The organism is Acidimicrobiales bacterium (assembly GCA_035512495.1).
Classification (GTDB): Bacteria; Actinomycetota; Acidimicrobiia; order Acidimicrobiales; family CADCSY01; genus DATKDW01.
In genome coordinates this window covers 1-56,019 of sequence record DATKDW010000047.1, presented here as the reverse complement: position 1 = coordinate 56,019, position 56,019 = coordinate 1, and the positions used below count along the sequence as shown (strand labels likewise).

The 56,019-nt window shown below is 72.4% G+C and carries 63 protein-coding genes (1 of these 63 only partly in view); 19 read left to right on the top strand and 44 right to left on the bottom strand.

What is annotated here, in order from left to right; translation table 11 throughout:
* The 4 genes from whiG to VMN58_06260 form a co-directional block, all read right to left on the bottom strand.
* Positions 1-587, bottom strand: partial view of an RNA polymerase sigma factor WhiG gene (gene whiG, locus VMN58_06275; protein ID HUF32798.1) — the 5' portion only. Its footprint begins 199 nt before the window's first position; the window shows 587 of its 786 coding nt (coding positions 1-587); it begins with the start codon at positions 585-587; its stop codon lies beyond the left edge, outside the window.
* A gap of 3 nt (positions 588-590) precedes the next feature.
* The gene (locus tag VMN58_06270; GenBank protein ID HUF32797.1) at positions 591-1,490 is read right to left on the bottom strand and encodes a tyrosine-type recombinase/integrase; all 900 of its coding nucleotides are present in this window, start codon (positions 1,488-1,490) and stop codon (positions 591-593) included.
* 73 nt (positions 1,491-1,563) lie between these two features.
* Positions 1,564-2,685 carry a DNA-processing protein DprA gene (gene dprA, locus VMN58_06265; GenBank protein ID HUF32796.1) on the bottom strand — a complete coding sequence of 374 codons (1,122 nt, stop codon included), beginning with the start codon at positions 2,683-2,685 and terminating at the stop codon, positions 1,564-1,566.
* Positions 2,685-4,193: a YifB family Mg chelatase-like AAA ATPase gene (locus tag VMN58_06260; GenBank protein ID HUF32795.1), complete on the bottom strand. Its 1,509-nt coding sequence runs from the start codon at positions 4,191-4,193 to the stop codon at positions 2,685-2,687. The genes dprA and VMN58_06260 overlap by 1 nt, the downstream gene beginning before the upstream one ends.
* 149 nt (positions 4,194-4,342) lie before the next feature.
* Here VMN58_06260 and rpiB point away from each other — a divergent pair, with 149 nt between their 5' ends.
* Positions 4,343-4,801: a ribose 5-phosphate isomerase B gene (rpiB, locus tag VMN58_06255; protein ID HUF32794.1), complete on the top strand. Its 459-nt coding sequence runs from the start codon at positions 4,343-4,345 to the stop codon at positions 4,799-4,801.
* A 149-nt stretch (positions 4,802-4,950) separates the two neighbouring features.
* Here the strand turns inward: rpiB and VMN58_06250 are convergent, their stop codons facing one another.
* The 21 genes from VMN58_06250 to rsmD form a co-directional block, all read right to left on the bottom strand.
* On the bottom strand, positions 4,951-5,295 hold the full coding sequence (locus VMN58_06250) for a YraN family protein (GenBank protein HUF32793.1): 345 nt from the start codon (positions 5,293-5,295) through the stop codon (positions 4,951-4,953).
* 3 nt (positions 5,296-5,298) lie between these two features.
* Positions 5,299-5,595, bottom strand: a complete 297-nt coding sequence (locus VMN58_06245; GenBank protein ID HUF32792.1) for a DUF2469 family protein — start codon at positions 5,593-5,595, stop codon at positions 5,299-5,301.
* 88 nt (positions 5,596-5,683) lie between these two features.
* Positions 5,684-6,364, bottom strand: a complete 681-nt coding sequence (gene lepB, locus VMN58_06240) for a signal peptidase I (protein HUF32791.1) — start codon at positions 6,362-6,364, stop codon at positions 5,684-5,686.
* On the bottom strand, positions 6,361-6,711 hold the full coding sequence (rplS, locus tag VMN58_06235) for a 50S ribosomal protein L19 (GenBank protein ID HUF32790.1): 351 nt from the start codon (positions 6,709-6,711) through the stop codon (positions 6,361-6,363). The genes lepB and rplS overlap by 4 nt, the downstream gene beginning before the upstream one ends.
* Before the next feature lie 59 nt (positions 6,712-6,770).
* The gene (gene trmD / locus VMN58_06230; protein HUF32789.1) at positions 6,771-7,496 is read right to left on the bottom strand and encodes a tRNA (guanosine(37)-N1)-methyltransferase TrmD; all 726 of its coding nucleotides are present in this window, start codon (positions 7,494-7,496) and stop codon (positions 6,771-6,773) included.
* A 2-nt stretch (positions 7,497-7,498) separates the two neighbouring features.
* Complete coding sequence (locus VMN58_06225; GenBank protein HUF32788.1) at positions 7,499-7,957, bottom strand: hypothetical protein; 459 nt, start codon at positions 7,955-7,957, stop codon at positions 7,499-7,501.
* 31 nt (positions 7,958-7,988) lie between these two features.
* A complete protein-coding gene (locus VMN58_06220) occupies positions 7,989-8,258 on the bottom strand; it encodes a KH domain-containing protein (protein HUF32787.1) in 270 nt (89 codons plus the stop codon).
* Positions 8,255-8,545, bottom strand: coding sequence for a 30S ribosomal protein S16 (gene rpsP, locus VMN58_06215; GenBank protein ID HUF32786.1), 291 nt, complete (start codon positions 8,543-8,545; stop codon positions 8,255-8,257). Before rpsP ends, VMN58_06220 begins: the two co-directional genes overlap by 4 nt.
* Positions 8,546-8,596: 51 nt before the next feature.
* Positions 8,597-10,000: a signal recognition particle protein gene (gene ffh / locus VMN58_06210; GenBank protein HUF32785.1), complete on the bottom strand. Its 1,404-nt coding sequence runs from the start codon at positions 9,998-10,000 to the stop codon at positions 8,597-8,599.
* Positions 10,001-10,056: 56 nt separating this feature from the next.
* Positions 10,057-11,382, bottom strand: coding sequence for a hypothetical protein (locus VMN58_06205; protein HUF32784.1), 1,326 nt, complete (start codon positions 11,380-11,382; stop codon positions 10,057-10,059).
* A 126-nt stretch (positions 11,383-11,508) separates the two neighbouring features.
* Positions 11,509-12,615, bottom strand: coding sequence for a signal recognition particle-docking protein FtsY (ftsY, locus tag VMN58_06200; GenBank protein HUF32783.1), 1,107 nt, complete (start codon positions 12,613-12,615; stop codon positions 11,509-11,511).
* A gap of 80 nt (positions 12,616-12,695) precedes the next feature.
* Positions 12,696-16,169, bottom strand: coding sequence for a chromosome segregation protein SMC (gene smc / locus VMN58_06195; protein ID HUF32782.1), 3,474 nt, complete (start codon positions 16,167-16,169; stop codon positions 12,696-12,698).
* A gap of 56 nt (positions 16,170-16,225) precedes the next feature.
* Positions 16,226-17,062, bottom strand: a complete 837-nt coding sequence (gene mutM / locus VMN58_06190) for a bifunctional DNA-formamidopyrimidine glycosylase/DNA-(apurinic or apyrimidinic site) lyase (protein ID HUF32781.1) — start codon at positions 17,060-17,062, stop codon at positions 16,226-16,228.
* Positions 17,062-17,814, bottom strand: coding sequence for a ribonuclease III (gene rnc, locus VMN58_06185; GenBank protein ID HUF32780.1), 753 nt, complete (start codon positions 17,812-17,814; stop codon positions 17,062-17,064). The genes mutM and rnc overlap by 1 nt, the downstream gene beginning before the upstream one ends.
* A 38-nt stretch (positions 17,815-17,852) precedes the next feature.
* Positions 17,853-18,143, bottom strand: a complete 291-nt coding sequence (locus tag VMN58_06180) for an acyl carrier protein (GenBank protein ID HUF32779.1) — start codon at positions 18,141-18,143, stop codon at positions 17,853-17,855.
* 79 nt (positions 18,144-18,222) lie between these two features.
* Positions 18,223-19,206 (bottom strand): phosphate acyltransferase PlsX, encoded by a 984-nt coding sequence (gene plsX / locus VMN58_06175; protein ID HUF32778.1) that lies wholly within the window; start codon positions 19,204-19,206, stop codon positions 18,223-18,225.
* A 16-nt stretch (positions 19,207-19,222) separates the two neighbouring features.
* Positions 19,223-19,402: a 50S ribosomal protein L32 gene (gene rpmF / locus VMN58_06170; GenBank protein HUF32777.1), complete on the bottom strand. Its 180-nt coding sequence runs from the start codon at positions 19,400-19,402 to the stop codon at positions 19,223-19,225.
* Positions 19,403-19,507: 105 nt separating this feature from the next.
* Positions 19,508-20,032, bottom strand: coding sequence for a DUF177 domain-containing protein (locus tag VMN58_06165; protein HUF32776.1), 525 nt, complete (start codon positions 20,030-20,032; stop codon positions 19,508-19,510).
* Complete coding sequence (locus VMN58_06160; GenBank protein ID HUF32775.1) at positions 20,029-20,583, bottom strand: hypothetical protein; 555 nt, start codon at positions 20,581-20,583, stop codon at positions 20,029-20,031. Before VMN58_06160 ends, VMN58_06165 begins: the two co-directional genes overlap by 4 nt.
* On the bottom strand, positions 20,580-21,059 hold the full coding sequence (gene coaD, locus VMN58_06155) for a pantetheine-phosphate adenylyltransferase (protein ID HUF32774.1): 480 nt from the start codon (positions 21,057-21,059) through the stop codon (positions 20,580-20,582). The genes VMN58_06160 and coaD overlap by 4 nt, the downstream gene beginning before the upstream one ends.
* 14 nt (positions 21,060-21,073) lie before the next feature.
* Positions 21,074-21,598, bottom strand: a complete 525-nt coding sequence (gene rsmD, locus VMN58_06150) for a 16S rRNA (guanine(966)-N(2))-methyltransferase RsmD (GenBank protein HUF32773.1) — start codon at positions 21,596-21,598, stop codon at positions 21,074-21,076.
* A 24-nt stretch (positions 21,599-21,622) separates the two neighbouring features.
* On the opposite strand from rsmD, the gene VMN58_06145 reads away from it, so the two are divergent.
* Positions 21,623-21,823 carry a hypothetical protein gene (locus tag VMN58_06145; protein HUF32772.1) on the top strand — a complete coding sequence of 67 codons (201 nt, stop codon included), beginning with the start codon at positions 21,623-21,625 and terminating at the stop codon, positions 21,821-21,823.
* A 139-nt stretch (positions 21,824-21,962) separates the two neighbouring features.
* On the opposite strand, the gene VMN58_06140 is transcribed toward VMN58_06145, so the two are convergent.
* Both VMN58_06140 and recG read right to left on the bottom strand, forming a co-directional pair.
* Complete coding sequence (locus tag VMN58_06140; protein HUF32771.1) at positions 21,963-22,325, bottom strand: hypothetical protein; 363 nt, start codon at positions 22,323-22,325, stop codon at positions 21,963-21,965.
* Between the two features lie 64 nt (positions 22,326-22,389).
* Entirely contained in the window at positions 22,390-24,564 is a 2,175-nt protein-coding gene (gene recG / locus VMN58_06135) for an ATP-dependent DNA helicase RecG (protein ID HUF32770.1), read from the bottom strand.
* Between the two features lie 64 nt (positions 24,565-24,628).
* On the opposite strand from recG, the gene VMN58_06130 reads away from it, so the two are divergent.
* The gene (locus tag VMN58_06130) at positions 24,629-25,417 is read left to right on the top strand and encodes an HAD family hydrolase (protein ID HUF32769.1); all 789 of its coding nucleotides are present in this window, start codon (positions 24,629-24,631) and stop codon (positions 25,415-25,417) included.
* Positions 25,418-25,421: 4 nt separating this feature from the next.
* Here the strand turns inward: VMN58_06130 and VMN58_06125 are convergent, their stop codons facing one another.
* Positions 25,422-27,074, bottom strand: coding sequence for a DAK2 domain-containing protein (locus VMN58_06125; protein HUF32768.1), 1,653 nt, complete (start codon positions 27,072-27,074; stop codon positions 25,422-25,424).
* A gap of 95 nt (positions 27,075-27,169) precedes the next feature.
* Between VMN58_06125 and rpmB the strand changes: the two genes are divergently transcribed.
* From rpmB to VMN58_06070, 11 genes are all read left to right on the top strand, one after another.
* Entirely contained in the window at positions 27,170-27,388 is a 219-nt protein-coding gene (gene rpmB / locus VMN58_06120; protein ID HUF32767.1) for a 50S ribosomal protein L28, read from the top strand.
* A gap of 95 nt (positions 27,389-27,483) precedes the next feature.
* Positions 27,484-27,738, top strand: coding sequence for a hypothetical protein (locus tag VMN58_06115; protein HUF32766.1), 255 nt, complete (start codon positions 27,484-27,486; stop codon positions 27,736-27,738).
* Positions 27,739-27,801: 63 nt separating this feature from the next.
* Positions 27,802-29,613: a phosphoenolpyruvate carboxykinase (GTP) gene (locus VMN58_06110; protein ID HUF32765.1), complete on the top strand. Its 1,812-nt coding sequence runs from the start codon at positions 27,802-27,804 to the stop codon at positions 29,611-29,613.
* 67 nt (positions 29,614-29,680) lie between these two features.
* Positions 29,681-30,871, top strand: a complete 1,191-nt coding sequence (locus VMN58_06105) for an acetyl-CoA acetyltransferase (GenBank protein ID HUF32764.1) — start codon at positions 29,681-29,683, stop codon at positions 30,869-30,871.
* Positions 30,871-31,302 carry an OB-fold domain-containing protein gene (locus tag VMN58_06100; protein HUF32763.1) on the top strand — a complete coding sequence of 144 codons (432 nt, stop codon included), beginning with the start codon at positions 30,871-30,873 and terminating at the stop codon, positions 31,300-31,302. The genes VMN58_06105 and VMN58_06100 overlap by 1 nt, the downstream gene beginning before the upstream one ends.
* A gap of 70 nt (positions 31,303-31,372) precedes the next feature.
* Entirely contained in the window at positions 31,373-32,611 is a 1,239-nt protein-coding gene (locus VMN58_06095) for an acyl-CoA dehydrogenase family protein (protein HUF32762.1), read from the top strand.
* Positions 32,608-34,209: an AMP-binding protein gene (locus tag VMN58_06090; GenBank protein ID HUF32761.1), complete on the top strand. Its 1,602-nt coding sequence runs from the start codon at positions 32,608-32,610 to the stop codon at positions 34,207-34,209. Before VMN58_06095 ends, VMN58_06090 begins: the two co-directional genes overlap by 4 nt.
* An 80-nt stretch (positions 34,210-34,289) precedes the next feature.
* Positions 34,290-34,796, top strand: a complete 507-nt coding sequence (locus VMN58_06085) for an HIT family protein (protein HUF32760.1) — start codon at positions 34,290-34,292, stop codon at positions 34,794-34,796.
* Between the two features lie 887 nt (positions 34,797-35,683).
* Positions 35,684-36,127: a MarR family transcriptional regulator gene (locus VMN58_06080; protein ID HUF32759.1), complete on the top strand. Its 444-nt coding sequence runs from the start codon at positions 35,684-35,686 to the stop codon at positions 36,125-36,127.
* A complete protein-coding gene (locus tag VMN58_06075; protein ID HUF32758.1) occupies positions 36,124-38,049 on the top strand; it encodes an ABC transporter ATP-binding protein in 1,926 nt (641 codons plus the stop codon). The genes VMN58_06080 and VMN58_06075 overlap by 4 nt, the downstream gene beginning before the upstream one ends.
* Entirely contained in the window at positions 38,049-39,968 is a 1,920-nt protein-coding gene (locus VMN58_06070) for an ABC transporter ATP-binding protein (GenBank protein ID HUF32757.1), read from the top strand. Before VMN58_06075 ends, VMN58_06070 begins: the two co-directional genes overlap by 1 nt.
* A gap of 6 nt (positions 39,969-39,974) precedes the next feature.
* Here the strand turns inward: VMN58_06070 and VMN58_06065 are convergent, their stop codons facing one another.
* From VMN58_06065 to VMN58_06045, 5 genes are all read right to left on the bottom strand, one after another.
* Positions 39,975-40,865 (bottom strand): acyl-CoA desaturase, encoded by an 891-nt coding sequence (locus VMN58_06065; protein ID HUF32756.1) that lies wholly within the window; start codon positions 40,863-40,865, stop codon positions 39,975-39,977.
* A gap of 70 nt (positions 40,866-40,935) precedes the next feature.
* On the bottom strand, positions 40,936-41,886 hold the full coding sequence (locus tag VMN58_06060) for a VWA domain-containing protein (protein ID HUF32755.1): 951 nt from the start codon (positions 41,884-41,886) through the stop codon (positions 40,936-40,938).
* Positions 41,883-42,785, bottom strand: coding sequence for a DUF58 domain-containing protein (locus VMN58_06055; GenBank protein HUF32754.1), 903 nt, complete (start codon positions 42,783-42,785; stop codon positions 41,883-41,885). The genes VMN58_06060 and VMN58_06055 overlap by 4 nt, the downstream gene beginning before the upstream one ends.
* A gap of 29 nt (positions 42,786-42,814) precedes the next feature.
* Positions 42,815-43,861: an AAA family ATPase gene (locus tag VMN58_06050; protein ID HUF32753.1), complete on the bottom strand. Its 1,047-nt coding sequence runs from the start codon at positions 43,859-43,861 to the stop codon at positions 42,815-42,817.
* Positions 43,862-43,906: 45 nt separating this feature from the next.
* Positions 43,907-44,596 carry a hypothetical protein gene (locus VMN58_06045; GenBank protein ID HUF32752.1) on the bottom strand — a complete coding sequence of 230 codons (690 nt, stop codon included), beginning with the start codon at positions 44,594-44,596 and terminating at the stop codon, positions 43,907-43,909.
* A gap of 64 nt (positions 44,597-44,660) precedes the next feature.
* Between VMN58_06045 and VMN58_06040 the strand changes: the two genes are divergently transcribed.
* Complete coding sequence (locus VMN58_06040) at positions 44,661-44,897, top strand: Lrp/AsnC family transcriptional regulator (protein ID HUF32751.1); 237 nt, start codon at positions 44,661-44,663, stop codon at positions 44,895-44,897.
* 19 nt (positions 44,898-44,916) lie between these two features.
* Here the strand turns inward: VMN58_06040 and VMN58_06035 are convergent, their stop codons facing one another.
* From VMN58_06035 to VMN58_06015, 5 genes are all read right to left on the bottom strand, one after another.
* Complete coding sequence (locus VMN58_06035; protein ID HUF32750.1) at positions 44,917-45,249, bottom strand: hypothetical protein; 333 nt, start codon at positions 45,247-45,249, stop codon at positions 44,917-44,919.
* A 50-nt stretch (positions 45,250-45,299) separates the two neighbouring features.
* Complete coding sequence (locus VMN58_06030; GenBank protein HUF32749.1) at positions 45,300-46,121, bottom strand: DUF455 family protein; 822 nt, start codon at positions 46,119-46,121, stop codon at positions 45,300-45,302.
* Between the two features lie 86 nt (positions 46,122-46,207).
* Positions 46,208-47,005, bottom strand: a complete 798-nt coding sequence (locus VMN58_06025) for a PIG-L family deacetylase (GenBank protein ID HUF32748.1) — start codon at positions 47,003-47,005, stop codon at positions 46,208-46,210.
* A gap of 19 nt (positions 47,006-47,024) precedes the next feature.
* Positions 47,025-48,170 carry a CaiB/BaiF CoA-transferase family protein gene (locus VMN58_06020; protein HUF32747.1) on the bottom strand — a complete coding sequence of 382 codons (1,146 nt, stop codon included), beginning with the start codon at positions 48,168-48,170 and terminating at the stop codon, positions 47,025-47,027.
* A gap of 1 nt (position 48,171) precedes the next feature.
* The gene (locus tag VMN58_06015; GenBank protein HUF32746.1) at positions 48,172-49,059 is read right to left on the bottom strand and encodes an alpha/beta hydrolase; all 888 of its coding nucleotides are present in this window, start codon (positions 49,057-49,059) and stop codon (positions 48,172-48,174) included.
* Between the two features lie 90 nt (positions 49,060-49,149).
* Here VMN58_06015 and VMN58_06010 point away from each other — a divergent pair, with 90 nt between their 5' ends.
* Together VMN58_06010 and VMN58_06005 are read left to right on the top strand one after the other, a co-directional pair.
* Positions 49,150-49,671: a GNAT family N-acetyltransferase gene (locus VMN58_06010; protein HUF32745.1), complete on the top strand. Its 522-nt coding sequence runs from the start codon at positions 49,150-49,152 to the stop codon at positions 49,669-49,671.
* 144 nt (positions 49,672-49,815) lie between these two features.
* Positions 49,816-50,025: a DUF6458 family protein gene (locus VMN58_06005; GenBank protein HUF32744.1), complete on the top strand. Its 210-nt coding sequence runs from the start codon at positions 49,816-49,818 to the stop codon at positions 50,023-50,025.
* A gap of 68 nt (positions 50,026-50,093) precedes the next feature.
* Here VMN58_06005 and VMN58_06000 read toward each other — a convergent pair whose 3' ends face one another.
* The 4 genes from VMN58_06000 to VMN58_05985 are packed head-to-tail and all read right to left on the bottom strand — an operon-like array spanning position 50,094 to position 52,143.
* Entirely contained in the window at positions 50,094-50,699 is a 606-nt protein-coding gene (locus VMN58_06000; GenBank protein HUF32743.1) for a PH domain-containing protein, read from the bottom strand.
* A 32-nt stretch (positions 50,700-50,731) separates the two neighbouring features.
* Positions 50,732-51,226, bottom strand: coding sequence for a peptide deformylase (def, locus tag VMN58_05995; GenBank protein ID HUF32742.1), 495 nt, complete (start codon positions 51,224-51,226; stop codon positions 50,732-50,734).
* A 17-nt stretch (positions 51,227-51,243) separates the two neighbouring features.
* Complete coding sequence (locus tag VMN58_05990; GenBank protein ID HUF32741.1) at positions 51,244-51,780, bottom strand: ACT domain-containing protein; 537 nt, start codon at positions 51,778-51,780, stop codon at positions 51,244-51,246.
* A 24-nt stretch (positions 51,781-51,804) separates the two neighbouring features.
* A complete protein-coding gene (locus tag VMN58_05985) occupies positions 51,805-52,143 on the bottom strand; it encodes a metallopeptidase family protein (GenBank protein HUF32740.1) in 339 nt (112 codons plus the stop codon).
* 62 nt (positions 52,144-52,205) lie between these two features.
* On the opposite strand from VMN58_05985, the gene VMN58_05980 reads away from it, so the two are divergent.
* A complete protein-coding gene (locus VMN58_05980; GenBank protein ID HUF32739.1) occupies positions 52,206-54,257 on the top strand; it encodes an ATP-dependent DNA helicase UvrD2 in 2,052 nt (683 codons plus the stop codon).
* Positions 54,258-54,267: 10 nt separating this feature from the next.
* Positions 54,268-54,762 (top strand): DUF2505 domain-containing protein, encoded by a 495-nt coding sequence (locus VMN58_05975; protein ID HUF32738.1) that lies wholly within the window; start codon positions 54,268-54,270, stop codon positions 54,760-54,762.
* Positions 54,763-54,814: 52 nt separating this feature from the next.
* Here the strand turns inward: VMN58_05975 and VMN58_05970 are convergent, their stop codons facing one another.
* Complete coding sequence (locus VMN58_05970; GenBank protein ID HUF32737.1) at positions 54,815-55,504, bottom strand: PaaI family thioesterase; 690 nt, start codon at positions 55,502-55,504, stop codon at positions 54,815-54,817.
* A gap of 72 nt (positions 55,505-55,576) precedes the next feature.
* The coding region (locus VMN58_05965; protein HUF32736.1) for a hypothetical protein at positions 55,577-56,019 on the bottom strand (443 nt) is incomplete at its 5' end.

The window sequence follows — 56,019 nt, the reverse complement described above, 5'->3', positions numbered from 1 at the left end:
TGGCGCATCTCCTCGACCTCGTAGGCCGCCACGGGACCCTGACCCTTGTCGGCCACGGTGTCGCCGAGGGTCAGCGACTCGCCACGGTCGCCGCCGACCGAGAGCATCTCGTCGAGGGCGACCAGGCCGATGAAGGAGATCTGGCTCAAGGTGGTCTGGAGCTGGGTCTCGGTCATGTCGAGCTCCAGGGCCAGCTCGGCATCGGTCGGGCTGCGGTGCTCCAGGGCCTCGAGCTTGGCGTAGGCCTTCTCGAGGGCGCGGGCCTTGGCCCGCACCGACCGGGGGACCCAGTCGATCGAGCGCAGCTCATCGAGGATGGCGCCCTTGATCCGGGAGATCGCGTAGGTCTCGAACTTGAAGCCCCGCTCGAGGTCGAACTTGTCGATGGCATCGATGAGCCCGAAGATCCCGTAGCTCACGAGGTCTGCCTGCTCCACGTTCTGCGGCAGGCCCACGGCGACGCGGCCGGCGACGTACTTCACCAGCGGCGAGTAGTGCACGATCAGCTGGTCTCGGAGCGCCATGGTGCCGTCGGCCTTGTAGGCGGCCCACATCCGGTCGATCTCGGCTGGGTCGTCGATCTCCAATGGTCAGTCCCTGCTTGCCGGTCGAGCGCGTGGATGTGCCGCCTCGTAGACGGAACGCAGCCGCTCCTTGCTGACGTGAGTGTAGTGCTGGGTCGTCGACAGGTCGGCGTGACCCAGCAGCTCCAGCACGGCGCGCAGGTCGGCGCCCCCGTCGAGGAGGTGGGTGGCGAAGGTGTGGCGGAGGGCGTGGGGGTGGGTGGGCGAGGAGGCCCGGCGGTCGAGGATGCGCCGGACGTCGCGGGTGCCGAGGCGGCGGCCGCGGCGGTTGAGGAACAGGGCGTCGTCGGGCGTCTCGCCGCTGGCGAGCTGGGCACGACCCCGGGCGAACCACCCGGCCACCGCGTCGGCGGCCGGGGCGCTCACCGGCACCCGGCGCTGCTTGGAGCCCTTGCCCCAGACGGTGACGGTGCGGCCGTCGGCGGCGACGTCCTCGGGGCGCAGTGCGCAGAGCTCTGCCACCCGCAGGCCACTGCCGTAGAGCAGCTCGAGCACGGCGTCGTCGCGGAGGCGCACCGCCGGGTCGTCGTCGTCGATGGCGGCCGGCGGGTCGTCGAGCAGGGTGGTGAGCTCGTCGGCCTTCAGCACCCGCGGGAGCCGGCCGGTGCCCGACGGCGCCGAGAGCCCGGCCGACGGATCGGCACCCAACCGGCCGGTTCGGGTGAGCCACCCGAAGTACCGCCGGACGGAAGATGCCTTGCGGGCGATGGTGCGCCGGGCGTACCGGCGGGTCGCCAGGTGAGCGAGGTACCGGCGAAGGAGGCGCCGGTCGACCGCGTCGGGGCTGCTCACGCCGGACCTGCCCGCCCACTCGACGAACGCCGCGACGTCGCGCCGGTAGGCGTCGACGGTGCTCGGGGAGACCGAGGTGAGCGAGGTGGTGAAGCCATCGAGCTCCCAGGGCACACCTGCACGCTACCGGCGTCGGCGTGGCCCGGTGGGGCACGCCACCGGGCCGGGCCGGCCGGGGGACGCGCCGTCACCCCGGCTGCGAGCGCTCGTACCAGGCGCCGTGGCGGACGACCCAGCCCGACGACTCGAGGGCGGCAAGGTGCACGGCCAGCGGGCCGAGTGGGACGTCGAGGCGGCCGGCGAGCTGCTCCATGGTCGCCGGGTCGCCTCCGAGGGCATCGAGGACAGCGCCGGCGTCTCCCCCCGGCGGGTCGGGTCGGTCGCGGACCGGTGCACGGGAGGCCATGCCCAACGCGACGAGGACGTCGGCGGCGTCGCGCGCCGGGGTCGCCCCCGACGAGAGGAGGCCGTTGGTGCCCACGGAGGCCGGGGACCGCACCGACCCGGGCACGGCCATCACCGCGCGATCACGGGCCAGTGCGGCCTCGACGGTGTGCATCGAACCGCCCCTGGCCGGGCTCTCCACCACGACCACCACGTCGGCCAGGCCGGCGATGATCCGGTTCCGTGCGGGGAACCGCCACGGCTCGACCGTCGTGCCGAGCGGGTACTCGGAGAGGACGGCCCCGGCGGCGGCGACCTCGGCCCAGAGGCTGGCGTGGCGACGGGGGTAGGCGATGTCGAGGCCCGTCGCCACCACCGCCACCGGCGGCGCCCCACCGGCCTCGAGGGCGCCGACGTGGGCGGCGCCGTCGATCCCGAGCGCCAGGCCCGAGACCACGCACACTCCCGCGGCGGCCAGGTCGGCCCCGAGCTCGCGGGCGACCTGCCGGCCGGTGTGGGTGCAGCGACGGGTGCCGACCACCGCCACCCGGGGGCGGTCGAGCACGCCCGGGTCGCCCTGGTGGAACAGCAGCGCGGGCGGCTCCGGGTCGTCGGCGAGGGCGGCGGGGAACCCCAGGTCGCCCGGCCCGCTGACGCCCACACCGGCGTCGAGGTGTCGCCGCCAGAGGACGTCGAGGTCGACACATGCCGCCTCCAGTCGCCACCGCACGAGCACGTCGGCACCCACGCGCGCCCCGCCGAGGGCCAACACCGAGGCCTCCACCGAGCCGCTCGCGACCCGTCGCCACGCCTCGGGCGGGTCCCAGGCCATCAGCAGCACCGCCAGGCGGCGGGGGCCCATCCCCGGCAGCCCGGCCAGGGCGGCGAGCGCCGCCGCGGCCGGAACCGTGCCCGAGCCCGTCATCAGACCACCCCCAGCAGCTCGGGCTCGGCCCGAAGCTGGAGAGCCATGCAGACGTCCTCCTCGCCGAGGGGAGCGCCACGGCCGCCCAGGTCGGCCAGGGTGAGGGCCACCCGCCGCACCCGGTGGAGCCCCCGAGCCGAGAGGCGACCCATGCGGAGCTGGTCCTCGAGGATCACCGATGCCCCACCGCTCAGCGGCGCCTCTCGATCGAGCTGGTCGGGCTCGAGCCGGGCGTTGCACCCCACTCCCCGCTCCGCCGCCCGGGCCCGGGCGCCGGCCACCCGCTCGGCCACCACCACCGAGGCCTCTCCCGGCGGGCCGGCCAGGAGGTCGCCGGCCGCCGGGCGCACGATGTCGACCCGCAGGTCGAACCGGTCGAGGAGCGGCCCCGAGAGCCGGCGGGAGTATCGAGCCCTGGCGGCGTCGCTGCACCGGCAGGCGCCGGGTGGGCCACCGAGGCCGCACGGGCAGGGGTTCATGGCCCCGATGAGCAAGAAGCGGGCCGGGTAGGTGACCGACGCCCGGGCCCGGGCGACCCGCACGACGCCCTCCTCGAGCGGTTGGCGGAGCGCGTCGAGCACGGCGGTCGGGAACTCGCCCAGCTCATCGAGGAAGAGCACGCCACCGCTCGCCAGAGAGATCTCCCCGGGGTGCATGGCTGCCGTCCCGCCACCGATGAGCGACACCGCCGACGCTCCGTGATGTGGGGCCCGCAGCGGGGGTCGCCGGACCAACCCGGAGGCGGGGAGCCGGAGCCCGCTGGCGGAGTGGACCCGGGTGGCCTCGAGGGCGGCGTCGTCGTCGAGGTCGGGCAGCAGCGCCGGGAGGCGCCGGGCGAGCATCGTCTTGCCGGCGCCGGGTGGGCCCACCATGAGCAGGTGGTGCCCACCGGCGGCGGCGACCTCGAGCGCCAGGCGTGCTGTGCCGTGGCCCCGGACGTCGGCCAGGTCGGGCTCGGGACCGTCGAAGAGCTCGGTGACCGGGGCCGGCGCGTCGGGCCAGGGCTCGTCACCTCGCAGGGCGTCGACCAGCCCGCGCAGGTGCTCGACGGGCCTGACCTTGTGCCGGCCGAGGAGCGAGGCCTCGGCCGTGCCGGCCATCGGCACCACCACGACCGGGGCCTCGATGGCGTCGACCAGGGGAAGCATCCCCGGGACGGGACGGACGGACCCGTCGAGACCGAGCTCGCCGAGGAAGGCCGCACCCGCCACTGCCTCGGCGGGGACCTCACCCGCGGCCACCAGCAGGCCGACCGCGATGGCCAGGTCGAGACCGGCGCCGTTCTTGCGGAGCCCACTCGGCGCCAGGTTGACCGTGAGGCGCTTGAGCGGCCAGGGCAGGTCGCTCGACGTGCAGGCCGCCCGGACGCGGTCGCGCGACTCACGGCAGGCGGCGTCGGGCAGGCCGACCACGGTGAAGGTGGGCAGGCCGCCGGCCACGTGGACCTCGACCGAGACGGGCCGGCCCTCGACCCCGATGAGGGTGGCGGCGGGGATGGTTGCGAGCACGGGGCACGCTCCTCTCACGACGACGGTGGAGGAGGGCCGGACGCCGGCCGCTCGAGCGCTGGGGATCACCCTAGGGAGGGGGTGTGACGGTGACGCTGCCGGCGGCGTCGGTCACGCACCGCCCAGACGTGGGGCAACATGGCAGGCCTATGAGGATCGCCATCGGCTCCGACCATGCCGGCTTCCTGCTCAAGGCGGTGGTCGCCGAGCACCTCGCCGCCCGCGGCCACGAGGTCGACGACCTCGGCACCGACAGCGACGCACCCGTCGACTACCCCCCGTTCTGCGCGGGGGTGGGCCGGGCGGTGGTACGAGGCGACGCCGACCTCGGCATCGTCCTCGGGGGCAGCGGCCAGGGCGAGGCCATCGCCGCCAACAAGGTCCGCGGCGTGCGGGCCGCGCTGTGCCACGACGAGCTCACGGCGCGCCTCGCCCGCCAGCACAACGACGCCAACGTGCTCTCGCTCGGCGGGCGGCTGCTCGGCACCACGCTCGCCCTGGTGATCGTCGACGCCTTCCTGGCCGCCTCCTTCGAGGGCGACCGCCACGTGGCCCGCCTCGACCAGATCGCCACCATCGAGCAGGAGGAGGCGGGGCAGGGGACCTGACCCCGCCGACCGACCATGGGCTTCAACCCGTTCCGGCCGCAGCGCCGCTCACCGGCCGACTACGCCTTCGTGGCGGCCGGCCTGCTGGTCGCCCTCGCCCTCCTCGCCTGGGCCGCCGGTGCCATCTGACCCTTGGCCCGCCTGCGGCCTCAGAAGGCGCCCTCCACCACCTCGATCTCTCCGGCGAGCACGGCGGCCACGTCGAAGCGGACCTCTGCGGCCCGCACCGACGCGCCCTCCAACCACTGCGCCGCCAGTCGCCGGATGCGCCGCTGCTTCTGCTCGGTGACCGCCTCCAGCGGGGAGCCGAAGGCCAGCGACGACCGCGCCTTCACCTCGCACACCACGTAGAGCCGCCCCCGGCGAACGATCAGGTCGAGCTCGCCCTCGCGGCACCGCCAGTTCCGGGCCACCGCCTCATAGCCCCGGGCGGCGTACCAGGCCGCCGCCAGGTCCTCCCCTGCCGCGCCGAGGACCAGGCGCTGCTTGGTCACGGCTCAGATCATCTCCTTCTTCGGGAGCTCCTCGACGTTGACGTCCTTGAACGTCACGATCCTCACCCCCGAGACGAAGCGGGTCTGGCGGTACATGTCCCACACCCAGGCGTCGTGGAGGTGCAGCTCGACCCAGCTGCGGCCCCCCTCGTCGTGGATGACCTGCTCGACCTCGTTTGCCAGGTAGAAGCGCCGTTCGGTCTCCACCACGTAGGAGAACATCGGGCAGACGTCTTTGTACTCCTTGTAGAGCTGGAGCTCGATCTCGGCCTCGTACCGCTCGACGTCCTCCGTGCTCATCGGCAGGGGGCCTGGATCTTCACGGGTCGCCGCACCCGCCCACGATCCTCGATCGGAGCCCGCAGCACAAGCCCCCTCCCCCGGCCGATCAGAGGAACGCCACCCTCAGGGGCGGCCACACCCGCCACACCGCCCGACCGACGATGGTGTCGGTGTCGACGGGGCCGAAGCTGCGGCTGTCGCTCGAGCCCGTCCGGTTGTCGCCCATCACCCAGACGGTGCCGTCGGGCAGGGTGACGGGGTCGAAGTCAGAGGTCCGGGTGCCCTCCGGCAGGTACGGCTCCACCAGACGGAAGCCATCGATCCACACCGAGCCCTCTCGGCCCTCCACCTGCTCCCCTGGCAAGGCGATGACCCGCTTGATGAAGTCCGACGTCGACGGCTGGCGCAGGCCGACGGCCTCGAGCGTGACGCGCAGCCCGCGGACGACGACGTTGGTGTCGGCATCGGGCTCCGGACAGCGGGAGCGGGGTGGGCAGTCGAAGACCACCACGTCGCCGCGACGTGGGTCGTGGAGGCGGTACGACAGCTTGGAGACCACGACGCGGTCACCCACCTCGAGCTGGGGCGTCATCGACGCCGAGGGGATGAAGAACGCCTGGCCGAAGAAGGCGCGGAGCACCACCGCGATGACGACGGCCACCCCGAGGAGGACCGCCGTCTCGACGGCGAGCTGGCGGTGGCGGCTCCGGGAGCCGGAGCGAGCCCCGTCGGGGCCCGTCGCCTCGGGCTCACCGACGCCGGTGGCCGCTGGCGAGCCCTCGCTCAACGAGCGGCCCGCTTCTCCTTGATCTTGGCGGACTTCCCGACCCGGTCGCGGAGGTAGTAGAGCTTGGCCCGGCGGACGTCGCCCTCGATGATCCGCTCGATCTGCTGGAGCACCGGGGAGTGGACCGGGAAGGTCCGCTCGACGCCGACGCCGAAGCTCAGCTTGCGGACGGTGAAGGTCTCGCGCACGCCGTCGCCCTGGCGACGGATGACCACGCCCTGGAAGACCTGGACGCGCTCCCGGGTGCCCTCGACCACGCGCACGTGGACCTTGACGGTGTCGCCCGGGCCGAAGGCAGGGATGTCGTCACGCAGGCTGCTGCGGTCGACGAGGTCGGTGGGGTTCATGGCGCGTTGTGCTCCTGCCGCGATCGTGCCGGGGCGGTGCCCCGGGGAACCGGGACATGCTACGGCACCGGCCCCAGGTCCTCCAAGGCGGACCGCTCGTCGTCGCTGAGGCCACCACGGGCCTCGATCAGGTCGGGTCGGTGCTCGAGGGTGCGCCGCAGCGCCATGGCCCGACGCCACCGCGCCACCCGGGCGTGGTCACCCGACCGGAGCACCTCGGGCACCGCCCAACCCCGGAACTCGGCGGGGCGGGTGTACTGCGGGTGCTCGAGGAGCCCGTCCATGAAGCTCTCCTCGCCGGCGGACGCCTCGTTGCCCATCACCCCCGGGACCAGGCGGCCCACGGCCTCGATCACCACCATGGCCGCGACCTCACCGCCGGCGAGGACGTAGTCGCCGATGGAGAGCTCGTCGTCGACGAGGTGGTCGCGAACCCTGGCGTCGACGCCCTCGTAGCGGCCGCAGATCATCGAGAAGCCCTCGCCGCCGGCCAGCTCGCGAGCCAGGGCATGATCGAGGCGACGGCCGCCGGGCCCGAGGAGGAACAGCGGCCGGGGCGGGGAAGCCGCCTCCACCGCGGCGAACACCGGCTCGGGCATCAGGACCATGCCGGCGCCCCCGCCAAAGGGGGCGTCGTCGACCGAGCGGTGCACGTCGGTGGTGCTGTCCCGCAGGTCGTGGGCCCGCACGTCGAGGATGCCTCGCTCGGCGGCACGGCCCAGCAGGCTCCGACCGGCGAAGTCGGCGACCATCTCCGGGAAGATGGTGAACACGTCGATGCGCACGATCAGGCCTCGAAGAGCCCGTCGGGCGGGTCGACCACCAGCGTGGGCGGCTCGCCGTCCCGCCGCTCGACGAGGAACGTCAGCGGCACCAGGGCACCGGAGTCGAGCACGAGGAGGTCGCTCGCCGGGTTGACCTCGAGGGCCACCACCGCGCCGCGATCGGTGCCGTCGACATCGACGACGAGGGACCCGACCACGTCGTGGACCCACAGCACGTCGGGGTCGTCGAGGGGCTCAGCGTGGAGCACGGTGCCCCGCAGCCCTTCGGCCGCGTTGCGGTCGGGCACCCCGGCAAAGGCCACGATGTGGTGGCCCTGGTGGGGGCGCGAGCTGACGACGGTGAACGCGGTGCCGTCGGGCCCCGTGAGGACCGCCCCGGGGGCGACACGCTCCAGGCGGTCGGTGGTGAGGGAGACCACCACCTCGCCCCGGATGCCGTGGGCCCGGGCGATGCGGCCCACCTCGAGCAGGGGGCTTCCTCCCTGCCGGGCGTCAGTCGACGAAGTCGACGTCGACCTCCACGCCGTCCTGCACGGCGGCAGCACGGACCAGGGTGCGGATGGCGTTGGCGTTGCGGCCGCGACGGCCGATCACCCGGCCCATGTCGCCAGGGGCCACGCTCACGCTCATGCTCACGCCGCGGCGCCCGTCGGCCACGTCGACCTCGACGGCGTCGGGCTCGTCGACCAGAGCGCGCACGAGGTACTCGAGGACGTCGGTGGCGGTGGCGCCGGCGACGTCGTCGTAGCCGTCGTCACTCACGAGGAGGCCTCGGCGGGGGTGGCGGGGGTGGTGCCCTTGAACTGGTCCCAGGCGCCGGACTGCTGGAGCAGCTTCTGGACGCGCTCGGTGGGCTGGGCGCCCTTGCGCAGCCAGTCGACGGCCTTGTCGTTGTCGACCTTGATGACCGACGGCTCCTGGCGGGGCTCGTAGGTCCCGAGGATCTCGATGAACCGGCCGTTGCGCGGCGAGCGGCCGTCGGCCGCCACCAGGCGATAGGTCGGCTGCTTCTTCTTGCCCATCCGCATGAGGCGGAGCTTGACGGCCACGGTGATCTCTCCCTTGGTGCCACCCGGTCGGGCGGCTGGTTCGGCTTGTTGCTACTTGAGCTTCAGGTCCTCGAGGCCTTCGATTCCCTGGAGCTCCTTCATCTGCTGGAGCGCCTTCAGGTCGGGCAGCCCCGGCATGCCGCGACCCTTGCCCTTCTTCTTGCCGCCCTTCGGGGATCCCCCGAAGCGCTTCATCATCTTGGAGACGTCCTTGAACTGCTTGAGCAGCAGGTTGACCTCGCTGGTGGAGGTGCCGCTGCCGTTGGCGATGCGCAACCGGCGGGAACCGTTGACGAGGTCGGGGTTGACCCGCTCCTCGGTGGTCATCGACCGGATGATCGCTTCGACCCGTCCGAGCTCCGCCTCGCCGATGTCGGCGTTCTTGAGCTCCTTGGGGACGCCCGGGAGCATACCGATGATGTTGTTCAGCGGCCCCATCTTGCGGACCTGCTGCATCTGCTCGAGGAAGTCGTCGAGGGTGAAGCGACCCTCGAGGAGGGCGGACTCCGCCTTGGCGGCGACCTCCTTGTCGTACTCCTGCTCGGTGCGCTCGATGAGGGTGAGCACGTCGCCCATGCCGAGGATGCGGCTGGCCATCCGGTCGGGGTGGAACTGCTCGAAGTCGTTGACCTTCTCGCCGGTCGAGGCGAAGGCGATCGGCCGGCCGATGACCTCCTTGACCGACAGGGCCGCCCCGCCACGAGCGTCACCGTCGAGCTTGGAGAGGATCACACCGTCGATCGCGAGGGTCTGGTGGAAGGCCTCGGCGACGGACACGGCGTCCTGGCCAGTCATGGCGTCGACCACCAGGAACGTGTAGTGCGGCTCGACCGCGCCCGAGATCTGACGGACCTCCTCCATCATCTCGGCGTCGATGGAGAGGCGGCCGGCCGTGTCGACGATGAGCACGTCGCGGCCCTTGTCGCGGGCCTCGGCCAGGCCGGCCCGGGCCACCGACACGGGGTCGGAGGGCTCGGAGAAGACGGGAACGCCCACCTCGCCGCCAAGGGTGCGCAGCTGCTCGACGGCGGCCGGGCGCTGGAGGTCGGCCCCCACGAGCAGCGGGTTGCGACCCTGCTGCTTGAACCAGCGGGCCAGCTTGGCGGTGGCGGTGGTCTTGCCCGAGCCCTGCAGGCCGGCCATGAGCACCACGGTGGGCGGCTGCGATGCGAAGCTGACCTTGAGCGTCTCGCCGCCGAGGGTGGTGATCAGCTCCTCGTGGACGATCTTGATGACCTGCTGAGCCGGGCTGAGGCTCTTGCTCAGGTCGGCGCCGACGCAGCGCTCCTTGATCCGGCCCACCATGGCCTTGACCACGAGGAAGTTGACGTCGGCCTCGAGGAGGGCGAGGCGGATCTCGCGGAGGACCTCGTCGATCTCGGCCTCGCCTAGGCGGCCGTGGCCGCGCAGGCGCGAGAAGATCCCCTCGAAGCGGTCGGAGAGTGCGTCGAACATGCGGCCGCCAAGGCTACCGGCCGTGCCCGGCCCCGGCGAAGCGGGGCCGGGTCCGGTCAGCCGGCGTCGGCGTCAGGCTCGACCAGCTCCGGTTGGGGCTCGGCGGGCTCGACGCTTTGGGGCTCGCCCGGGCTCCCCGGCTCGCTCTGGCCCGGCCGGCCGGAGACGCCCCCGCCGTCGTCGTCACAGACGACGGCGTCGCCGCCGATCAGCTCGCAGCCCTCGGGCAGCTCGGGGACGGGCGGCTGGGCGATGTGCTCGTCGCCGAGAGCCAGGACCCACAGCTCGTTGACCACGCCCTCCTCCCCGCCATCGGTCGCCAGGAGGTAGGTGGGGACCAACCACGCCTCGTCGACGTCGTAGGCGTGGACCAGCTGCAGGCCCACCCGGGCGCCGGTGATGGTGACCACGACCGGCTCCGGCTCAGGGCAGTCGACGCAGTGGATGGCGGGCTCGGGCCGGGCCATGAGGTCGCCGCCCTGTCCCTCCCGGAGGCGCTCGATTGCCGCCGTGGTGCCGATGAGGGGGTAGGAGTCGCCCTCGACGGGGTCGGCCAGCCAGCCGTTGGCGTGCTCCACGGCACCGTCGACGCCCACGGTCACGCCCCAGTCCATCCCGACGGTGGGGAGACCACCGACCTCGGGCCGGGCGCTCACCAGCCAGCTGGAGAAGAGGTCCTCGGTACGCAGGTCGGCAGGTTCGAGATCGAGGCCTGCGCCAGTCATCACCTCGCGGCCGACGGCCTCGGCCTCGGCGCGGCTCGGCAGGCCGTCTGGACGCTCGGGTTCGGGAAGGGGCTCGACACGCGTCTCACGCACCGCGCTCCCGTCGTCTGGACAGGCTTGGATGCAGGCGGTGCCCGGCGGACACTCGGGCATTGGGCAGTCGACCACCTCGCCATGCGCCGGCTCGTCGCGCGCGCCCCCGTCGTCAGGGTCGACCATGGGCAGGCTCGACACGGGGGTGTCGGGCTCCAGCGTCCCGGCGTGCTGCCCGTACCACCAGGGCAGACCGGGCTGGCGCGAGACCTCGAGGGCGGCGTCGCCGTCGACGACGCGCCACCCGTGCTCTGCCACCTCGACGTCGCCGTCGAGGCCCAGCGCCCGGGCCAGTGACGCGATCCCGGCCTCGTCGGCCTCGCGGCCGACCGACCAGGCCCGCTCCTCACCGTCGAGCTCGGGCAGCTCGCCCACGACCCGGTACTCCGTCGGTGCCATCAGCGCCATGTCGGACATCGCCGCGCGCTCGCCCTCCGGGGCCGCGCCGGCGGCGCCGATCGGGAGCGGACGGGGACCGTCGCCTCCCGATCCCACCACCGCGAGGGCGATCAGCCCCACCACCACCACGAGTGCCGCCGCCCCGGCCAGTACCCGCTGCCTCATGTGCCGTCCTCCTACGATCGGCGGTCGCGACACGGCCGCTCGATCCCTACGACGCTGGCACCGACGCGTCGGTTCCCGACTTCGAGGAACGACGACCGAGGCCGGTCGACGCCCGCCCCGCGGTGGTCACGAGAACAGCGCCTCCACGAAGTCGTCGGGGTCGAACGCCACCAGATCGTCGATCGTCTCGCCGAGGCCCACGAGCTTGACCGGCAGGCCCAGGTCGTCCTGGATGGCGAGGACGATCCCTCCCTTGGCCGACCCGTCGAGCTTGGTCAGGACCACCCCCGTCACCTCGACCGCCTCGGTGAACTGCTGGGCCTGCGCGAGCCCGTTCTGACCGGTGGTGGCATCGAGCACGAGCAGCACCTCGGTGACCTTCCCGGGCGGCTTGTCGGCCACCCGGCGTACCTTGCGCAGCTCCTCCATGAGGTTGACCTTGGTGTGGAGCCGCCCGGCGGTGTCGGCCAGCACGAGCTCGGCGTTGCGGGCTGCCGCTCGCTGCACGGCGTCGAAGATGACCGAGCTTGGGTCGCCACCCTCGGCTCCCCGGACGAAGTCGGCGTCGCTGCGCTCGGCCCACATGCCGAGCTGCTCGGCGGCGGCCGCCCGGAAGGTGTCCCCCGCCGCCATCACGACCCTGCGACCCTCGGCCGCCTGCTGCTTGCCCAGCTTGCCGATCGTGGTCGTCTTGCCGACCCCGTTGACGCCGACGAACAGCCACACGTTGGTGGCGCCCTCTTCGAGGCGCATCGAGCGGTCGGCGACCTGGAGGCGGACCTTCAGGTCGCCCTTGAGCTGGGTGAGGAGAGCCTCGGGCTCGGTGATGCCCTTGGCCGCCACCTCCTTGCGCAGGTCGTCGAGGACGGCGGTGGTGGTCGCCACGCCCACGTCGGCGCGGATCAGGGCCTCCTCGAGCTCATCCCACGTCTCGTCGTCGATCCCCGACCGGGAGAGCACCGAGTCCAGGTAGCCGGCGAGGAGGCCACGGGCCTTGCCGAGACGGTCACGGAAGGTCGGACGGACGACCTCGAGCTTCTCCTCGACGACCGCACCGGCCAGCGCGCCCTCGATCTCCTCGACCGTACGGGCATCGGGGACCTCGACAGCGGGGCTGTCCTCCGACGGGGGCGCCTCGAGGACGCTCCCCCGTTCGGGCCGACGGCGGGCGGCGACGCTGGCCACCACCCCACCGACGACGAGGACGGCGACGAGCAGGATGAGGATCTCCATGGCCGACGCAGCCTACCCAGGGGCGCCGGTCGCCCTTCCCGGCCGGGCGCCGGGGCGGCGTGGACTCGGCCGGGGCCGGCTCAGCTCGCGGCGCTGACCCGCTCGCTCACGCACCTGGAGGATCCGCCGGACTGCATGGTCACCCCGTACAGGGTGTCGGCGACCTCCATCGTGCGCTTCTGGTGGCTCACGATCAGCAGCTGCGCCTCCCGGCGGAACTCGGCGACGAGGTCGAGGAAGCGGCGGAGGTTGACGTCGTCGAGGGCAGCCTCGACCTCGTCCATCAGGTAGAACGGCGACGGCCGGCTCCGGAAGACGGCGAAGAGGTAGGCCAGTGCCGTGAGCGAGCGCTCGCCGCCGGAGAGCAGCGAGAGCTTGCGCACGTTCTTGCCCGACGGCCGGGCCTCGACCTCGATGCCCGTCTCCAGCGGGTTGTCGGGGTCGGTCAGCGTGAGCCGGCCCTGGCCACCTGGGAACAGGGTCTCGAACAGGACGGTGAAGTTCTGGCTCACGTCGGCGAAGGCGGCGACGAAGACGTTGACGATCTCGCTGTCGATGGCCCGGATCACCTTCGCCAGGTCTCGACGGGTCGACTTCACGTCCTCGAGCTGGCCCTCGAGGAACGTGTGGCGCTCCTGCAGGGCGGTGTGCTCCTCGAGGGCGAGCGGGTTGATCGGGCCCATGAGGCGCAGCTCGCGCTCGAGCTCGCGCAGCCGAGCGGGGGCGGTGGTCCCCTCGGGCAGCGGCGGGCACTCCGACGCCATGGCGACATCGGGTTCGATCTCGAGGTCGCGACGCAGCGTCTCGGTGGCCGCCTCGACCCGAAGCTGCAGCTCCTGGGCGTCGAGCTCGGCCCGCCTGGCGCGCTCGCGAAGCTCCTCGAGCCGGCGTTCGGCGCCGCTGCGCTCGCGGCGGAGCTCGTCGAGGCGGGCGGCGGTGGCCCGCGCCGCCTCCGACTGGCGGCGACGGCGGTCGCGCAGCTCGGCCAGCTCCGTGTCGACCCAGCCGAGCCGGTCGTCGACCAGGGCGGCGAGGCGGTCGGTGGCCACGAGGCGTCGGTCGAGCTCGACCCGGCGGACCTCGGCCTCGAGCCTGGCCGCCTCGTTCTTGGTCAGCCGCTCGTCGACCTCCTCGAGCCGGCGGCGCAGGTAGCCGCGACGCTCCTCGAGGCCGGTCGCCCGCACCTCGAGATCGGTCCGCAGCGCCCCGACCGCCATGGCCCGCTCGTCAAGGCGGGTGCGCTCGGCCTGCATCGCCCGGGCCCGGCCGACCGACTCCTCCTCCTCGGCCTCGAGGCCCGGCAGCTGCGCCTGGAGCTGCTCGGTTCGAGAGCGCTCGCGCTCCACCCGCTCGGCCAGCTCGGCGAGGTGACCCCGCAGGGCCTCGGCCTCGGCGGAGGCATCGCGCAGCTCGGCCTCGATGCGCTGGAGCCCGTCCGACGACCCCGCCAGGCGGCCGCTGTTGGCGTCGCGGCGACGGACGACCTCGGTCTCCGCGGCGCGGGCCGCGTGCAGCTCGTCGCGGGCGTCGCGCACCGCCCGCTCGGCCTGCTCGGCCTCGAGGGCGGCGGACGCCGACCGGGTGCGGGCCTCGTCGAGGGCGGCCCCGGTGGCGCCGGCCCCGGCGGCCCCGACGCGCCATCCGCTGGTCGCGAAGCGGTCGCCGTCGCGGGTCACCACCACCGCCTCGGGGTGGGCGACCGCGGCGTCGAGGGCATCCTCCCAGCCCCCGTCGACGCAGACGGCCGCGGCGAGGAGCGCGTCGAGGGCGGCGTCGACCTCGGGCTGCGAGGAGCGGACGTGACGCCGCACCGGCTCGCCGACGGGAGCCGGCGACCCCGAGGCGCCGCCCGAGATCCCGAGGGCAAGAACAGCACCGACACCGGCCTCGTCCCCGGCTCGCAGCGTCGCCAGCGCTGCCCGGGCCGCCCCCGGTCCGCCCCGCACCACCACGGCCGCGAGGGCAGGGCCGACCGCGGCCTCGAAGGCGGCCTCCCACCCGTGGTCGATCTCGACGATGTCGAGCAGCGTCCCGACGACGCCCTCGACCCCGCTGAGGCGCTCGGCGCCGGCACGGGCCTCGTCGAGGGCCAGGGCCAGCGCCTCCGCCCGGGCCGACCACGACGCGAGCTCACCGTCGGCCCGTCGCAGCGCGACGTCGGCCCTGGCCACCGCCTCCTCTGCCGTCCGGCGACGCCCCTCGGCGGCCTCGAGCTCCTCGAGGAGGGGCTGCTCGGCGCTGTCGGCCGCCCCCATCTCTTCGCGCAGCACCTGGGCTTCGCCCGCCAGGCGCTCGGCCTTCTCGGTGAGCGCCGAGAGGCGGCTGCGGAGGCGGGACGACTCGAGCTCACCCCGCTCGACGCCGCTGCGCAGGGCGGCGAGCTCGCCGCGCACCTCGGCCGCCGCGCCCGTGGGCGTGGGGACACCGTCGCCCCAGCGACGCTCGAACTCGGCCCGCTCGTCGGCGAGCACCGACTCGGCCTCGGCCACACGCTCGGCCTCGGGCACCAGCCGCGCTGCCTCGTCCTCGGCCTCGTCGAGCTCGGTGCGAAGCCGGGCGGCCTCGGCCTCCAGGCTGGCGATCACGGCCTGATCGACCGACGCGCTCCGGTCCCGCTCGATGCCGCGGCGTCGCTCGGCGAGGACCGCGCCGAGCCCGCGGGCCTGCTCCCGGAGGCGCTCGACGCGCACCAGCGAGTCTCCGAGGTCGTCGGCCCCCATGGCGGTGAGCTCGGCCTCGGTGGCCAACACAGCGGTGTCGAGGCGCGCCAGCTCGCCCTTGAGGGCTCCGTCGTCGGTGGTCAACCCGGCCCGAGTCTGGGCCGCGGTCTCCAGCCGGGAGCGCAGCCCGGCGAGCTCGCGCCCGGCGACGAATCGGCGGATGGCGGTGAGCTCGGCGACCAGGTCGCCGTGGCGGCGGGCGGCATCGGCCTGGCGCTCGAGGGGCCGCAGCTGGCGGCGGACCTCCCGAAGGAGGTCCGAGACCCGCAGCAGGTTGCCCTCGGTGGCCTCGAGGCGGCGCTCCGCCTTCTCCTTGCGGCGACGGAACTTCAGGATGCCCGCGGCCTCCTCGATGACCGCCCGCCGGTCCTCGGGCCGGGCGTTGAGGATGCCGTCGAGCTGGCCCTGGCTGACGATCACGTGCTGGCTGCGACCCACCCCGGAGTCGCTGAGGAGCTCCTGGACGTCGAGGAGCCGGCAGGGGGCACCGTTGATGGCGTACTCGCTGTCCCCGCTGCGGAAGAGGGTCCGGCTGATCGTGACCTCGGCGAACTCGATCGGGAGCATGCCGTCGGCGTTGTCGATGGTGAGGCTCACCTCGGCCCGACCCAGCGCGGCACGCCCGGCGGTGCCGGCGAAGATGACATCGTCCATCTTGGAGGAGCGGACGGTGCGCGGCCCCTGGGCACCGAGGACCCACGCCACGGCATCGACGATGTTCGACTTGCCGGAGCCGTTGGGACCCACGACGACGGTGATGCCCGGCTCCAGATGGAGGGTCGTCGCGTCGGCGAAGGACTTGAAGCCTTTGAGGGTCAGGGTCTTGAGGTGCACGCTGCCGCGAACGGTACTCGTTGCGATCCCTTGCCCCGGCGCATGCCCCGGGGGGGTCAGACCTGGCAGGCCCCGCAGGAGAACGTGGAGCGGCTGCTCCATTTGGTGCGGATGATGGGCTGGCGACAGCGGCGGCAGGCCTCGCCCTCGCGGGCGTAGACCTTGTGCTCCTCCTGGTAGCGGCCCGGCTCGCCGTAGAGGTCGCAGTACTGCATGTCCGCCAGCGACGACCCACGCAGCTTCACCGCCTCGTGGAGCACCTCGCCGATGGCCCGGTAGAGGCGGCGCACCTCTTGGGTGGTGAGCGAATCGGACGAGCGGTCGTGGCGCAGCCCGGCGGTCCAGAGGATCTCGTCGCTGTAGATGTTCCCGATGCCGGCCACGAACCTCTGGTCCATCAGCAGGGTCTTGAGCTTCAGCTTGCGGGCCATCAGCATGCCGCCGAAGAGGTTCCAGCTCATGACGTCCTCGAGGGGGTCGAAGCCGAGCTCCGCCACCTCCGGCACCTCCGTGGCCATGTCGGCGGTGGCGCAGACGAACAGCTCACCGAACGTGCGGGGGTCGATGAAGCGGAGGTGGCCGCCCACGGTGAAGGTCATCACCACGTGGGTGTGCTTCTCGAGTGGGTCCTTGGCCGACGCCTTGCGGAGCTGGCCGCTCATGCCGAGGTGGGCGATGAGCATGTCGTCACCGTCGAGGTCGAACAGCAGCCACTTGCCCCGTCGCCCGATCGTCTCGATCTTGCGGCCCTCGAGCTTGCCGGCGAAGTGCTTCTTGTTGGGGTGGCGGCGCACGGCGCGCATGCCGCTGACGTCGACGGTCTTGACGCGCTTGCCGACCACCTCCTTCTCGAGGTCACGGCGGATGGTCTCGACCTCGGGCAGCTCGGGCATCAGTCGTCTCGCTTCTCGTCGGTGTGGGGGTCGGGCGTGCCCCCGGTCTCGGCTGCGCCCGACTCGATCGTGCGCAACACCTCCCATGCCTCGCGGGCCGCCTCCTGCTCCGCCTGCTTCTTGGACCGCCCCTCGCCCCGTCCCCGGACCTCGCCGTCCACGGTCACCGTCGCGAAGAAGCGCTTGGCGTGGTCAGGGCCGTCGTCGGCGACCTCGTAGGACGGCAGCGACTCGAACGCCCGTGCCGTGAGCTCCTGGAGCCGCGTCTTGTAGTCCTGGCCGCCGGGGCCGAGCGCTGCCGTCGAGATCCGCTCCCCCAGCAGGTCGAGGACGAGGCGCTCGGCCTCGTCCCAGCCGCCGTCGAGGTACACGGCGCCGATCACCGCCTCGATGGCGTCGGCCAGGATCGAAGGCTTGTCCCGACCCCCGGAGGCGTCCTCACCCTTCCCGAGGAGCACCGCCCGGCCGAGCTCCAGCTCGGCGGCCACCTCGGCCAGGGCGGCGGCGCTCACGACCGTGGCCCGCACCTTGGCCAGCTCCCCCTCGGGCAGGTCGGGGTAGGTGCGGAAGATGTGGTCGGTGACGACCAGCCCGAGCACCGCGTCCCCGAGGAACTCGAGGCGCTCGTTGGAGCGGACCCCCGGGTGCTCGGCGCACCAGGAGCGGTGTGCCAGGGCTCGCTCGATGAGGCGGGTGTCGTCGAAGCCACGACCCAGTCGCTCGAAGAGTGCGGGGAGCTCCTCGGGACCCACGACGACGCTCGGCGCTCGAGGTGCGGCGGGCCGCCTGGTCAACCGAGCCGGGCGCAGACGTAGTCGACCGCGTCCCGCACCGTCTTGAGGTCCTCGAGGTCCTCGTCCTCGATGCGGAAGCCGACTGTGCGCTCGCCGACCTCCTCCTCGATGCCCTCCACCAGCTCGATGAGGGCGAGGGAGTCGGCCTCGAGGTCGTCGACGAACGACTGGCTCTCGGAGATCGAGGACGCCTCGATCTCGAGGATGTCGGCGAGGCGGTCGCGGATCAGCTCGAAGACCTCGTTGCGGTCCATCGGGTTGTGCTCGACGTGGGTCTCAGCGGGCACGAACGCTCCAGTGCGTCGCGGGCAGGGGCGGCGGGAGCCTACACGATCCGACATTGTGCGCTTGTGCGCAGAGCGACGGTCAGGCGGCGATGGCGTCGCGGATGGCGCCCACGACGTCGGCCGCCACCATGTCCCTGGCGACCTGGACCGCGTTGTTGATGGCGGTCGCCGAGGACGAGCCGTGGCTGATGATGCACACGCCGTCGACGCCCAGGAGCATCGCCCCGCCGTAGGTGTCGGGGTCGAGCTCGATGACCAGCGGCTCGAGCGCCGGCCAGACCACCGAGTCGAACACCGCACGGCGCTCCTCGGTGGCGGTCAGGACCTCGAGGAGCTTGGCCTGGATGAAGCGCATCTCACCCTCGAGGGTCTTCAGCACCACGTTGCCGGTGAAGCCGTCGGTGACGATCACGTCGACATCGTCGGTCATGACGTCGCGACCCTCGACGTTTCCCACGAAGCGGACACCGGGCGTGTCTCGCAGGAGGGCGTTGGTGGCCTTGACCAGCGGGGACCCCTTGGTGTCCTCCTCGCCGATCGACAGCAGGCCCACCCGGGGCTCAGCCACGTCGAAGCGGTGACGGGCGAAGACCGTGCCCATCTGGGCGAACTGCACGAGCCACTCCGGTGAGCACTCGGCGTTCGCGCCGGCGTCGAGCAGGACCGTGGGCGTGGACCCCGGGACCGGAACCGGGATGGCGATCGCGGGCCGCTGCACGCCCTTGATCCGTCCCATCCGCAGGAGGGCGCTGGCCATGGTGGCGCCCGTGTTGCCGGCGCTGACCATGGCCGACGCCCGGCCGTCGCGCACCGCCTCGGCGGCACGAACCAGGGAAGAGTCCTTCTTGCGGCGCACCGACGACCCTGGGTCGTCGTGCATCTCGATCACCTCGCTGCACGCCAGGACCTCGAGGTCGCCGGGGTCGGCGGCGGCGATGGCGTCGGCCAGACCGACGAGGAGGACAGGAACGCCGAGCGACTCGGCGGCGCGCCGGGCGCCGGCGACGATCTCGCCGGGGGCCTGGTCACCGCCCATGGCGTCGACCGCGATGGGGAGGGTCACGGGGAGGGAGGGCGCGTCAGCCGACGTCGACGGCCTGGCGGCCGCCGTACCAACCGCAGGCGCCGCACACGACGTGCGGCAGCTTCGCCGACCCGCACTGCGGGCACACGCTTCGCGGCGGTGCCTCGAGGCGCCACGCCGATGCCCGGCGGCTCCGGCTCTTGGCCTTGCTGGTCTTCTTCTTGGGGACGGCCATCGCCGGCTCCTCAGCTCTTGTTCGGGGGTGACCCCGGCGGGGTCGGGGCGTCAGTGCAGCCGTGCAAGGGTAGTTGGCGCCCGCCGTCGCATCGAATCGGGGCGTTCAGGTGTCGTCGCCCTCGGGGGTGTCGAAGCGGAGCTCGTCGAGCGCCGCCCAGCGGTGGTCGGCGACCTCGACGGCACAGTCGCAATCGGCCTCGTTGCGGTCGATGCCGCAGCTGGCGCACAGGCCCTGGCAGTCCTCCCGGCACACCGGCGCCAGCGGTAGTCCCAGCAGCACCGCCTCCCGCGCCACGGGCTCGACATCGATGTCGACGCCATCGAGCGGGAGGGTCTCGCCCTCGGTGGGGTCGGCCTCGAAGACCTCCATCACCGGCACCTCGAGCACGTCGGCCACGGGGCGCAGGCAACGCCGGCAGATGCTCTCCCACGGCGCCCGGACGGTCCCCGTGGCCACGATGCCTTCGTTGACCGACTCGAGGCGCAGCTCCACCTGGACGGGCTCCCCCTCGGGCACCCGGGTCCCGAGCACGACCAGGTCGTCGAGCACGGCTTTGAGCGAGGTCTCCCGGCTCCGGCCGGAGCGCCGCAGGAGGTCGCCGACGACGAGCGTGAGGGCGCCCGTCACGTCAGGTCTTGGTCGAAGAACCCGGACTCGTCCTCGTCGACCACCGGCTCCTCCTCGCGCGCCGTCGGCGCCGAGGTGAGGCGGCTCCGGCCGGCATGCACGGTCTTCATGGTCCGGTCGAGGATGATCTCGAACTGGGCAAGGCGCTGGTCGCAGAAGTCCTCGGCCTCGTGGCGCAGCCGGCGGGCCTCGGCATCGGCCTCCTCGATCGTCCGCCGGGCCGAGTGCTGGGCTGCCCGCACCACCTCGGTGCGCTGCACCATGCGCTCTGCCCGGTTGCGGGCCTCATCGAGGATCTCCTCGCCCTCGCGCTGGACCTTGGCGAGGAACTCCTCGCGCTCGCGCAGCAGCCAACGGGCGGCGCGCAGCTCCTCGGGGAGGCGGTTGAGGGCCTCCTCCACCAGCTCGAGGACCTCGTCGCGGTTGATCATCACCGAGGCCGACAGCGGCATGGGCCGGGCGTTGCCGACCAGGTCGGCGACGCGCCCCAGCAGGGTCTCGACATCGGTGGCCGTGCTCGCGGCCGCCTCGTGGCCGTCGAAGTCGGTCACGAGCTGTACTTCTCCTTGAGGTGGCGGACCACGGGTTCGGGGACCATGGCGCTGACGTCGCGGCCGAACCGGGCGAAGTCGCGGATGTACTTCGAGGCGATGTAGGAGTTCGCCGAGGCCGACGGCAGGAAGATGGTGTGCACGCCGGAGTTCGCCAGGTTGGTCTGGGCCTGGGCCATCTCGTTCTCGAAGTCGGACACGGCGCGCAGGCCCTTGATGATGAAGTCGGCGCCCACGTCTCGGGCTACGTCGACGACCAGCTTGGCCACGTGGACGACCGACACGTTGGGCACGTGATCGAGCGACTCCTCGATCATGGCGTGGCGCTCCTCGAGCGAGAAGAGACCGGTGTCCTTCTGGAGGTTGCGGATGGCGCCCACCACGACCTCGTCAAAGAGCTGGGCAGCCGTCTCCACGAGCTCGCGGTGACCGTTGTGGAACGGGTCGAACGACCCGGGGTACAGGACTTTCACCACTCGGGTCTGCTCCCTCATCGGTGCCGGGCGAGGGTCACCACGGTAGTGCCGTAGCGCTTGGCCCTGACAACCGCCCACCCGTCGCCCGGCTCGACCTCCCGGTCGGACTCCAGCACGGCCATCTCGGCAGCGAGTCCAGCCAGCAGGACTCGCCAGGCCTCGTCGTCGTAGTCGTAGGGCGGGTCGAGGAGGGCGAGGTCGACGGCGCCGGCCTGGTCGGCGACCCAGCGCTCGGCCGTGGCCCGCACGACGGTGGCCCGGTCGCCGAGGTCGGTGGCGGCGAGGTTGGCGCGCACGGCGGCCAGGGCCGGGCCGTCGTCGTCGACGAAGGTGGCGTGGTCCGCCCCCCGGGAGAGGGCCTCGATCCCCAGCGCCCCCGAGCCGGCGAAGAGGTCGACGACCGTGGCGCCCTCGACCACGCCGAGGCTGTGGAGGGCGTTGAAGGTCGCCTCCCGCACCCGGTCGCCGGTCGGCCTCGTGCTCCGCCCCGGCGGTGCTTCCAGCCGCCGACCCCTGGCTGTCCCCGCCACCACGCGCATGGACAGCAACGTAGCGTTGGGTCCGTGGTGCCCCTCGAACCCGAAGCCCAGATCGACTGCATCGACTGCGGCGGCCCCTGCACCCTGATCTCGTACGCCCCCGAGATGGGGTGGCAGCCGGGTGACCTCGTGACCTACCGGTGCAGGGACTGCCTCGACCGCTGGGACCTCCTCCTCCCCGGGGGCGACGACGCTGCCGGCGATGCCGGGTGGGAGCGTGGTTGAGGGGCTCACGGGTCCTGTCGCCGAGCGGGGCCCTCCCGACCTCCGCAGGCTCCGGACGGGTCCCTCCCCTCGACGCCACCCGCTCGCGGGCCGAGGTGCGGTCTCGGCTTCGCCGAGGACTTTCCTAGGGAGCGGCCTCTCAGCCCTCCGCCTGGCGGCGATCCATGTCGACCTCGGCCCTGATCGCCGCCCAGCGGCGCCACCGGCGGACGACGAGGACGGCGTAGGCGCTCCCGGCCGCCGCCAGCAGCGCGCCGAGGACGACCAGGCCGCCGGTGAGCATCGAGACGCCGAGGAACACCACGGCGAGGCCGATGCAGATGTCGACGCGCAACGGTGTGCGCCAGTTGGGCGCCAGGGCGGCACGGTCGCGCGCCGACAGGCCGAGGGCGTCGGCGAGGTCGACCGGCTCCTCGTCGGGAGCCACCTCACGGGGCCCGGGACGGTCGGAGCGGGTGGCCGGGCCGGAGGTGCGGGTCCGCCTGCGGCGCTTCTTGGCCATGGCCCCAGCATCGGTCAGTGACACGCCTCTGCGCCACCGGCGTTCGGCCCCGCCAGTCCCGCACTCAGCTCTTGAACAGGAACTCGGTGCCGACGTCAGCGCCGGCGTCCTCGTCGTCGCCGAGGAGCACGTCGAGCTCCTCGGCCAGCACGGGGTGGGCCTCGAGGCCGCCGGGTCCGTCGACGATGGCGAAGGCCTCGTCGCGTGCGCGGGCGACCCACTCCTTGTCCCGGCGGAGCGAGGCCAGACGGAGGTCGTTGCGGCCCTTCTGGCGCGCGCCCATGATCGTCCCCTCGCCCCGCAGGTCGAGGTCCACCTCGGCCAGGGCGAAGCCGTCGGTGCTGTCCTCCAGGGCCTTGAGGCGGGTCTCGGCCTCGGGCGTGGCCCCGGCACCGAGGAGGTAGCACCACGAGGCGTCATGGCCTCGCCCGACCCGCCCCCGCAGCTGGTGTAGCTGAGCGATGCCGAAGCGGTCGGCGTCGATGATCACCATCACGGTGGCGTTGGGCACGTCGACGCCCACCTCGATGACGGTGGTGGCCACCAGGACGTCGACCTCCCGGGCCCGGAAGGCGTCCATGGCGGCCTCCTTGTCCTTGGCCGGCACCCGACCGTGGAGGAGGGCCAGGCGCAGGCCGGTGAGCTCGCCGGCCCGGAGCTGCTCGAAGGTCTCGGTGGCCGAGCGGACCTCGAGCTTCTCCGACTCGTCGATGAGCGGGGCGACCACGTAGGCCTGCCTGCCGGCCGCCACCTCGTCGCGAACCCGGGCCCACGCCGCCTCCTCCTCGAGTGGGCCCCGCGCCCAGGTCGTGGCGATGGGGGTGCGGCCGGGAGGCAGCTCGTCGAGCACGCTCACGTCGAGGTCGCCGTAGACGGTCATGGCGGCGGTGCGCGGGATGGGCGTGGCCGTCATCACGAGCACGTCGGGGACGGCCTCGCCCTTCGAGCGCAGCGCCGCCCGCTGCTCGACGCCGAAGCGGTGCTGCTCGTCGATCACTGCCACACCGAGGGAGCGGAACGCCACCTTGTCCTCGATGAGGGCGTGGGTGCCGATCACGATGTCGACCTCACCGGCGGCCATGGCCGCCGCCAGCCTGGTGCGCTCGGCGGCGGTGGTCCGGTTGGTCAGAAGCTCGACCCGGAGCGGGCGCTCGTCGAAGAGGTTGTCGCCGGCGGCCTCGAGGGTGAAGCCCTCGAGGAGGGCGCGGATGCCGAGGTGGTGCTGCTCGGCCAGCACCTCGGTGGGGGCCATGAGGGCGCCCTGGTGGCCCCCCTGGACGGCGACGAGCATGGCGCTGACGGCCACGAGGGTCTTCCCCGAGCCCACGTCGCCCTGGAGCAGGCGGTGCATGGGCACGGCCGAGGCGAGGTCGCGCCCGATGTCGGCGATGGCCCGTCGCTGGGCACCGGTGAGTGGGAACGGGAGACGCTCGTGGAAGCGTGACACCAGGTCGCCGCCCAGATCGTGGGGGATGCCCACCGCCGTGCGCTCGAGCTCGCGCTTGCGGGCGACGAGGACCAGCTGGATGCGCAACAGCTCGTCGAAGACGAGGCGACGCCGGGCGACGCCGTGCTCCTCGCCCGACGACGGGAGGTGGATCCCGTGGAGGGCAGCGGTGCGGTCGACGAGGTCCCAGCGGTCGAGGACCTCGTCGGGCACCGGGTCGGCGAGCTGCTTGGCCCGGGTGAGGGCCTCCTCGATCCAGGCCCCGAGCTCCCAGGTGGTGAGGCCGGCCTTCTCCGACTGGGGGTAGATCGGGATGATCCGGCCGGTGCGGTCGCCCACCAGGTCGACGACCGGGTTCGTCATCTGCTTGCGGCCACCGAAGGTGTCCACCTTGCCGAAGAGCACCGCCTGGGTGCCCTCCTTGAGCTGCGAGGCGCGCCAGGGCTGGTTGAAGAACGTGCACTTGAGGTAGCCGGAGCCGTCGGTGACGTCGACGGTGACCATCGTCTTGCGGGCACGCGTCCGGCGGGTCTCGACCCGGCGCACCTGGCCCAGCACCATGGCCTCCTCCCCCACCGCGAGGTCCTTGATCGACGCCTGGCGGGTGCGGTCGATGTAACGCCGCGGGTAGTGCATGAGCAGGTCGAGGACCGTGCGGATCCCCTGGTCGGCCAGGCTGGCGGCCTTCTTGTCGCCAACGCCCTTGAGCTCGGTGACCGGGATGGCGGCGAGCTGCGCCAGGCGGCGGCCACCGGCGCCGGCGGTGGTGGGCGGCGACTCACCCGGGACCATGGGGCGAGGATAGGAGGACGGTGCGACACCGGACGCCACCGGTACGATCCAACCGGTGGCCCGCATGATCGCCTCCGACCTCGACGGCACCCTGCTGCGCTCCGACGGCTCCATCAGCGACCGCACGCGAGAGGCCCTGGCAGACGCCGAGGATGCCGGGATGGTGGTCGTCCTCGCCACGGGGCGCCCACCGCGGTGGATGCACGGCATCGCCGAGGCGACCGGTCACCGCGGCCTCGCCGTGTGCTCCAACGGTGCCATCGTCTACGACCTCCACACCGAGGAGATCGTCGAGGAGCACATGATCGACGTCGAGGTGGCTGCAATGCTGGTCGAGCGGCTGCGTCTGGAGCTCCCGGGCCTGGCCTTCGCCGTCGAACGGCGCCACGGCTTCCACCACGAGCCGGGCTACACGCGGATGTGGGAGGGCGACTTCGCCTCCGACACGACCATCGCCGACGCCGCCGAGCTCGTCGACCTGCCCATGTGCAAGCTGCTGGCCCGCCACGACTCGATGACACCCGAGGACTTCCTCGCCACCGCCGCCGCGGTCATCGGCGACCTCGCCACCGTCACCTACTCCGGCACCGACGGGCTCCTCGAGATCTCGAGCGCGGGCGTCACCAAGGCCTTCACCCTCGAGCGCTTCGCCGTCGAGCACGGCGTCGACGCCGCGGGGGTCGTCGCCTTTGGCGACATGCCCAACGACCTGCCCATGCTCTCGTGGGCCGGCCACGGCGTGGCGGTGCGCGACGCCCACCCCGAGGTGCTCGCCGTCGCCGACGAGGTCACCGCCTCCAACGACGACGACGGCGTCGCCATCGTGGTCGAGCGCGTGGTCGCCGGAGCCTGAGCGGCTACTCGATGCCCACCAGGTAGGGGTACAGGGGTTGGCCGCCGTGGTGGACCTCGACCTCGACGTCGGGACGGTGCTCGCCCAACCACTCGGTGATCCGGCGGGTGTCGCCGGCGCTGGACCCCTCGCCCTCGATCAGGGTGACGATCTCGTGGTCGTCGCTGACGAGGGCCTGGAGCAGCCCCGTTGCCGCGTCGGCCAACGCCGGGGCCACTGCCCGGATCCCGTCGCGGGCGATGCCCAGCCAGTCGCCCGCCGCGATCGGACCCACCTCGCAGGTCGAGTCCCGCACCGCCCGGGTCACCTCACCGGCTACCACGGCCTCCGCGGCTGCGGTCATGCGCTCGGCGTTCTCGGCCGACGCTGCGTCCGGGTCGTAGGCGAGGAGGGCGGCGAAGCCCTCGGCGATGCCACGCGTGGGCACCACGCGAACGGCCTTGGAGCTGAGGGAGTCGACCTGCTCGGCCACGGGGATGATGTTCTTGTTGTTCGGCAGGATGACCACCTCGTCGCCGTCGGCGTCCTCGACCGCCTCGAGCAGCTGGGCGGTGGACGGGTTCATCGACTGCCCCCCGGCGACCACAGAGCTGACGCGCAGCGACCGGAAGATGCGGCGGAGGCCGTCGCCGGTGGCGACCGCCACGACCGCGGTGGCAGCGTGGCGGAGAGGCGGATCGTGGTCGGCCGCGCCGTCGCCGAGGGCGGCCTCGCGGACCCAGCGCTCCTCCTCGACCTCCTCGGCCAGGTCGGTCACGCGGATCTTGCGGGGACGGCCGCAGTCGAGGGCGGCCTCGACGGCGGCGCCGATGTCGTCGGTGTGGATGTGGCAGTTCCAGATCCCGTCGCCGCCGACCACCACGATCGAGTCACCGATGCCGGCCCACACCTCCTTGAACGCCGGGACCGACTCGTCGGGTGCCTCCAGGAAGTACATGACCTCGTAGCGCAGGTCGGAGACGTCGCCCTCCCCATGGACACCCGGGGCGGCCGAGACCGGCGCGGCGGTGATGGTCGGGTCGGGCTCGGGCACGGGGCGGCCGGCGACCACGTGCAGCGCGGCGTCGAGCAGGAGCAAGAAGCCGGCTCCACCCGCGTCGACCACGCCCGCCTCCTTGAGCACCGGGAGCAGGTCGGGGGTGCTCGCCAGCGCCTCCCGACCGGCGCGGTTGGCGGCGTCGAGCACCTCGACGAGGCTCGCGGCGGACGACTCACACGCGGCGCTTGCCCCCTCGGCGCAGGCCCGCACGACGGTGAGGATGGTGCCTTCCACCGGGCGCATCACCGCCCCGTAGGCGCCCTCGGTCGCCGCCGCCAGCGCCGAGGCCAGGGTGGGGCCGTCGGCGGCCTCGGCGTCGGCGAAGGTGGTGGCCACCCCGCGCAGGATCTGGCTCAGGATCACCCCGGAGTTGCCACGGGCCCCCATGAGAGAGCCGTGGCTGATGGCCTTGCAGGTGGCGGCCATGTCGGCTCCCGCGCCATCGAGCTCGGCCACCACCGACTCGAGCGTCAGGGCCATGTTGGTACCGGTGTCGCCGTCGGGCACCGGGTAGACGTTGAGGCGGTTGACGGCCTCCTGGTGGCTGCGGAGGGCGTCGCGGAAGCCGATCACCACCGAGCGCAGGTGTTCGGCGCCGAGGCGCTCCAACGTGGTCATGGTTGGCGGATGCTACCGGCCGGCTGGGGCACCCCGGGATGGCGCTGCTACAGTCTCCCGGTCCCCCGTACGGCAGTCCTCAGGAGCAATGCGTCATGGCAGCGGTGTGTCAGGTGTGCGGCAAGCACCCCTCCTTCGGCATGAGCATCAGCCACTCGCACCGGCGCACCAAGCGCCGGTGGAACCCGAACATCCAGCGGGTGCGCGCCATCGTCGACGGCTCGCCCAAGCGCGTGCACGTCTGCACCGGCTGCATCAAGGCGGGCAAGGTGACCAAGGCCGGTCGCCCGCCCCGTCCCACCGCCTCCGCCTGATCCACCCGCAGCGAGGCGCCGAGGGCAAGTAGGCCTTCTCGCGGACCCACCTGTAGTGTCCAATCCCTGGTCAGAGGCGAGGCAGGAGGCCGGCTGTGCAGGGAGTGGTCAAGTCGTACGACCCGGCGACGGGGCAGGGCACGCTCGTGCGCGACACCGACCTCTCCGAGCACGACCTCGCCGCCGACGCGCTCGTCGGCTCCGCGTTTCGGATGCTGCGCCAGGGCCAGCGGGTGGTCTTCGACCTCGACGACAGCGGCCGGGCGTCCCGGCTCCGCTTCGGCTCCGAGGTCGACATGGGCACGCCGGGCTACACCACCGAGGGCATCGCCATCCCGCCCCAGGGGTAGGCACGCCGACGACCGGTTCGCCGGGGCTACGGCCCAAGTGACCAGCGACTTCAGGAGAGCGACGTGAGCGCAGTGCAGACCCAGACCGACCGCACCAGCAACGCCACGCTGCTGGCCTGGGTGAACGAGGTCGCCGAGCTCTGCCAGCCCGATGCCATCGAGTGGTGCGACGGGTCCGACGAGGAGTACCAGCGCCTCACCCAGCTGCTGGTCGACGCCGGCACCTTCACCAAGCTCGACGACGAGAAGCGGCCGAACAGCTTCCTGGCCCGCTCCGACCCTGGCGACGTCGCCCGGGTGGAGGACCGCACGTACATCTGCTCCGAGCTCGAGGCCGACGCCGGCCCCACCAACAACTGGGCCGACCCCACCGAGATGAAGGAGACGCTGCGCGGCCTCTTCGAGGGCTCGATGCGCGGCCGCACCATGTACGTGGTGCCGTTCTCCATGGGCCCCCTCGGCTCGCCCATCGCCCACATCGGCGTCCAGCTCACCGACTCGGCCTACGTGGTCACCAACATGAAGATCATGACCCGCATGGGCCAGGCCGTCCTCGACACCCTCGGCGATGGCGAGTTCGTGCCCTGCCTCCACTCGGTCGGCGCCCCCCTCGAGCCCGGCCAGGACGACGTGCCGTGGCCGTGCGACGCCGAGAACAAGTACATCGTCCACTTCCCCGACTCCCGGGAGATCTGGTCGTACGGCTCGGGCTACGGCGGCAACGCACTGCTCGGCAAGAAGTGCTTCGCCCTGCGCATCGCGTCGGCCATGGCCCGCGACGAGGGCTGGCTGGCCGAGCACATGCTCGTCCTCGGCGTGACCCCGCCGAGCGGCGAGAAGCGCTACGTGGCGGCGGCGTTCCCGTCCGCCTGCGGCAAGACCAACATGGCCATGATGATCCCCACCCTGCCGGGCTGGAAGATCGAGACCATCGGCGACGACATCGCCTGGATGAAGTTCGGCGACGACGGTCGCCTCTACGCCATCAACCCCGAGGCCGGGTTCTTTGGCGTGGCACCGGGGACGTCCACCAAGACCAACCCCAACGCCATGGAGACCCTGGTCGAGAACTGCATCTTCACCAACTGCGCGGAGACGCCCGACGGTGACGTGTGGTGGGAGGACATGACGGCGGAGGCTCCGCCCCGCCTGACCGACTGGAAGGGCAACGACTGGAACCCGGAGTCGAGCACTCCCGCCGCCCACCCCAACGCCCGCTTCACGGCGCCGGCGTCGCAGTGCCCCTCGATCGCCCCCGAGTGGGAGGACCCGAAGGGCGTGCCGATCTCGGCCATCCTCTTCGGCGGACGCCGGGCGTCCACCGTGCCGCTGGTCACCGAGTCCTACGGCTGGGCGCACGGGGTGTTCCTCGGCTCCATCATGAGCTCGGAGAAGACCGCTGCGGCCGCCGGCACCGTCGGCGAGGTCCGGTTCGACCCGTTCGCCATGCGCCCCTTCACCGGGTACAACGTCGGCGACTACATCGCCCACTGGCTCGAGATCGGCGAGCAGGCCGACGACGACAAGCTCCCGAAGCTCTTCTGGGTCAACTGGTTCCGCAAGGACGACGAGGGCAGCTTCGCCTGGCCGGGGTTCGGCGAGAACTCCCGGGTCCTCAAGTGGGTCCTGGAGCGGATCGACGGCACCGGCGAGGCGGTCGACACCCCCATCGGTCGCATCCCGAGCCCGAACGCCATCGACACCACCGGCCTCGACCTCTCCGAGGACGACATGACCGCCATCCTGGCAGTCGACCTCGACGAGTGGCGCGACGAGCTGCCTCGCATCGAGGGCCACTTCGACGAGATCGGCGACGCCGTCCCCCAAGCGCTGCGCGACGAGCTCGACCAGCTGGCGAAGCGCCTGACGGGCTGACGACCGCGCCTCCCCCCCCGACCTGGGCTAGTTTCCTGACCCGTGGGTCAAGTGAGGGAGACGGACGTTGGCTGATCGGACGCTGCGGGGACAGGCCGCCATCGTGGGGGTGGCCGATGCCGCCTCGCCCACGGGTGAGCTCGAGCTCACGGGCCGGGCGCTCGAGGTGACGATGATCGCCGAGGCACTGGCCGACGCCGGGCTCACCATCGCCGACGTCGACGGCCTCTGCTACGCCGGTTTCGGCGGGATGGCCACGCTGGGCCTCGCCGAGTACCTCGGGATCTCACCCCGCTGGACCGACGGCACCAACGTCGGCGGCTCGAGCTACGAGGTCCACGTCGAGCACGCCGCGGCCGCCATCGCCGCCGGGCTGTGCGACGTGGTGGTGGGGGTCTACGCCTCGACCCCCCGCAGCGACCGCAAGCGCTCGTCGGGCGGTGGAGGTGGCGGTCGACGGCCCATGCCGTTCGGGCCCGACCCGCGCATGGAGTTCGAGATGCCCTACGGCCTGATGATGCCGATGGGCGCCTATGCCCTGAGCGCCAGCCGCCACATGCACTCCTTCGGGACCACGTCCGAGCAGCTGGCCCAGATCGCGGTCAGCACCCGGGAGTGGGCGGCGATGAACCCCAGTGCCAGGTACCAGGACCCGATCACCATCGACGACGTGCTGTCGTCGCCCATGCAGGCCTCACCGCTCCACCTCCTCGACTGCTGCCTCGTGACCGACGGTGCCGGCGCGTTCGTCATGACCAGCGCCGAGCGGGCGCGCGACCTGGCCAAGCCGCCGGTCCACGTCCTCGGCGCAGCCACCTGCCACGACCACAGCGGCATCATGGCCATGCCCGACCTCACCACCACCGCCGGGGCCATCTCCGGTCCCAACGCCTTCGCCATGGCCGGCATCAAGGCCGGCGACGTCGACCTCCTGATGGGCTACGACAGCTTCACCATCACCGCCCTCCTGCACCTCGAGGACCTCGGGTTCTGCGACAAGGGCGAGGGAGGGGCGTTCGTCGAGGACGGCCGGACAGGACCCGGGGGCTCGTTGCCGATGAACACCAACGGCGGTGGGCTGTCGTACACCCACCCCGGGATGTACGGGATGTTCCTCCTGGTCGAGGCGACCCGCCAGCTGCGTGGCGAGTGCGGCCCCCGCCAGGTGGAGGGCGCGGAGATCGCCGTCGCCCACGGATCGGGCGGCGTGCTCTCGGCCATGGCCACCGTCGTCCTCGGCACGGAGGCAACGCTCTGATGGCCCACGACACGCCCACGCCCACCCGCTTCGAGCCCCCGGTGTCCGACGACACCGCGCCGTTCTGGGAGGCCACCCGCGACAAGCAGCTGGTGCTGCAGTGGTGCACGAGCTGCCAGAAGGCGATCTTCTACCCGCGAGCCGCGTGCCCCGGCTGCCTGGGCGACACGATCGAGTGGCGGCCGGCCACCGGCTTCGGCCGGGTCCACGCCGTGAGCGTCCAGCACAAGCCGGCCAACCCGTTCATGGCCGACAAGGTCCCCTACGCGGTCGCCCTCGTCGACCTCGACGAGGGCGTGCGCCTGATGACCAACATCGTCGGGTGCGAGCCCGACGACGTTGCTGTCGACATGGCGGTCCGCGTCACCTGGGAACCGCTCACCGACGGCCGGCACCTACCGCTCTTCGAGCCCAGCGCGCTGGCTGACTGACCACCGCCGGCGTCGCCGGCACCCACAGACGACCCACGCACACCAGGCGCACACTTCCAGGGGGAAACACATGCCGATGGAGATCGATCTCGGACCCGAGGCCGCCGCGTTCCGCGACGAGCTTCGCCAGTGGTTGGAGGCCAACCACCCGACCGAGCTGGAGGGGGTGGAGATCACCCCTGGTGTCCAGGCTGCTGGGCTGAAGGAGTGGACCGACAAGCTCCATCAGGCCGGCTACCTGTGCGTCTCGTGGCCAAAGGAGTACGGCGGCCGGGGCCTCACCGGCATCGAGGTGGCGGTGATGAACGAGGAGTTCGCCCGCGCCGGCGTCCCGCGCGCCACCCGCGGCATGGGCGAGTGGCTGGTCGGGCCCTCGATCATCGTCCACGGCACCGACGAGCAGAAGGCGCGCTTCCTGCCCCGGATCATCGCCGGCGACGACACCTACTGCCAGGGCTTCTCCGAGCCAGATGCCGGGTCCGACCTGGCGGGGCTGAAGACGCGGGGCATCGTCGACGGCGACGAGGTGGTCATCACCGGCCAGAAGGTGTGGACCTCCGGCGCCCAGGCGGCGAACATGATGTTCTGCCTGGCCCGGACCGACCCGGACGCCCCGAAGCACCGCGGCATCTCCTACGTGCTGCTCCCGATGCAGCGCCCCGACGGCTCGTCCAACGGCATCGAGCTGCGCCCCATCCGCCAGATCACCGGTGCCAGCCACTTCACCGAGACGTTCCTCACCGAGGCGCGGGCCCCGCTCGCCAACGTCATCGGCGGGCTCAACAACGGCTGGCGGGTGACCATGACCACGCTCGGCAACGAGCGGGGCGGCAACGCCACCACCCAGCACGTGGCCTTCACCAGGGACTTCTGGCGGACGGTCGACCTGGCCCGCAAGCACGGCAAGGAGACCGACCCTGTCGTGCGCCAGCAGCTGGCCTGGGCGTACACCAACTGCGAGATCATGCGCATCGCCGGCCTGCGCACGCTCTCCGAGGTGGTGGCCCGCAAGGAGCCCGGACCGGGAGCCTCGATCAACAAGATGTTCTGGTCGGAGCACGCCCGCGACTTCGGCGAGATCCAGATGAGCATCCTCGGCGCCGAGGCCATGGTCCGCCCCGACGGCGAGGGCGACTACGAGCTCAACCACTGGCAGCGCCAGTTCCTCTCCACCCGGTCGGGCGTCATCTGGGGCGGTACCGCCCAGGTGCAGCGCAACATCGTCGGGGAGCGCGTGCTCGGCCTACCCAAGGAACCGCCGCCGGCCGGCGCGGCCGCGACCGCAGCCACCGCAGGGAGCACGGCATGAGCAACGCGCAGCAGACCACCGACCCCGAGGCCGAGGCCCGGGTCGCCGCCGCCCGCCAGGGCATGATCGTCGCCCACTGGGCGGCCACGGTCGGCGACCAGCCGGCGGTCATCGCCGACGGCCGCACCACCACCTTCGCCGAGCTCAACGAGCGCGCCAACGCCCTCGTTCGGGCGCTGCGCGCCCGAGGTCTCAGCGCCGGCAGCGCCGTTGCCCTGTCGTGCAGCAACCGGGTGGAGTTCGTCGAGGTGGTCGCCGCGTGCGACCGAGCCGGGTTCCGGATGACGCCGGTCAACTGGCACCTCGCCGCCGAGGAGGCGGGCTACATCGTCGACGACTGCGAGGCGGCGGCGTTCATCGCCGACGCACGCTTCGCCGACATGGCGGCCGCCGCTGCCGAGCTGGCACCGGACGCCCGGGTCCTCCTGGCGATCGGTGGCGAGATCGACGGCTTCGAGCCCTACGACGAGGTCGTGGCCGCCGAGGACACCAGCGACATCGACGAGCCCTCGGCCGGCACCAAGATGCTCTACACGTCCGGCACCACCGGCCGCCCCAAGGGCGTCCACCGGCCGCCGGCTGACGCCGGCCAGGCCTCGGTCACCGCCGCGGCCACCGCCGCCCTCTCGGGGTACAAGGCGGGTACGAGCCAGCTGCACCTCATCACCGGCCCGCTGTACCACGCCGCTCCCCTGCTGATCTCCCTGGCCGGGCCGCTCGCCGCCGGCGTGGGCGTCGTCCTGATGGACGGCTGGGACGCCGAGGAGACGCTGGCGCTCGTCGAACGCCACCGGATCACCCACACCCACATGGTCCCGACCATGTTCCACAGACTCATCTCGCTGCCCGAGGAGGTGCGGGACCGCTACGACGTCTCGTCGCTGGGCTACGTCATCCACGGGGCCGCACCCTGCCCGGTCCCGGTGAAGAAGGCGCTGATCGACTGGTTGGGCCCGATCGTGGTGGAGTACTACGCCGCCACCGAGGGGGCAGGCACCGTCGTGACCTCGGCGCAGTGGCTCGAGAAGCCCGGCACGGTCGGCAAGCCGCCCACCCCGGACCACGTGAAGATCCTCGACGACGAGGGCAACGTGCTCGGTCCCGACGAGATCGGCACCGTGTACCTGAAGGCGCCGGCCGACACCCGCTTCACCTACTACAAGGACGGCGACAAGACCGCCGGCGCCTACCGGGGCGATCACTACACCCTCGGCGACGTCGGCTACCTCGACGCCGACGGCTACCTCTTCCTCACCGACCGCAGCGCCAACCTCATCATCTCCGGCGGGGTGAACATCTACCCCGCCGAGATCGAGGCGGTCCTGCTCACCCACCCATCCGTCGGCGACGCCGCGGTGATCGGCATCCCCAACGAGGAGTGGGGCGAGGAGGTCAAGGCCGTGGTCGAGGTCCAGCCCGGCCTGGACGCCACCCCGGAGCTGGCGGCCGAGCTCATCGCCTTCACCCGTGAGCACCTCGCCGCCTTCAAGTGCCCTCGCAGCGTCGACTTCACCGACGAGCTCCCCCGCCACGACAACGGCAAGCTCTACAAGCGCGAGCTGCGCGACCGCTACCGCCAGCAGGCCGCGTCCCGGTAGAGGCACGTATTGGCTCGACGTCGCGTGCTTTCGAGGTCGTCCTCGGGCACGTGCTGACCGTCCCGAGCGAGGATGGACCGATGAACAACCACGCTCCCGACGGCTATCGGTGCCCGTTCTGTCGGAACCTGCGGCTGGGCGAGTCCGACCTGCCGCTCGAGATCGTCCATCGGTACCAGGACGTGTTCGTGAAGGTGAACCCGAAATGGTGGCCGAACAACCCCGGTGCCGTGTTGGTCATCCCGAACGATCACCACGAGAACGTCTACGACATGCCACCGTCTCTCGGCACTCCGATGCAGGCTGCGGTCCGCGACACAGCGCTCGCTATGAAGGCCGCGTACGGCTGTCACGGCGTCTCGACGCGGCAGCACAACGAGCCCGCTGGCAACCAGGACGTCTGGCACCTGCATGTGCACGTCTTCCCTCGCTGGGAAGGCGACGAGCTCTACGGTTCGCGCGGGCAGCTGGCCGAACCCGGCGAGCTACGACGACGAGCGGCGCAGCTGCGGGCCGCGTGGCCCGCGCGACCCGGCGATCCCGACGCCCACTCGACACAGAGTGGAGTGCCCCGCGGGACACTCTGAGAACAACCCTCATTTTGTGATCGACCTCCTCGGGCACCAGCGTGTGGTCCGCGATCGGGAAGATCCCGTCGCAACCCGCGGCGCGGGCGATGACGCGGGGATGGCGGGTCGAGCTGGCCATCCAGACGGGAATGGGGTGTGGCTCGGGCTCAGTGGCCTCGAGGTGCACCTCGTAGTGGGCTCCGCCGTGATCGATCGGTTCGCCTGCCCACATGGCTCGAACGATCTCCATGCCCTCGCCGAGCATCGACGCTCGAGCCCGCTGATCGGTCTCCTCCCCGAAGCGGCTGAGGTCACCCGACTCGTCCGACCCGAGGCCCACCCCCAGGACGAGCCGGCCTCCCGAGAGCCGGCTGACGGTGGACGCCTGCCGGGCGACCACCCACGGGCGCCGTCGGGGCAGCGGGGTGACCGTGGGCCCGAGGAGGATGCGGTCGGTGGCGACGGCGACGGCGCCCAACGTGGTCCAGGTGTCGGCGATCGGCGATGCCTCGGCGACAACGTGATCCCACAGGAAGACTCCGTCCCACCCCGCGGCCTCGGCGCGCACGGCCAGGTCGACGATGACCGCCGGGTCGCCGAACGGCCCGAAGGGCGGCAGGTACACCCCGCGCTGCAGCCGTTCCTCAGCCACGCTCCTCCCCCGTCGTCACCGCCAAACTCTCCCATGCCTTGGCTCACCACGGTGGCCCGGAGCGGGCTTAAGCCGAGCTCTTGGGGGATCGGCGACTACCACCCCGTCGTCGGACACAGATACGAGTGCCCCGGGGGCACTCTGAGAACGATTCCGACTCGCTCCGGCGGGACACTTACCTGCCGGTGCCCCTCCAGCACGGCATGGAGAATCGCGTTACCGCGACCCGAAGATCGTTCGATAGTCTAATGATGTGAGCATCGAACGAAGTGTGCAGGCCGCCAGAGCCGCGGCGCGGCTGGCCAAGGCCGTGGAGACCGCCCTGGGCGAGATCGGGCTGTCCATGCCCCAGTACCGCCTGCTGGCGCTGCTCTCCGACGGGTCCGCGGCAGCCACCGCCCTCGCCGACCGGCTGGCGGTGAGCCGCCCGAGCATCACCGCCCTGGTCGACGGGCTGGTGGAACGGGGTCTGGTGGAGCGCCAGGCCGATGCTGCCGACCGCCGACGCGTCTCCCACGTCCTGACCCCCGTCGGCCAGCGGACGCTCGCCCAGGGCGACGAGGCCATCGCCGCCCGGCTGGCGTGGCTCACGTCGCACGTCGACGAGACCCAGGCGGCGAGCGCGATGGATGGCCTGATGGTGTGGCGCGACACCCTCGACGCCGCCCGGCAGCAAAAGGTGGAGACGGCCCGGTGATCTCCACCCTCGAGCACGACCTCGACCGCCTCGCCACCCCCGACCTCGACGTCGGTTCCCCCTACGAGCCCGTCGGCGTGTCCGCGCGCTACGGACCACCCAAGGCGACCATCCACCCCGACCGCGACCGCTCGTGGCTGCGGCGCATGGGCCCACTGATCGCCGCCCGCAAGTTGGCCTTCACCGGCTCGCTGCTGGCGGCCCTGGTCGCCATGCTCGCCCAGGTGGCCGTCCCGCGGATCGTCATGGCCGGCATCGACAACGCCCTCACCGAGCCCCACACGTCAGAGATCATGCCCTTCGTCTGGGCGATACTCGCCCTCGGTGCAGTCCGGGGGGCCTTCACCTTCGTCTACCGCTACCACCTCTACCGAATCGCCTACGACCTCGAGTACGACCTGCGGGTCAACATGTTCACCAAGCTCACGGGCCTGTCGTTTTCGTTCTTCGACCGGGTCCAGTCGGGCCAGCTGATCTCCCGGGCCAACTCCGACATCCGCTCGGTGCAGATGTTCCTCACCTTCGCACCGCTCATGGCGCTGCAGGTGGTGAGCTTCCTGTTCGCGTTCGGACTCATGCTCGCCGTCCACGTCCCCCTCGCCATCGTGGCCCTGCTGCCGCTGCCCTTCGTGTACCTCGTCGGTGCGCGCATGCGCGACCTGATGTTCCCGATCTCGTGGATCGTGCAGTCCCGCCTGGCCGACGTGGCGACCACCGTGGAGGAGAACGTCACCGGGGCCCGAGTGGTCAAGTCCTTCGCCGCCGAGGAGCCCCAGATCGCCCACCTCGCCGGCGCCGCCCGGCGTCTGCGGTGGGCGGCAGTCCGCCAGATCGACGTCCGGGCCGGCTACGGCCCGCTCATGGAGAACCTCCCCCGCGTCGGCATGGCGCTGGTGTTGCTCTACGGCGGCATCCTCACCATCAACGGCCAGGTCACGGTGGGCACCCTCGTGGCGTTCTCCACCTACGTGGTCATGCTCCAGGCGCCGTTCCGGATGCTCGGCTTCCTGCTGCTGCTCAGCCAGCGGGCCTCGGCCTCGGCGGGGCGCATCTTCGAGGTCCTCGACGAGCAGCCCGCGATCGCCGACCGTCCCGGCGCCGTCGACCTCGTGGACCCCGAGGGCGAGGTGCGCTTCGAGGACGTCACCTTCCGCTACGGCCACGGGCTCACCGTCCTCGACGGCCTCGACCTCACGCTCGCCCCGGGGGAGACCGTCGCCGTGGTGGGCCGCACGGGCAGCGGCAAGTCGACCCTCGCCCGCCTCCTCACCCGCTTCTACGACGTCGAGTCGGGCACGGTGCGCATCGACGGCCACGACGTGCGGGACCTGACGCTCGCCAGCCTCCGGGCCCAGGTCGCGATGGTCCTCGACGAGCCGTTCCTCTTCTCGGCCACGATCCGCGAGAACATCGCCTACGGCCGGCCGGACGCCACCGACGACGAGGTCCGGGCCGCCGCCGTCGCGGCCGACGCCGCCGGCTTCATCGACGACCTGCCCGTCGGCTACGACACCGAGGTGGGCGAGCGGGGCTACACGCTCTCCGGTGGCCAACGTCAGCGAATCGCCATCGCGCGGACCCTGCTGATCGACCCGAGGGTGCTCATCCTCGACGATGCCACCAGCGCCATCGACGTCCACGTGGAGGAGCGCATCCACCGTGCCCTCGCCGAGCTGCTGGGGCGGCGCACGACCCTCGTCATCGCCCACCGCCTCTCCACCATCGCCCTGGCCGACCGCGTGGTCCTGCTCGAGGACGGACGGATCGTCGCCGACGGCACCCACAGCGAGCTCATGGCAAGCGAGCCGAGGTACACCGAGGTGCTCGCCCACGTCGAGGAGGAGTCCGCTGCGGCCGAGGCGAGTGCCGCGGCCGGCGGTCTCGTCGACGTGACCGACTTCAACGATGCGGAGGTGCGCTGATGGCGTGGGGTGGTGGTGGTGGCGGCATGGGCTTCGGCGGCGGCGGGCCGGCGGGGAACCCAGGGGGTGGGCTGCCCTTCGCCGGCATCCCGCCCGAGCTCCAGAGCAGGGTCGACACCCTGCTCGAGACGGAGCCCGAGCACCCGGAGCAGGAGCCCGTCGAGTTCAGCCACGCCGAGTTCGACCGGCGCCCGTTCACGCTGCGCCGGTTCCTCGGCGGCCATCGCCTGGCCCTCGTCGGCGCGTTCGCCCTCGTCGTCATCGAGACGGTGGCCATGCAGGCCGGACCGCTCCTGACCCAGATCGGCATCGACCGCGGCATCCAGGAAGGCAGCACCACCACCCTCGTGGTCGTGTCGGTCCTCTACTTCGCGGCGGTGGCCCTGAACGCGATGTCCAGCGCCGCCCGCATCGCCTGGACGGGGCGCGTGGGCGAGACCCTCATGTTCCAGCTTCGGGTCCGCATCTTCTCCCACCTCCAGCGGCTGTCGGTGCCCTTCTTCACCAAGGAGAAGGCCGGACGCCTCATGACGAGGATGACCAGCGACCTCGAGTCGCTCACCGCCCTGTTCCAGGACGGCCTGGTGCAGATGGTGGTGCAGGGCCTGACCATCATCGTGGTGACCACCATCCTCTTCACGATGAACGCCACCCTGGCGGCCATCACGCTCGTGGTGGTGGTACCCGGCATGGCCGCGCTCACGTGGTGGTTCCGGGGGGCCTCGCTGCGCACCTACGGCCTGGTGCGCGACCGCATCGCCGACGTGCTCGCCCACCTGCAGGAGAACCTCTCCGGCATCCGGATCGTCACCGCCCACAACCGCCAGCGGCACAACACCATCGAGCACCGCAACATCGCCGGCGACTACCGCTCCGCCAACGACGCGACGGCGCGGGTGGGAGCCATCTACGGCCCGAGCGTGGAGGCCATCGGCATCGCCGGCCAGGCGTTCATCCTCCTGGTGGGCGGGCGGATGGTGCTCGACGGCGACCTCATGATCGGTCAGCTGGCCGCCTTCGTGCTGTACCTCACGGCGTTCTTCGCCCCCATCCAGCAGATGGTGCAGCTCTACGACACCTACCAGAAGGGCCAGGCCTCGGTGGCCAAGCTCCAGGAGCTGCTCGCCACCGAGCCGAGCGTGGCCGAGGCTCCCGACGCGGCGGAGCTACCGCCCATCCTCGGCGAGATCCGCTTCGAGGACGTGACCTTCGCCTACGAGCCAGGGCGGCCGGTGCTGCGCGACGTCGACCTCACCATCGCCGCCGGCGAGACGTTCGCGCTGGTGGGCGCCACCGGCGCCGGCAAGTCGACCATGGCCAAGCTCGTCACCCGGTTCCACGACCCCGAGCAGGGCCGGGTCCTCATCGACGGCCACGATCTTCGCCGCTTGACCCTCACCTCGCTGCGCCGCCAGCTCGGCGTGGTGCCCCAGGAGGCGTTCCTCTTCGGCGGCTCGATGCGCGACAACATCGCCTTCGCCCGGCCCGCCGCCACCGAGGCCGAGGTGCTCGAGGCCTGCCGCGCTGTCGGCATCGACGACCTCGTCGACCGCCTCCCCCAGGGGATCGACACCCCCGTCCACGAGCGGGGCGTCGCCCTCTCGTCGGGTGAGCGCCAGCTCCTGGCCCTGGCACGCGCCTTCCTGGCCCGGCCGCGCGTCCTCGTGCTCGACGAGGCCACCTCCAACCTCGACCTGCGCTCCGAGTCCAAGATCGAGCACGCCCTCGACGTGCTCCTCGAGGGCCGCACCGCCATCGTGATCGCCCACCGCCTGGCCACGGCGATGCGGGCCGACCGCATCGGGGTCGTCGACGACGGCCGGATCGTGGAGCTGGGCAGCCACGACGAGCTGGTGGCTGCCGGCGGCCGATATGCCGCCATGTACGCCACGTGGGAGTCACACGCCGGAGTGGCCTGACCGACCTCAGGGCTGGTCCACGTCGACACGCTCCTGTCGCCCCTCGCGACGGGAGCGTGACGCGCCGATGAGGCCGTCGGCCATGATCGCCGGCGTCGGCTGCTTCAGCCCGCTGACCACCCCGACCTTGCTGAGGACCCAGAGGGCGTACCAGCTCGGGTCCCACTGGTACCAGTGGAAGGCCTGGCGGGCGCTGGCCTGGTAGTGGTGGTGGTTGTTGTGCCACCCCTCGCCGTTGGTCACCAGCGCGATGAGGAGCGAGTTCCGGCTCGTGTCGGAGGTGGCGTAGCGCCGCCTCCCCATCACGTGGGCGAGGGAGTTCACCAGGAAGGTCCCGTGCCAGAGCAGCACGGTCGAGAGGCCGAAGCCGACGACCAAGCCCGACCAGCCGCCGATCGCCAGGCAGGCCAGGGCCAGGAGGAGGGGGGCCAGGGCGTCGTGGCGCTCGACCCATCGCAGCTCGGGGTAGCGGGCGAGGTCGCGGACGCGGTCGAGGTCGGTCCCCTTGTGCTTGCGGCTGAGGATCCACCCCACATGGCTCCACCAGAACCCCTTGATCGGCGAGTGCACGTCGAGGTCGGTGTCGGCGTAGCGGTGGTGGACGCGGTGGTGCGCCGCCCACCACAGCGGCCCCTTCTGCATGGCGGTCGTGCCGCCCACCGCCATCACCAGCTGGGCCCAGCGGGGCAGGCGGTAGGAGCGGTGCGAGAAGTACCGGTGGTAGCCGGCGGTGATGAAGAACATGCGGCCGAAGTAGAGGGCCACGCACAGGACCACCGCTCGCGCCGAGACCCCGGTCCACACGGCCGCGAGAGGGATCAGGTGGAAGGCCAGGAACGGTACCGAGGTGAACCAGTCCAGCCGTTCGTCGGGTGCCGTCGTGGTCGCGGTCGTCATGGCAGGCGCTCCGAACCTCGGCGGGAAACCGCAGCCTACCGACCGGCAGGTCGGCTGCCACGTCGGGGCGTCAGGGGAGGCGCTGGAACCAGACCAACGAGGCACCGGCAGCCACCAGGAGCAGGGCGAACGCGCCGGCGGTGAACCACAGACCGATCTCCCGGTCCTCCGCCACCAAGCCGATGGAGCTACCGATGTCGTCGTAGACGGCGCCCAGCTCAGCGGCCGAACCGGCAGTGAACGCCGAGCCTCCCGTGGCGTCGGCCAGCGCCGCCAGCTCCTGCTCGTTGACCTCGACCGACACCAGCTGGCCCTCGTACTCGATCACCCCGCCGGGTGTCCCGAAAGCGATGGTGGTCACCGGCACCCCCGCCTGGCGCGCCGCCTCGGCCGCGACCTCGTTGGGGGACCCAACCGTCGTCTCGCCGTCGGAGAGCACCAGGATGTGGGCCGGCACCGGCTCGGCCCCCTCGGCCTCGGGCAGGGTGCGGATGGCGTCGAGGGAGGCCAGGACCGCCTCGCCGATGGCGGTGGCCTCGGCCAGCTCGAGGCGCCCGATGGCGGCCCGCACCGCGTCGCGGTCGGTCGTGGGTGGGACGAGCACCGAAGCCGAGCCGGCGAAGGCGACGAGGCCCAGGTTGATGCGCTCGGGCACCACCTCGGTGAACGACGTCGCCGCCTCCTTGGCGGCATCGAAGCGTGACGGCGCGATGTCGGTGGCGTCCATCGAGATCGAGACGTCGATGGCCAGCACGATCGTGGCCCGCTCCCGTGCCACGAGCTCCTCGCGCGCCGGCTGGGCCAGCGACGTGACGAGCGCCAGCATCGACCCCAGGACCAGGGCGGCGGGCAGGTGCCGCCGCCACCCCGGCCGTCTTGGCGCCACCGAGCCGAGCAGGGCGAGGTTGGTGAAGCGGACGGCGTACCTGCGGCGTCCTACGACCTGGAGGACGACGTAGGCGGCCGCCATCGCCACCACGACGAGGGCCAGCCACAGGCGGACCGGCTCGAGGAACGTCACGATGCCGTCCCGGGGCGGGGTGGACGGCGATGCCGGCGGCGGCGGTCGACGAAGCGCACCAGGTCGAGCAGCCAGTCGCGGTCGGTGCTGAGCACGAGGTGGTCGGCACCCGCTCCCCGGATGGCGGCAGCGATCGCCGCCCGCTCGGCAGCCGCGGCGTCGGCGTAGCGGGCCCGGACCTGGCGACGCCCTGTCTGCACCTCCAGGCGGGCACCGGTCTCGGGGTCGACGAGGTCGAGCAGGCCGACGTCGGGAAGCTCGAGCTCCCGCGGATCCACCACCTCGATGGCGACGACCTCGTGGCGGCCGGCGAGCGCCCGAAGCGGCCGCTCCCAGCCGGGCTGTCCGAGGAAGTCGCTCACCACCACGACCATGCCGCGCCGCTGGGCAAGCCGGGCGACCTCCCGGAGGGCGCCGCCGAGATCGGTCGCCCCACCTCCGTCACGCCTCGGGGAGGTGACCGTCCGGTGGAGCAGTGCCTGCAGGTGGTCCCGCCCGGGCCGGGCCGGCACCCGCTGGGTGCCGCCGGCGCTGACCAGGACGGCACCGATCCGGTTGCCCACACGGGCGGTGAGGTGGCCGACGGCGCCGACCGCCGCCACCGCCAGGTCACGCTTCTCGCAGGCAGCGGTGCCGAAGGCCAGGCTGGCCGACAGGTCGGCGACCACCCACGTCTCGAGCTCTCGGTCGGACACCGGGACGCGGACGTGGGCCTCCCCGGTGCGGGCGGTGACGTTCCAGTCGATGAGACGGACATCGTCGCCGGGGGCGTAGGACCGCGCCTCGCCCGGCTCGCTCCCCGGGCCCGGCCGCAGGCCCCGGTAGTCGCCCTGGAGCATGCCGTCGAGCCGGCGGGTGACGGCCAGCTCGAGCCGCCGAAGGACGGCCTCGGCACCCACGTCGACCGCCCTCGGGGGCGCGGGCTCCATCAGCCCGTCGACGACGCGGCCTCATCGGGGCGTCGCGACTCGACCATGGGCGCGGTCACCACCGAGAGGATGCGGGAGAGGATGGCGTCGGCCTCCACGCCCTCGGCGAGGGCCTCGTAGGAGAGCACCAGGCGGTGGCGGAGGACGTCGAAGGCCACGTCGAAGACGTCCTGGGGGACGGCGTAGTCGCGACCGCGGAGGAGGGCGAGGGCCCGGGCGGCTGCCACGAGGCCCAGGCTGCCGCGGGGGCTGGCCCCGTAGGCGATGTACGGCGCCAGCTCGGGCAGGCCGTGGTCGGCGGGGTGGCGGGTGGCGAGCACCAGGCGCACGGCGTAGTCGACGGTGCCGCCGTCGGCGAAGACCGCGTCGGCCGACGCCTGGAGGCGCACGAGCTCGTCGAGGCCGAGCACCTCGGTGGCCGTCGGGGGGTGGACACCCATGCGGCGCACCACCTCCATCTCCTCGCCCTGGCTCGGGTAGCCGACGATCAGCTTCATCAGGAAGCGGTCGCGCTGGGCCTCGGGGAGGGGGTAGACCCCCTCCGACTCGATGGGGTTCTGGGTGGCGAGCACCTGGAACGGCAGGGGCACGGGGTGGGTCACCCCCGCGATCGAGACGTGCTTCTCGGCCATCACCTCGAGGAGGGCGGACTGCACCTTGGCGGGCGCCCGGTTGATCTCGTCGGCGAGGACGAAGTTGGCGAAGATCGGCCCCAGCTCGACGTCGAAGCGCTCGCTCGACGTCCGGTAGATGCGGGTGCCCACGATGTCGGAGGGGACCAGGTCGGGCGTGAACTGCAGCCGCACGAAGCGGCCCCCGACGGCGCTGGCCACGGTCTCGATGGTGAGCGTCTTGGCCAGCCCCGGCACACCCTCGATGAGGCAGTGACCGCGCGCCAGGAGGCTGACGAGCACCCGCTCGAGCAACCGGTCCTGGCCGACGATGACCTTCTTGACCTCGAAGAGGACCCGCTCGAGCTGGGCGGCGTCGTCACGGGCAGGGGCCGGGTGCAGGCCGCGGGAGGGGTCCTGGGGGCGGTCGCTCACCGCCGCAACGCTACCGGCGCACCGCCGGGCCGCCGACGCGGGGCGTCAGGACATCCGCAGCTCGACGACCACCGATCCCTCCTCACCGGCGCGCTCGACGAGGGTCCCGCACCTCGTCGCCACCGCCCCGGCCACTCCCGCCGGCAGCTCAAAGGGGGCGACCTGGCCCCCGCCGGTGACCACGATCGTCAGCCCGTCCTGGGGGTTGTCGGCGAGCTCGACGTCGACCTCGTCGCAGCAGCGGGTGACCGCGGCGAGCACCTCCTGCGTGGCCCGCAGGGCCACGAGGGCGGTGGCGGCTGGCAGCGCCGCTCCGAGCGTGCCCCGGACCGCGGTGGGGACCCCCGCCTCCTCGCGCAGGCGGTCGAGCTCCCAGCGCACGGCGACCTCGAGCTGCGCTCCCGTCGAGCGCGCCGCATCGGCGTCCTCGAGTGGCACGACGGACTCGCGCCAGGCCCGCTCGGCCCGCTCCACCTCGAGCAGCCAGAGCGAGGTGGCCACGTCCTCGGCGACGCTTGCTCGCTCGCTCGCCTCCGTTGCCGCCCGCTCCGCGACCCGCAGCCCGTCCCGGGCTTGCTCGACATGCTCCTCGGCGTCGGCGAGCTCCGACCGCAGCGCTGCCACCATGGCGTCGGACCGCCGACCCGCGGCGCGGGCGCCGAGGTGCTCACGGACGAGCAGCACGGCGAGGGCCACGGCGAGGGCCACGGCGACCAGGCCTGCCACCACCTCCATGGGCCGGACGCTAGACCGACGCCGACGGCCTACGATCCTCCAACCCGACGAGGAGGCTCACCCAATGGCCGTCAGCGCGTACATCCTGATCCAGACCGAGGTCGGCAAGGCCGCCCAGGTTGCCGTGGAGGTCGGTGACATCGACGGCGTCGTGTCGTCCGAGGACGTCACCGGCCCCTACGACGTCATCGCCAGGGCCGAGTCCGGGACGGTCGACGACCTCGGCAAGATGGTCGTGAGCCGCGTCCAGATGATCGACGGCATCACCCGGACCCTGACCTGCACGGTGGTGCACCTCTAGGTTCGGGCGGTCGCCTGCGTCAGGCGGGACCGTGGAGGATCATGGCCCGGATGGCGAGGCCCATGAGGAACAGGCCGCCGAAGCCGTAGAGCAGGTACACCTGGCCGCGGAGCTGGGCCCGGTAGGAGTAGAGGATCCCCACCCCGATGAGGGCGACGAACCCGTAGAGCTGGTGCAGCTGCTCGACGGTGCGCCCCTCGCCCGCGACCAGCACCACGCCGACCACCACCTGGGCGACGATGGCGAGCTGCGCGGCCGCGGTGAACCACCACAGGGCGCGGCCCCGCAGGGTCTCGACGCCGTGGGCGGCCAGCGCCCATCCGCCGGCGATGCCGTTGCCGACGACCACCACCCACGCCCAGGCGACGTGGAGCTCGAGGAGGTCCAGGGGACGTGGAGTGGCTAGGCGGGGACGGCGGCCGCGGCAGCAGCGCGCGCCTCGCGGGAGGCCTCGGCCGAGACCTCGACGAGGTCGTCGATCTCCCCCTCAGAGAACCCGGCGAGCTGTCGGAAGCGCCGCGCCAGGTGCACCGGGCTGTCCTCGTCCTCACCTCGGAAACCGCCGAAGCTGAAGAGCTTGTCGACCGCCCGCTGGAACTCGAGGGCGCCCTTCTGGCGCTCGGGGTCGTTGGCGGTGATGCGACGCAGCCAGTCGGACCCCATCTTCACGTGGGTCACCTCGTCGGCCAGCATCCAGTCCTCGCAGAAGTACAGCACCGGGTCGGTGGTGGTCTCCCCGAACTCCCGCATCGTGTTGAACACGTCGATGGCAAGGCCCTCGAGGGCGCGGTTGACGCCGGTCAGGCGCAGCACGGGGTCGATGTTGCAGCCGGCCTCGTAGAGCATCGTCTGCTCGGCGAACTCACCCACCTCGGTGCCCATGTGCTCGTTGAGCTTGATGGCGATCTCGACGTGGCGGGCCTCGTCCCACGACTGGCGGGCCATGTCGAGCTTGAGCTGGAACGGTGCTTCGTCGCGCCCCTCACCGGTGGGGAAGTCCCAGCAAGTGCGCCCGGCGACCTCGAGGGCCTGGATCTCGCCCACGAAGATGCCGTGCATCAGCGCCCTGGCGGCATCGGGGGCGTCGGGCTCCTCGGGCGACAGGCCGCTGCGCTTGGCTCGGGGCACGTTGGCGTTGCGGGGATCGAAGATCCGCTCCTCGATCTTGGTGCGCTCGAAGCGCTCGTCCCGAGCGAGCTCCTCCACCGGCAGGATCTGCTTCACGTGCGACCACTCCTTCGACGCCGAGTCCTGGCGAACATGGCTGACAGTGGTATCAACCCTACCCAGCAGCCCTGGGCTCTGCTCCGTCAGTCGAGGCTCTCGAAGAGCGAGGTCTCCACGGTCTCGACCGGAGTCGGCACGCCGCGGCGGACGAACCACTCCGTGCCGAACGACTCGGCGAACGCGTCCTCGGGCATGGCCAGGAAGAACGACGTCTCGGCGATCTGGCTGGCGTGGGCCCGCATGGCCATGCGCTTCGAGGCGAGCTGGGCGCTGACGTCGACGCAGGTGGTGAGCTGTGCCTCCGGGGTGCCCATCTCGCTGACATCGGGCACGTCGTCGGGGAGGGCCATCCGGGTGTCCTCCCGGGCCCGCTCGACCAGCGCCCGGAAGTGGTCACGGTTCATGGTGGCCTCGTAGACGCGGCCCGTGCCGGCCAGCTCGGCGGCGCGCACGCCCACCCGATGGACCTGGATGTGGTCGGGGTGGCCGTAGCCGCCGTGGTCGTCGTAGACGGTGAGCACGTCGGCGTCCTCCTCGGTGAGGATCGCCGCGAGGCGCGCCGCTGCCTCCTCGACGTCGGCCTGCCAGAAGCACCCGGCTTCGTCGTTGGTGGGGAGCCCGATCATCCCCGAGTCGCTGTAGCCGAGGAACGCCACCCGGTCGACGCCGAGGATCAGGGCCGCTGCCTCAGTCTCGATGGTCCGGCGATCGGCCAGCGACTCACCCGGGCGGAGGACGCCGTCGGCCACCTCGCCCAGCTCGCCCCGGGTCGCGCACACCAGGACCACCCGGTGGCCGTCGGCGACGGCGGCCGCCATGGTGCCACCGGTGCTGATGGCCTCGTCGTCGGGGTGGGCGTGGAAGCAGACCAGCGTTGCCATGGCGAACAGTCTGGCCGAGTCAGCGGACGGCGCCGGCCTCGCGGAGCTTGGTGATGTCGCCCTCGCTGAATCCCCACTCGGCCAGGACCTCATCGCTGTGCTGGCCCGGGTGGGACGGCGGGCGCTGGATCTCGGGTGCGGTGCGGCTGAAGCGGGGCGCCGGTGACGGCTGCACCACGCCCTCGCGCTCGGTGAAGGTGCCCCGCGCCACGTTGTGGGGGTGGCGGTGGGCCTCGTCGAGCGACAGGACAGGGGCGAAGCAGACGTCGGTGTGCTCCATCAGCGCGCACCACTCGTCGCGGCTCTTGGTGCGGAAGACCTCGGCCATCCGCTCCTTGAGCGCCGGCCACTGCGAGCGGTCCATCTGCGCCGACCAGGCGTCGTCGTCGAGGCCGGCGAGACGCCGGAGCTCGGCGTAGAACTGCGGCTCGATGGAGCCGATGGAGACGTAGCGGCCGTCGCTGCACTCGTAGACGTCGTAGAAGGGGGCGCCGGTGTCGAGCATGTTGGTGCCTCGCTCCGGCTCCCAGAACCCCATGGCCTTGAAGCCGTAGAACATGGTCATGAGCGTGGCGGCACCGTCGACCATGGCGGCGTCGACGACCTGGCCCTCCCCCGAGGCCCTCGACTCGAGGAGGCCGCAGGCGATGCCGAAGGCGAGCATGAGGCCACCGCCACCGAAGTCGCCCACCAGGTTGAGCGGTGGGGTGGGGGGCTGTCCGGCGCGGCCGATGGGCTCGAGCGCGCCGGCGAGGGCGATGTAGTTGATGTCGTGGCCGGCGGCCGAGGCGTATGGGCCATCCTGACCCCAGCCGGTCATGCGGCCATAGACGAGCCTGGGGTTGCGAGCCAGGCAGTCGTCGGGGCCGATCCCGAGGCGCTCGGTCACACCGGGCCGGAAGCCCTCGATGAGGGCATCGGCCGACTCGACGAGGCGCAGCACGGCCTCGACGCCGTCCGGGTGCTTGAGGTCGACCCCGATCGAGCGCCGCCCGCGGTTGAGGACGTCCGCCGGAGGGGTGGCCGGGTCGCCGCCGGTCACCGCCTGGGCCCGGTCGACGCGGATCACGTCGGCACCCATGTCGGCGAGCATCATCGCCGCGAACGGTCCCGGCCCGATCCCGGCGATCTCGATGATGCGGATGCCCTGCAGCGGCCCGGCCACGTCAGGCGGCCTTCCGGGCGTGGGCGATGACGGCGGGGACGATCTCGTCCCATGCCGGCACCGGCAGGTTGTGGCCCATGCCCTCGATGGTCATCAGCTCGGCGCCGGGAACGGCCTTGGCAGTGGCCTCACCGCCCGTGTAGCCGACGAGCGGGTCGGCGTCGCCGTGGATCACGAGGAACGGCACGGCGACCGACCCGAGCCCCTCGGTGCGGTCACCGGAGGCGAGGATGGCGATGAGCTGGCGGCCCACGCCCACCGGGTAGTAGCCGCGGTCCCACTGGACCTCGGCGCGGCGGCGGGAGCGCTCGGCGTCGAAGGGGATGGTCGGGCCGTTGAGCAGCTGCTCGGCCGCCACCGTGGCCTCGAGGTACTGCTCTCGGCTCTGGGCCGGCGGGCGCACCAGGAGGGCCATGGCCTCCTCGCTGGCGCCGCCCACTGCGGGGTCGCCGGTCGTCGACATGATCGACGTGACGCTGCGGAGCCGCTCTGGCCGGCTGATGGCCATGGCCTGGACGATCATCCCGCCCATGGACGCGCCCACCACGTGGGCGCTCCCGATGCCGAGGGCGTCGAGCAGGCCGAAGGCGTCGTCGGCCATGTCCTGCACCAGGTAGGGCGCCTTCACCTCGCCGCCGGTGAAGGCGGCGACGAGGGCGCCGGGCACGTCGAGGGGTTCGTCGCTCTCGATCTTGGTGGAGCGGCCCACGTCGCGGTTGTCGTAGCGCACCACGAAGAACCCCTCGTCGGCGAACCGCTGGCAGAACGCGGCGTCCCAGGCGACCATCTGGGCCCCCAGTCCCATGACGAGGAGCAGCGGATCGCCGGCAGCATCGCCGAACGTCTCGTACTCCAGCTCGATCCCGTCTTGCACCTCTGCGGTCGACATGTCCGCATGCTCGCCGGTACTTGACCGAGCGGTCAAGTACGGGTGCCGTCGACCCCCTGGGCTGCCACCGACCGGACGTAGGGTTCGGCCATGGACCGCCACGGTGTTCGCACCGGCCTGCAGATCACCCGGGAGGACTACCACGGGCCGCTCGGCCAGCGCCTCGTGCACGAGCTGGCCGACGAGCTCGAGGAGCGCTACGCGGACATCGGCGACGACGACGCCGCCATCGAGGCGAGCCACGACTACCACGCCGAGATCGCACCCGGTGACCTGGCGCCACCCGCCGGCACCTACCTCGTGGCCTGGGTCGACGGCGCCGCCGTGGGGTGCGCCGGCCTGCGCCGCCACGGTCCGACGACCGGGGAGATCAAGCGGATGTGGACCGCACCGGCCGCCCGCGGGACCGGCGTGGCCCGGGCGCTGCTCGCCGCCCTCGAGGACGAGGCCCGGCGCCTCGGCTACCGGGCGGTGCGGCTCGAGACGGGCACGGGCCAACCGGAGGCCATTCGCCTGTATGCCTCCGCCGGCTACGAGCCCATCGACCCGTACGGGTACTACGCCGGCTCCTCGTCCAGTCGGTGCTTCGAGAAGCCCCTGGGCCCCGCCTGATCCGACGACGCCCCGCGCGGAGCGTCACCGTCGCCGCGACCGACGTTTGCGCTGCGCGCGATCCCGGGTAGGCAGCAATCCAACGCGACATGGCGGCACGACTGACGTCGTCCCGCCGAGGAGGTAGTCGGCATGGGTATCGGAGTGAGCGTTTTCCTCTTGGCACTGGGGGCGATCCTGACCTTCGCCATCTCGGTGACGGCCGAGGGCATCGACCTCAACACCGTGGGGGTCATCCTCATGATCGTCGGCGCCATCGGGCTCCTGCTCTCCATGCTCTTCTGGAGCAGCTTCTCGCCCTACGGCTCTGGGCGCACCGAGGAGACCGTGGTCCGGGAGGACCGCCGGCTCTAGCGGGCGCACCACCACGCGAACCAGCCTCGGCGGACCGGGTCCCACCCGGCCCGTCGGCGCGTCCGGGCTCAGCGGCGGCCGAGCAAGCGGGCCTTCTGCACCGAGAACTCCTCCTCCGTGAGGACGCCCCGCCGGCGCAGGCCGTCGAGGCGGTCGAGCTCCTCGGCCACCGACCCCGGGCGGTGGCCACCCGACAGGCGACGCTGGTTGTCCTCGATCCGGCGGTAGATCTCGTTCTGGATCGCCGAGGGCCGAGGGATGTCGGTGAAGTGCTGCCTCCCCCCCTCCCCCGCCGACTCGATCACGAGGTCGCCATAGCGCAGCACGCGCTCGAAGAGGCTCTGGTCGAAGAACACGGTGTTGACCCGCTCGAGGGGGATCTCGATCCCGCGCTTGGCCAGCACGCCCTCACGGGAGATCAGTCGGTCGGTGGTCACCACAAAGCTCGTGGTGGCCCAACGGGCGTAGCGGCCGACGAACCAGGCCAGAGCCACGACCGTCACCGCGCCGGCCCCCACGGTCGCCCAGTCGGGCGCCCGGTTGGCGGACAGGGCGACGAGCGCCACGAGCGCGAGCACCAGCGTCGCCGTCGGCCCGGCCAGGGACCACCAGTGCGGACGGAGGTCGGCCGCGACCTGCTCGTCGTCGTGGAGCAGCTTGCGCGGGAACGCCACGGCCGCGGAGCGTACCCCGCGCCGCTCGGGGCTCAGCGGTAGACGCGCCGCCGGAAGACGCGGTCGTCGGAGACGACACGGTCCAGGAAGAGCAGACCGTCGAGGTGGTCGAGCTCGTGTTGCACCGCCCTGGCCTCGAACGCGTCGCAGGTGAGGGTGCGCTCCCGGCCGGCGAGGTCGACGCCGCGCACCACGATCTCGGTGGCCCGGGGGACGTCGCCGGTGAGGTCGGGGACGCTCATGCACCCCTCGCGGCCCACCTCCACACCGGACGACGACACCACCACGGGGTCGAAGAGGACGACCTCGCCGTGGCACGAGCGGGCCTTCCGGTGTCCGGTGACGTCGATGCAGAACGCCCGGCGAGACACCCCGATCTGAGGCGCTGCCACCCCCACGCTGTGGTCCGCCGACCGCATGGCGTCGAGGAGGTCACGTCCGAGGCGGCGCGCCGCGTCGTCGAGCTCGCCCACGGGCACGCACGGCCGGGACAGCACCGGGTGCGGCAGCTGTAGGACGGGGGGCACGGCGGGCGAGGGCGGGTTCAGAGGACGTCGGCGTCGTCGGGCCGGAGGTGGACCTCGACCCCGAGGTCGCCAGCCACCCGGCGCAGCTCGTCACCGAGCTCGTCGGGGTCGACGTCGTCGGGGAGGACGACCTCGAGGAGCATCACGTACGCGGGGGCGCCGGCAGGGCCGACCACACGGGTGCTGAGGTCGGCCACGTTGGCCCCCCGGTCGGCGAGCAGCTGCGTCACCCGGTGGACGATGCCGGGCTGATCGGCACCGTAGACCGACACCGCCCAGGGCGAACCCGTGGCCCGGGCGCTGCCGGCGTCGTCGATTGGCCGCACCACGACGGTGAGCCCGAGCGGCGCCACCGCATCGACGAGGGCGGCCTCGAGGGCGTCGGCGCCCTCCTCATCGGGCACCTCCACCACCAGCATCATGGCGAAGTGGCCGCCGAGGATGGTCATGGCGGTGTCCTCGAGGTTGCCCCCGTGTTCGACCAGCACACCGGTGACGGTGGCGACGATGCCCGGACGGTCCACCCCGAAGGCGGTGACAGCGAGGTGGGCCACGGTGTCCGACGCTACCGCTCGGCCTCAGGCCCAACCCAGCTCGTCGAGGCGGTCGTCGTCGATCCCGAAGTGGTGGGCCACCTCGTGGATCACCGTGATGCGCACCTGCTCGACCACCTCCCCCTCGCTCCGGCAGCGCTGGCAGATGGGGAGGCGGTAGACGGTGATGCGGTCGGGCATCGCCAGGCTGTAGTCGCCTCGCTCGGTCAGCGGCACCCCCTGGTACAGGCCGAGGAGTCCCACACGGGACTGGTCGCGGACCTGGACGATGACGTTGTCCATCCGCCGCCCGAGCTCCTCGGGGATGGTGTCGAGGGCATCGGCAACCAGCTCCTCGAACCGCTCGGGGGTCACCTCGATCACCGGGCCGACGCTACCGGCGACCATCCACCGCCCTGTCACACCCCGTTCCTACGCTGCGGTGCGTGGACATCCCTGCGCTGCTCGACGGGCTCACCGATGCTCAGGTCGACGCCGTCACCTCCGATGGCGCCCCGCTGTGCATCCTCGCTGGCGCCGGGTCGGGCAAGACCCGTGTCCTCACCCGCCGAATCGCCCACCGGGTGGCCACGGACTCCGCCGACCCCCGCCACGTCCTCGCCCTCACCTTCACCCGCAAGGCGGCGGGCGAGCTCACCTCGCGCCTCGGCGCGCTCGGCGTGCGCGACACCGTCGCCGCCGGCACGTTCCACGGCGTCGCCTTCGCCCAGCTGCGCCGCCGCTGGGCCGACGCCGGGCGGCCGGCGCCCACCCTCCTCGAGCGCAAGGCCCGCATCCTCGGTCCCCTCCTCGGCCGGGCCGAGGGCGTGCAGCCCGGCGACGTGGCCAACGAGATCGAGTGGGCCAAGGCGCGCATGATCGATCCCGCCGGCTACGAGGCGGCCGCTCGCGCCGAAGGGCGCCAGCCACCGCTCCCCCCCGCCGAGCTGGCTGCCGTCTACGAGCGCTACGAGGAGGAGAAGCGCAGGCGTGGCCTCATCGACTTCGACGACATCCTCCTGCAGTGCGCCGCCGCCCTCGACACCGACGAGGGCTTCGCCCAGTCCCAGCGCTGGCAGCACCGTCACCTCTTCGTCGACGAGTTCCAGGACGTCAACCCCGTGCAGCACCACCTGCTCGAGGGGTGGCGGGGCCGCAGCAGCGACCTGTGCGTGGTCGGCGACCCCAACCAGGCCATCTACGCCTGGAACGGTGCCGACCCCCGCCACCTCACCAACTTCGCCGCCGCCCACCCGGGCGCCACCGTCGTCCACCTCACCGACAGCTTCCGCTCCAGCCCCCAGGTCCTGGCCGTGGCCGCCGCCGTCCTCACGGGCGCCACCGGCCGAGCCACCGGGCTGCGAGCCCACCGTCCCGACGGTCCGATCCCCACGGTCCGCTCCCACCCCACCGACGGTGACGAGGCCCGAGCCATCGCCCGGTCCCTTCGCGACCGTCGCCGGCCCGGCACCTCGTGGTCCCACCTCGCCGTGCTCACCCGCACCCATGCCCAGCTCGCCCTCCTCGAGGACGCCCTCCGCGACGCGGGCATCCCGTTCCGCGTCCGCGGCGGTGGCGCCCTGCTCCGCCGGCCCGAGGTGCAGGCAGCACTGGGGCACCTCCGGGACGGTCGCGGACCCCTCCACGCCCGGATCGCCGACCTCGACCTCCAGGTGCGCGCCGCCACCCCCGACGACGTCGAGGACGGTCCGGCTGCCGAGCGCCGGGCCGCCCTGGCCGAGATCGTTCGCCTCGGCCGCGAGTACCTGGCCCTCGACCGTGCCGGGTCCCCCGAAGGCTTCGCCGCCTGGCTCAGCGCCACGGTCGGCGTCGAGGCGGCCCGCAGGGGCGAGGCCGTCGAGCTCGCCACCTTCCACGCCGCCAAGGGCCTCGAGTGGCCGATCGTCTTCCTCGCCGGCCTCGAGCAGGGCCTGGTCCCCATCGGCGGCGCCGGTGACGCCGATCTCGACGAGGAGCGGCGGCTGCTCTACGTCGCCATCACGAGAGCCGAGCTCGAGCTCCACTGCTCGTGGGCGCGCCAGCGCACATTCGGCACCCGCACCGTGCCCCGGAGGCCGTCACCGTGGCTGGAGGAGATCGAGGCGGCGCGGGCCGCCCTGGCCGCCGGCGCCACCGGCGCCGAGTCCGACTGGCGCGACCGCATCATCGAGGAGCGCCGCCGCCTCCGCAGCGCCCGTGCGCTCTCCGGGCACCCCCGCGGGCCCGCCGTCACCGTCGGCCTCGGCGCCGACCCCGAGATCCTCGCCGCCCTACGGGCATGGCGGGCCGACGCGGCCCGCACCTCGGGGGTGCCGGCACCGGTGATCCTGCACGACACCACCCTCGCCGCCGTGGCCGAGGCCCGCCCGCGCGACCACGAGGCACTCATGTCCCTGCCAGGGCTCGGCCCCGTGAAGGCACACCGCTATGGCGACGCCATCCTCGGCGTCGTGGCCGCCGCCGGCGACAGCCGCTCCGACACCGCCGCCGCCTCCTAGTCTCCCCAGCGTGCACTTCGAGCTCGAGCAGCAGCTGCCCGGCTCGGTGGAGGCCGTCCTCGGCGTGCTGGTCGATCCTGACTTCGTCCCCCGCCTCGAGGCGCTCCCCCGCCTCGGCCAACCCGAGCTGCTCGAGCACCACGCTGACGACGGCGAGGTGCGCCAGCGGGTGCGCCACCGCTTCGTGGGCGACCTCCCGGGCCCGGTCACCGCCGTCCTCGACCCCGCCCGTCTCACCTGGGTGGAGGAGGTCACCTACGACCTCGGCCGGGCGACCGCCTCGTTCCTCATCGTGCCCGACCACTACGCCGACCGCCTCACCTGCCACGGCTCCTACGTGCTCGCACCTGTCGGCGCCGGCACCTGCCGGCGCGTCTCCGGCGAGCTCAAGGTTCGCTATCCGCTCGTCGGGCGCACCGTCGAGCGGGCCATCCTCTCTGGCATCGAGGAGCACCTGGCCGGCGAGGCGACCCTCATCGCCACCACCCTCGGCCCGGCCGGCTGACCTGCCGGCCGGGGTATCACTCCAGGGAACGGGTGCGCTGGGCGCCGGAGCCCTACTCGTCGTCGCGGCGGGCCATCATGGCGGCGATCTTGGCAAAGTCGACGCTGATGAAGATCCCCTCGGCCTCGGCGGTGAGGTCGTCGCCGGCGAAGAGCCGGCCGGAGGTGAACAGCTTGCGGCCCTCCTGACGGTCGAGGGTGGCCTCGAAGCGGAGGTCGGTGTGCAGGGGGGTCGGCCGGCGGTAGCGGACCGTCAGGGTCCCGGTCATGCCCGGGTTGCCGCCGAGCGACTGGGCCATCCCGAGGACTTCGTCGAAGGCGGCAGCGACGTAGCCGCCGTGCACGCTGCTCGGTGGACCCTCGTAGGCGGCACCGAAGCGGGCATGGCCGTGGATCGCGCCGCCGCGCACCTCGAGGCGAAGGGGCGGCGCCAACGGGTTGGCACCTCCGATGATCGGGCTGTGGTCGAAGAAGGCACGAGGGTCGCCAGCGTTGGCCGACTCGGCGAAGCCCTCGTAGAGGCGTCCCTGGCCGTGACCCTCCAGCTCGGCCAGGGCCGCCTCGAGGTGCTCGGCGGCGCCGGTGAGCGCCTCCAAGGGCGCCGCGGTGGCCACCAGCCGCTCGATGACCTCGCGGGTCGCGGCCGCCACTCGCCGCATCTCCGCCCGCCGTGGCGACAGGTCGTCGCCGCCGGCGGCGTTGAACCGCTCGACCCAGTCGCCCGAGGCTGCGTCCTCACCCATGGAGGCGCAACCTACCCGCCGCCACCGCCCACCCCTGACTGCACGGGAGGCGACGACACCGGCCCGGAGGGATCAGGCCTCTGTGCCGTCCGACTCCACGGCGCGCGGCACCGCACGCTTCCTTGTCGCCGTCTTGGCGGCCGTGGCCTTCTTGGCGGTGGCCTTCTTGGCGGGTGCTGTCTTGACCGCGGCCTTCTTGGCGGGTGCTGTCTTCGGTGCCGCCTTCTTGGCGGTGGCCTTCTTGGCGGGTGCTGTCTTCGGCGCCGCCTTCTTGGCGGTGGCCTTCTTGACCGTGGCCTTCTTGACGGGTGCTGTCTTCGGCGCCGCCTTCTTGACGGTGGCCTTCTTCGCCGTGGCCTTCTTCGCCGTGGCCTTCTTCGCCCCAGCCTTCTTGGCAGATGCCTTCTCGACGCCGGTGGCGGCGGCCCGCCTGGCTGCCGCCCGGCGCTTGGCCGGTGTGGGCTCGGTGGTCGGCTCGCCGACGGCGACGTCGAGAGCAGGCAGCGCCTCCTCGG

What these genes read in the sequence shown, in the direction of transcription:
- dprA (HUF32796.1), bottom strand. Translation starts at nt 2,685, where the DNA reads ATGACGGGCTCGGGCACGGTTCCGGCCGCGGCGGCGCTCGCCGCCCTG.
- rpiB (HUF32794.1), top strand. Translation starts at nt 4,343, where the DNA reads ATGAGGATCGCCATCGGCTCCGACCATGCCGGCTTCCTGCTCAAGGCG.
- VMN58_06245 (HUF32792.1), bottom strand. Translation starts at nt 5,595, where the DNA reads ATGAGCACGGAGGACGTCGAGCGGTACGAGGCCGAGATCGAGCTCCAG.
- rplS (HUF32790.1), bottom strand. Translation starts at nt 6,711, where the DNA reads ATGAACCCCACCGACCTCGTCGACCGCAGCAGCCTGCGTGACGACATC.
- ffh (HUF32785.1), bottom strand. Translation starts at nt 10,000, where the DNA reads ATGTTCGACGCACTCTCCGACCGCTTCGAGGGGATCTTCTCGCGCCTG.
- VMN58_06205 (HUF32784.1), bottom strand. Translation starts at nt 11,382, where the DNA reads ATGAGGCAGCGGGTACTGGCCGGGGCGGCGGCACTCGTGGTGGTGGTG.
- ftsY (HUF32783.1), bottom strand. Translation starts at nt 12,615, where the DNA reads ATGGAGATCCTCATCCTGCTCGTCGCCGTCCTCGTCGTCGGTGGGGTG.
- mutM (HUF32781.1), bottom strand. Translation starts at nt 17,062, where the DNA reads ATGCCCGAGCTGCCCGAGGTCGAGACCATCCGCCGTGACCTCGAGAAG.
- rpmF (HUF32777.1), bottom strand. Translation starts at nt 19,402, where the DNA reads ATGGCCGTCCCCAAGAAGAAGACCAGCAAGGCCAAGAGCCGGAGCCGC.
- rsmD (HUF32773.1), bottom strand. Translation starts at nt 21,598, where the DNA reads ATGCGCGTGGTGGCGGGGACAGCCAGGGGTCGGCGGCTGGAAGCACCG.
- VMN58_06140 (HUF32771.1), bottom strand. Translation starts at nt 22,325, where the DNA reads ATGGCCAAGAAGCGCCGCAGGCGGACCCGCACCTCCGGCCCGGCCACC.
- recG (HUF32770.1), bottom strand. Translation starts at nt 24,564, where the DNA reads ATGGTCCCGGGTGAGTCGCCGCCCACCACCGCCGGCGCCGGTGGCCGC.
- VMN58_06130 (HUF32769.1), top strand. Translation starts at nt 24,629, where the DNA reads ATGATCGCCTCCGACCTCGACGGCACCCTGCTGCGCTCCGACGGCTCC.
- VMN58_06125 (HUF32768.1), bottom strand. Translation starts at nt 27,074, where the DNA reads ATGACCACGTTGGAGCGCCTCGGCGCCGAACACCTGCGCTCGGTGGTG.
- rpmB (HUF32767.1), top strand. Translation starts at nt 27,170, where the DNA reads ATGGCAGCGGTGTGTCAGGTGTGCGGCAAGCACCCCTCCTTCGGCATG.
- VMN58_06100 (HUF32763.1), top strand. Translation starts at nt 30,871, where the DNA reads ATGGCCCACGACACGCCCACGCCCACCCGCTTCGAGCCCCCGGTGTCC.
- VMN58_06095 (HUF32762.1), top strand. Translation starts at nt 31,373, where the DNA reads ATGCCGATGGAGATCGATCTCGGACCCGAGGCCGCCGCGTTCCGCGAC.
- VMN58_06090 (HUF32761.1), top strand. Translation starts at nt 32,608, where the DNA reads ATGAGCAACGCGCAGCAGACCACCGACCCCGAGGCCGAGGCCCGGGTC.
- VMN58_06085 (HUF32760.1), top strand. Translation starts at nt 34,290, where the DNA reads ATGAACAACCACGCTCCCGACGGCTATCGGTGCCCGTTCTGTCGGAAC.
- VMN58_06070 (HUF32757.1), top strand. Translation starts at nt 38,049, where the DNA reads ATGGCGTGGGGTGGTGGTGGTGGCGGCATGGGCTTCGGCGGCGGCGGG.
- VMN58_06065 (HUF32756.1), bottom strand. Translation starts at nt 40,865, where the DNA reads ATGACGACCGCGACCACGACGGCACCCGACGAACGGCTGGACTGGTTC.
- VMN58_06045 (HUF32752.1), bottom strand. Translation starts at nt 44,596, where the DNA reads ATGGAGGTGGTGGCAGGCCTGGTCGCCGTGGCCCTCGCCGTGGCCCTC.
- VMN58_06040 (HUF32751.1), top strand. Translation starts at nt 44,661, where the DNA reads ATGGCCGTCAGCGCGTACATCCTGATCCAGACCGAGGTCGGCAAGGCC.
- VMN58_06025 (HUF32748.1), bottom strand. Translation starts at nt 47,005, where the DNA reads ATGGCAACGCTGGTCTGCTTCCACGCCCACCCCGACGACGAGGCCATC.
- VMN58_06015 (HUF32746.1), bottom strand. Translation starts at nt 49,059, where the DNA reads ATGTCGACCGCAGAGGTGCAAGACGGGATCGAGCTGGAGTACGAGACG.
- VMN58_06010 (HUF32745.1), top strand. Translation starts at nt 49,150, where the DNA reads ATGGACCGCCACGGTGTTCGCACCGGCCTGCAGATCACCCGGGAGGAC.
- VMN58_05970 (HUF32737.1), bottom strand. Translation starts at nt 55,504, where the DNA reads ATGGGTGAGGACGCAGCCTCGGGCGACTGGGTCGAGCGGTTCAACGCC.